The organism is Hyphomonas sp., from assembly GCF_022844445.1.
In the GTDB taxonomy this organism is placed as follows: domain Bacteria; phylum Pseudomonadota; class Alphaproteobacteria; order Caulobacterales; family Hyphomonadaceae; genus Hyphomonas.
Map to the genome: position 1 here is coordinate 1 of NZ_JALHLS010000021.1, position 45,423 is coordinate 45,423.

General features: G+C 65.5%; 52 protein-coding genes and 1 pseudogene. 26 read left to right on the forward strand and 27 right to left on the reverse strand.

Features of this window, described 5'->3' with window-relative positions; genetic code table 11:
* On the reverse strand, positions 1 to 822 hold an 822-nt coding region (locus Q0C17_RS16670; protein WP_291208772.1), incomplete at its 3' end, for a motility-associated protein.
* A 116-nt stretch (positions 823 to 938) separates the two neighbouring features.
* Here Q0C17_RS16670 and Q0C17_RS16675 point away from each other — a divergent pair.
* The 3 genes from Q0C17_RS16675 to Q0C17_RS18225 all read left to right on the forward strand — a co-directional run bounded on the left by Q0C17_RS16675 (position 939) and on the right by Q0C17_RS18225 (position 3,983).
* Positions 939 to 2,213 carry an MFS transporter gene (locus Q0C17_RS16675; protein WP_291208775.1) on the forward strand — a complete coding sequence of 425 codons (1,275 nt, stop codon included), beginning with the start codon at positions 939 to 941 and terminating at the stop codon, positions 2,211 to 2,213.
* Between the two features lie 397 nt (positions 2,214 to 2,610).
* Positions 2,611 to 3,195 carry a hypothetical protein gene (locus Q0C17_RS16680; protein WP_291208778.1) on the forward strand — a complete coding sequence of 195 codons (585 nt, stop codon included), beginning with the start codon at positions 2,611 to 2,613 and terminating at the stop codon, positions 3,193 to 3,195.
* Positions 3,196 to 3,575: 380 nt separating this feature from the next.
* Positions 3,576 to 3,983 carry a GFA family protein gene (locus Q0C17_RS18225; RefSeq protein WP_366914857.1) on the forward strand — a complete coding sequence of 136 codons (408 nt, stop codon included), beginning with the start codon at positions 3,576 to 3,578 and terminating at the stop codon, positions 3,981 to 3,983.
* A gap of 124 nt (positions 3,984 to 4,107) precedes the next feature.
* Here Q0C17_RS18225 and Q0C17_RS16685 read toward each other — a convergent pair whose 3' ends face one another.
* Positions 4,108 to 4,674 (reverse strand): hypothetical protein, encoded by a 567-nt coding sequence (locus Q0C17_RS16685; protein WP_291208781.1) that lies wholly within the window; start codon positions 4,672 to 4,674, stop codon positions 4,108 to 4,110.
* A gap of 598 nt (positions 4,675 to 5,272) precedes the next feature.
* Between Q0C17_RS16685 and Q0C17_RS16690 the strand changes: the two genes are divergently transcribed.
* Both Q0C17_RS16690 and Q0C17_RS16695 read left to right on the forward strand, forming a co-directional pair.
* On the forward strand, positions 5,273 to 5,755 hold the full coding sequence (locus Q0C17_RS16690) for a sigma-70 family RNA polymerase sigma factor (RefSeq protein ID WP_291208784.1): 483 nt from the start codon (positions 5,273 to 5,275) through the stop codon (positions 5,753 to 5,755).
* A complete protein-coding gene (locus Q0C17_RS16695) occupies positions 5,745 to 6,344 on the forward strand; it encodes a hypothetical protein (RefSeq protein WP_291208786.1) in 600 nt (199 codons plus the stop codon). Before Q0C17_RS16690 ends, Q0C17_RS16695 begins: the two co-directional genes overlap by 11 nt.
* A 69-nt stretch (positions 6,345 to 6,413) precedes the next feature.
* Here the strand turns inward: Q0C17_RS16695 and Q0C17_RS16700 are convergent, their stop codons facing one another.
* Positions 6,414 to 7,748: a lytic murein transglycosylase gene (locus Q0C17_RS16700; protein ID WP_291208789.1), complete on the reverse strand. Its 1,335-nt coding sequence runs from the start codon at positions 7,746 to 7,748 to the stop codon at positions 6,414 to 6,416.
* A 111-nt stretch (positions 7,749 to 7,859) separates the two neighbouring features.
* Between Q0C17_RS16700 and ykgO the strand changes: the two genes are divergently transcribed.
* The 9 genes from ykgO to Q0C17_RS16745 all read left to right on the forward strand — a co-directional run bounded on the left by ykgO (position 7,860) and on the right by Q0C17_RS16745 (position 13,353).
* Positions 7,860 to 7,985: a type B 50S ribosomal protein L36 gene (ykgO, locus tag Q0C17_RS16705; RefSeq protein ID WP_011648318.1), complete on the forward strand. Its 126-nt coding sequence runs from the start codon at positions 7,860 to 7,862 to the stop codon at positions 7,983 to 7,985.
* A gap of 31 nt (positions 7,986 to 8,016) precedes the next feature.
* Positions 8,017 to 8,625 carry an HAD family phosphatase gene (locus tag Q0C17_RS16710; RefSeq protein WP_291208791.1) on the forward strand — a complete coding sequence of 203 codons (609 nt, stop codon included), beginning with the start codon at positions 8,017 to 8,019 and terminating at the stop codon, positions 8,623 to 8,625.
* Between the two features lie 53 nt (positions 8,626 to 8,678).
* Positions 8,679 to 9,212 (forward strand): tetratricopeptide repeat protein, encoded by a 534-nt coding sequence (locus Q0C17_RS16715; RefSeq protein WP_291208793.1) that lies wholly within the window; start codon positions 8,679 to 8,681, stop codon positions 9,210 to 9,212.
* 5 nt (positions 9,213 to 9,217) lie between these two features.
* Entirely contained in the window at positions 9,218 to 10,159 is a 942-nt protein-coding gene (locus Q0C17_RS16720) for an alpha/beta hydrolase (protein ID WP_291208796.1), read from the forward strand.
* 42 nt (positions 10,160 to 10,201) lie between these two features.
* The gene (locus Q0C17_RS16725; protein ID WP_291208798.1) at positions 10,202 to 10,465 is read left to right on the forward strand and encodes a DUF2312 domain-containing protein; all 264 of its coding nucleotides are present in this window, start codon (positions 10,202 to 10,204) and stop codon (positions 10,463 to 10,465) included.
* A gap of 38 nt (positions 10,466 to 10,503) precedes the next feature.
* Positions 10,504 to 10,998, forward strand: a complete 495-nt coding sequence (locus Q0C17_RS16730; RefSeq protein ID WP_291208800.1) for a hypothetical protein — start codon at positions 10,504 to 10,506, stop codon at positions 10,996 to 10,998.
* Between the two features lie 26 nt (positions 10,999 to 11,024).
* Positions 11,025 to 11,909, forward strand: a complete 885-nt coding sequence (locus Q0C17_RS16735) for an SDR family NAD(P)-dependent oxidoreductase (protein ID WP_291208803.1) — start codon at positions 11,025 to 11,027, stop codon at positions 11,907 to 11,909.
* An 87-nt stretch (positions 11,910 to 11,996) separates the two neighbouring features.
* On the forward strand, positions 11,997 to 12,407 hold the full coding sequence (locus Q0C17_RS16740; RefSeq protein ID WP_291208806.1) for a hypothetical protein: 411 nt from the start codon (positions 11,997 to 11,999) through the stop codon (positions 12,405 to 12,407).
* A gap of 61 nt (positions 12,408 to 12,468) precedes the next feature.
* On the forward strand, positions 12,469 to 13,353 hold the full coding sequence (locus Q0C17_RS16745; RefSeq protein ID WP_291208808.1) for an SDR family NAD(P)-dependent oxidoreductase: 885 nt from the start codon (positions 12,469 to 12,471) through the stop codon (positions 13,351 to 13,353).
* On the opposite strand, the gene Q0C17_RS16750 is transcribed toward Q0C17_RS16745, so the two are convergent.
* Positions 13,344 to 13,628, reverse strand: a complete 285-nt coding sequence (locus Q0C17_RS16750; protein WP_291208811.1) for a hypothetical protein — start codon at positions 13,626 to 13,628, stop codon at positions 13,344 to 13,346. The genes Q0C17_RS16745 and Q0C17_RS16750 overlap by 10 nt on opposite strands.
* Here Q0C17_RS16750 and Q0C17_RS16755 point away from each other — a divergent pair.
* Together Q0C17_RS16755 and Q0C17_RS16760 are read left to right on the forward strand one after the other, a co-directional pair.
* Positions 13,627 to 14,577 (forward strand): DMT family transporter, encoded by a 951-nt coding sequence (locus tag Q0C17_RS16755; protein ID WP_291208814.1) that lies wholly within the window; start codon positions 13,627 to 13,629, stop codon positions 14,575 to 14,577. The two genes, Q0C17_RS16750 and Q0C17_RS16755, sit on opposite strands and share 2 nt — an antisense overlap.
* Positions 14,577 to 15,074, forward strand: a complete 498-nt coding sequence (locus Q0C17_RS16760; RefSeq protein WP_291208817.1) for a hypothetical protein — start codon at positions 14,577 to 14,579, stop codon at positions 15,072 to 15,074. Before Q0C17_RS16755 ends, Q0C17_RS16760 begins: the two co-directional genes overlap by 1 nt.
* Positions 15,075 to 15,086: 12 nt before the next feature.
* Here the strand turns inward: Q0C17_RS16760 and Q0C17_RS16765 are convergent, their stop codons facing one another.
* Positions 15,087 to 16,853 carry a hypothetical protein gene (locus Q0C17_RS16765; protein ID WP_291208820.1) on the reverse strand — a complete coding sequence of 589 codons (1,767 nt, stop codon included), beginning with the start codon at positions 16,851 to 16,853 and terminating at the stop codon, positions 15,087 to 15,089.
* A gap of 118 nt (positions 16,854 to 16,971) precedes the next feature.
* On the opposite strand from Q0C17_RS16765, the gene Q0C17_RS16770 reads away from it, so the two are divergent.
* On the forward strand, positions 16,972 to 17,997 hold the full coding sequence (locus Q0C17_RS16770) for an aldehyde reductase (RefSeq protein ID WP_291208823.1): 1,026 nt from the start codon (positions 16,972 to 16,974) through the stop codon (positions 17,995 to 17,997).
* A 139-nt stretch (positions 17,998 to 18,136) separates the two neighbouring features.
* Positions 18,137 to 18,784 carry a hypothetical protein gene (locus tag Q0C17_RS16775; protein WP_291208825.1) on the forward strand — a complete coding sequence of 216 codons (648 nt, stop codon included), beginning with the start codon at positions 18,137 to 18,139 and terminating at the stop codon, positions 18,782 to 18,784.
* A 92-nt stretch (positions 18,785 to 18,876) separates the two neighbouring features.
* Here the strand turns inward: Q0C17_RS16775 and Q0C17_RS16780 are convergent, their stop codons facing one another.
* Entirely contained in the window at positions 18,877 to 19,083 is a 207-nt protein-coding gene (locus Q0C17_RS16780) for a DUF1674 domain-containing protein (protein WP_291208827.1), read from the reverse strand.
* Positions 19,084 to 19,186: 103 nt separating this feature from the next.
* On the opposite strand from Q0C17_RS16780, the gene htpX reads away from it, so the two are divergent.
* From htpX to purH, 6 genes are all read left to right on the forward strand, one after another.
* A complete protein-coding gene (htpX, locus tag Q0C17_RS16785; protein WP_291208830.1) occupies positions 19,187 to 20,101 on the forward strand; it encodes a zinc metalloprotease HtpX in 915 nt (304 codons plus the stop codon).
* 34 nt (positions 20,102 to 20,135) lie between these two features.
* The gene (locus tag Q0C17_RS16790; RefSeq protein ID WP_291208833.1) at positions 20,136 to 21,410 is read left to right on the forward strand and encodes a transcription antitermination factor NusB; all 1,275 of its coding nucleotides are present in this window, start codon (positions 20,136 to 20,138) and stop codon (positions 21,408 to 21,410) included.
* A gap of 92 nt (positions 21,411 to 21,502) precedes the next feature.
* Positions 21,503 to 21,991: a glycine zipper 2TM domain-containing protein gene (locus Q0C17_RS16795; RefSeq protein WP_291208836.1), complete on the forward strand. Its 489-nt coding sequence runs from the start codon at positions 21,503 to 21,505 to the stop codon at positions 21,989 to 21,991.
* Positions 21,992 to 22,076: 85 nt separating this feature from the next.
* Entirely contained in the window at positions 22,077 to 22,745 is a 669-nt protein-coding gene (gene rpe, locus Q0C17_RS16800; RefSeq protein ID WP_291208839.1) for a ribulose-phosphate 3-epimerase, read from the forward strand.
* 28 nt (positions 22,746 to 22,773) lie between these two features.
* Positions 22,774 to 24,495, forward strand: coding sequence for a heparinase II/III family protein (locus Q0C17_RS16805; RefSeq protein WP_291208841.1), 1,722 nt, complete (start codon positions 22,774 to 22,776; stop codon positions 24,493 to 24,495).
* A 55-nt stretch (positions 24,496 to 24,550) separates the two neighbouring features.
* Positions 24,551 to 26,134, forward strand: coding sequence for a bifunctional phosphoribosylaminoimidazolecarboxamide formyltransferase/IMP cyclohydrolase (gene purH / locus Q0C17_RS16810; RefSeq protein WP_291208844.1), 1,584 nt, complete (start codon positions 24,551 to 24,553; stop codon positions 26,132 to 26,134).
* 209 nt (positions 26,135 to 26,343) lie between these two features.
* Here purH and Q0C17_RS16815 read toward each other — a convergent pair whose 3' ends face one another.
* The 12 genes from Q0C17_RS16815 to Q0C17_RS16870 all read right to left on the reverse strand — a co-directional run bounded on the left by Q0C17_RS16815 (position 26,344) and on the right by Q0C17_RS16870 (position 37,717).
* A complete protein-coding gene (locus tag Q0C17_RS16815; RefSeq protein WP_291208847.1) occupies positions 26,344 to 26,727 on the reverse strand; it encodes a hypothetical protein in 384 nt (127 codons plus the stop codon).
* A gap of 7 nt (positions 26,728 to 26,734) precedes the next feature.
* Entirely contained in the window at positions 26,735 to 27,328 is a 594-nt protein-coding gene (locus Q0C17_RS16820; RefSeq protein WP_291208849.1) for a hypothetical protein, read from the reverse strand.
* A 142-nt stretch (positions 27,329 to 27,470) separates the two neighbouring features.
* Entirely contained in the window at positions 27,471 to 29,378 is a 1,908-nt protein-coding gene (gene ftsH, locus Q0C17_RS16825; protein ID WP_291208851.1) for an ATP-dependent zinc metalloprotease FtsH, read from the reverse strand.
* Between the two features lie 71 nt (positions 29,379 to 29,449).
* On the reverse strand, positions 29,450 to 30,523 hold the full coding sequence (gene tilS, locus Q0C17_RS16830) for a tRNA lysidine(34) synthetase TilS (protein ID WP_291208854.1): 1,074 nt from the start codon (positions 30,521 to 30,523) through the stop codon (positions 29,450 to 29,452).
* Positions 30,511 to 31,464 (reverse strand): tol-pal system protein YbgF, encoded by a 954-nt coding sequence (gene ybgF / locus Q0C17_RS16835; RefSeq protein WP_291208857.1) that lies wholly within the window; start codon positions 31,462 to 31,464, stop codon positions 30,511 to 30,513. Before ybgF ends, tilS begins: the two co-directional genes overlap by 13 nt.
* Before the next feature lie 121 nt (positions 31,465 to 31,585).
* Positions 31,586 to 32,128: a peptidoglycan-associated lipoprotein Pal gene (gene pal / locus Q0C17_RS16840; protein WP_291208860.1), complete on the reverse strand. Its 543-nt coding sequence runs from the start codon at positions 32,126 to 32,128 to the stop codon at positions 31,586 to 31,588.
* Positions 32,129 to 32,335: 207 nt separating this feature from the next.
* The gene (gene tolB, locus Q0C17_RS16845; RefSeq protein ID WP_291208863.1) at positions 32,336 to 33,691 is read right to left on the reverse strand and encodes a Tol-Pal system beta propeller repeat protein TolB; all 1,356 of its coding nucleotides are present in this window, start codon (positions 33,689 to 33,691) and stop codon (positions 32,336 to 32,338) included.
* An 80-nt stretch (positions 33,692 to 33,771) separates the two neighbouring features.
* Entirely contained in the window at positions 33,772 to 34,701 is a 930-nt protein-coding gene (locus Q0C17_RS16850) for a hypothetical protein (RefSeq protein ID WP_291208866.1), read from the reverse strand.
* A 15-nt stretch (positions 34,702 to 34,716) separates the two neighbouring features.
* Positions 34,717 to 35,154, reverse strand: a complete 438-nt coding sequence (locus Q0C17_RS16855; protein ID WP_291208868.1) for a biopolymer transporter ExbD — start codon at positions 35,152 to 35,154, stop codon at positions 34,717 to 34,719.
* A 7-nt stretch (positions 35,155 to 35,161) separates the two neighbouring features.
* The gene (locus Q0C17_RS16860) at positions 35,162 to 35,875 is read right to left on the reverse strand and encodes a MotA/TolQ/ExbB proton channel family protein (RefSeq protein ID WP_291208870.1); all 714 of its coding nucleotides are present in this window, start codon (positions 35,873 to 35,875) and stop codon (positions 35,162 to 35,164) included.
* Positions 35,876 to 36,119: 244 nt separating this feature from the next.
* Entirely contained in the window at positions 36,120 to 36,572 is a 453-nt protein-coding gene (locus Q0C17_RS16865; RefSeq protein WP_291208873.1) for a YbgC/FadM family acyl-CoA thioesterase, read from the reverse strand.
* Positions 36,569 to 37,717, reverse strand: coding sequence for a DUF3137 domain-containing protein (locus Q0C17_RS16870; protein WP_291208875.1), 1,149 nt, complete (start codon positions 37,715 to 37,717; stop codon positions 36,569 to 36,571). The genes Q0C17_RS16865 and Q0C17_RS16870 overlap by 4 nt, the downstream gene beginning before the upstream one ends.
* 119 nt (positions 37,718 to 37,836) lie before the next feature.
* On the opposite strand from Q0C17_RS16870, the gene Q0C17_RS16875 reads away from it, so the two are divergent.
* Positions 37,837 to 38,190: a DUF983 domain-containing protein gene (locus Q0C17_RS16875; protein ID WP_291208878.1), complete on the forward strand. Its 354-nt coding sequence runs from the start codon at positions 37,837 to 37,839 to the stop codon at positions 38,188 to 38,190.
* On the opposite strand, the gene Q0C17_RS16880 is transcribed toward Q0C17_RS16875, so the two are convergent.
* From Q0C17_RS16880 to Q0C17_RS16920, 9 genes are all read right to left on the reverse strand, one after another.
* A complete protein-coding gene (locus Q0C17_RS16880) occupies positions 38,187 to 39,218 on the reverse strand; it encodes a Coq4 family protein (protein WP_291208880.1) in 1,032 nt (343 codons plus the stop codon). The genes Q0C17_RS16875 and Q0C17_RS16880 overlap by 4 nt on opposite strands.
* A gap of 77 nt (positions 39,219 to 39,295) precedes the next feature.
* Positions 39,296 to 40,327: a Holliday junction branch migration DNA helicase RuvB gene (ruvB, locus tag Q0C17_RS16885; RefSeq protein WP_291208882.1), complete on the reverse strand. Its 1,032-nt coding sequence runs from the start codon at positions 40,325 to 40,327 to the stop codon at positions 39,296 to 39,298.
* Positions 40,324 to 40,947: a Holliday junction branch migration protein RuvA gene (gene ruvA, locus Q0C17_RS16890; RefSeq protein ID WP_291208886.1), complete on the reverse strand. Its 624-nt coding sequence runs from the start codon at positions 40,945 to 40,947 to the stop codon at positions 40,324 to 40,326. The genes ruvB and ruvA overlap by 4 nt, the downstream gene beginning before the upstream one ends.
* Positions 40,944 to 41,450, reverse strand: a complete 507-nt coding sequence (gene ruvC / locus Q0C17_RS16895) for a crossover junction endodeoxyribonuclease RuvC (RefSeq protein ID WP_291208889.1) — start codon at positions 41,448 to 41,450, stop codon at positions 40,944 to 40,946. The genes ruvA and ruvC overlap by 4 nt, the downstream gene beginning before the upstream one ends.
* Before the next feature lie 45 nt (positions 41,451 to 41,495).
* Positions 41,496 to 42,149, reverse strand: coding sequence for a heme-binding protein (locus Q0C17_RS16900; RefSeq protein ID WP_291208891.1), 654 nt, complete (start codon positions 42,147 to 42,149; stop codon positions 41,496 to 41,498).
* Between the two features lie 111 nt (positions 42,150 to 42,260).
* Positions 42,261 to 42,818: a fasciclin domain-containing protein gene (locus Q0C17_RS16905; protein WP_291208894.1), complete on the reverse strand. Its 558-nt coding sequence runs from the start codon at positions 42,816 to 42,818 to the stop codon at positions 42,261 to 42,263.
* Positions 42,819 to 43,130: 312 nt separating this feature from the next.
* Positions 43,131 to 43,400 carry a hypothetical protein gene (locus Q0C17_RS16910; RefSeq protein ID WP_291208897.1) on the reverse strand — a complete coding sequence of 90 codons (270 nt, stop codon included), beginning with the start codon at positions 43,398 to 43,400 and terminating at the stop codon, positions 43,131 to 43,133.
* Between the two features lie 104 nt (positions 43,401 to 43,504).
* On the reverse strand, positions 43,505 to 44,602 hold the full coding sequence (locus tag Q0C17_RS16915; RefSeq protein ID WP_291208900.1) for an aromatic ring-hydroxylating dioxygenase subunit alpha: 1,098 nt from the start codon (positions 44,600 to 44,602) through the stop codon (positions 43,505 to 43,507).
* Positions 44,603 to 44,610: 8 nt separating this feature from the next.
* Positions 44,611 to 45,159: a protease inhibitor I42 family protein gene (locus tag Q0C17_RS16920; protein WP_291208902.1), complete on the reverse strand. Its 549-nt coding sequence runs from the start codon at positions 45,157 to 45,159 to the stop codon at positions 44,611 to 44,613.
* Between the two features lie 117 nt (positions 45,160 to 45,276).
* Here Q0C17_RS16920 and Q0C17_RS16925 point away from each other — a divergent pair.
* Positions 45,277 to 45,423 (forward strand): annotated as a pseudogene (locus Q0C17_RS16925) (GTP-binding protein); the annotation flags it as partial.

Sequence of the window (45,423 nt, forward strand, 5' to 3'; positions counted from 1 at the left end):
GGCCGGCTCCGGCTGCAGGCGCGGCGGCACGGCGGTGCGGGCGAGCTCCACCGCCAGCGCCGGCGCCAGGCCTTCGCCGAAGCTGCGGATAACGCCGCGGACAGTGTCGAGGAAGCCGGCCTCCTCCTCCACGATCTGCGCATAGCGCGCCGCGATGGGCCCCACGAGACCGTAGGCGAGAAAGACGCCGAGGAAGGTGCCGAGCAGCGCGGCGCCGATCATCGCACCGAGGATGGCAGGTTCCTGGTCGATGGCACCCATGGTGCGGATGATGCCGAGCACCGCAGCGACGATGCCGAGCGCGGGGAGCGCGTCGGCCAGCGTATTCAGCGCGCCGACGGCCTTGAGGCGCCGGTCGAGCTGCGCGTTGATGGCCTGCTCCATGCGCTGGTCGGCACGGGCTGGATCTGAGAGATCGAGCGCCATCAGGCGGAAGGCGTCACAGATCAGCGTGCGGGCGGCGGTGTCCTCGAGGATGCGCGGGGCAGCCTGGAAGATGGCGGACTCTTCCGGCTTCTCGATGTCAGCCTCGATGGCGACGAAGCCGCCGCGCTTGGCATTGCGCATCAGCGCGCCGAGCAGCGTGAAGAGGTCGCCATAGTCAGCCTTCGTCCAGCGCGCACCCCGGAAGGCACGGCCGAAGCCGGAAAACGCCTCGCGCGCCACATCCGGCGAGTTGCCGATCAGCACCGTGCCGAACGCTGCGCCGCCGATCAGCGCCAGTTCGAAAGGCAGAGCTTCCATGGTCGCCGGGCCGCCAGTGACGACCAGACCGCCGCCGACCAGCAGCAACACGATGACAAGGCCGGCAATCTGCAGCACGAAACATTTCTCCCAGTATCGCGATGTGTATCCTGACAGCCGCATCTTAAGGCGGCGTTTCACCGCGCTCCGTCGTCCCGTCTGGACTTTTGGTGCGGCTGGCGGGAAGAAACCTGATGGCTGGTGAAACTGAACGCCTTCCCGATCAACCAAGACCGGATAGGCGCAATGCCTTTATCCTACTCTTCTTTGCGTTGATGGCGATCGGCGCGGGTAACACGATGCTGCTGGCCGCGGTGCTGCCGCAGTTGACCCGCGAGATGGCGATGCCCGACTGGATGGCGGGCGCGGTGTTCTCGCTGTCGGCCCTGCTCTGGTCGATCACCTCGCCCTTCTGGGGCAAGCGTTCGAACATCTGGGGCCGGCGCCGCGTTGCGGCCATCGGGCTCGGCGGATACGCCCTCTCGATGTTTCTGCTCTGGCTGACCGGCACCCTGGCGCTGGCCGGCATCATGACCAATGTCGTCGCGGTGTTCATCTGCCTGTGCCTCGCGCGCAGCCTGTTCGGCCTGCTCGGCTCGGCGGCGAACCCCGCAGCCCAAGCCTATGTGGCCGACCGCACAAGCAAGGCGGAGCGTCAAAGCGAGATTGCCTTCCTATCCTCCGGCTTCAGCGTCGGCACGGTGATCGGCCCGGCCTTTGCCGCGGCGCTGGCGGCGGTCGCCGGCATCCTCTCCCCTGCCCTGTTCACGGCGGCGCTGGCTGGCCTCATGGCAGCGCTAATCTGGTTTCGCCTGCCGGAAACCCGCGCGCCGGTGGCCGACGCTGTGCGCATCGAAGCGGAAGCCGCCGGCAAACATCTCTGGCGCACCGAGCGCGTGCTGCCTTTCCTGATCTATGCCGTCTGCCTGTCGCTGGTCACAGGCGTGCTGACACAGGTTTTCGTGTTCGCCGTTATGGACAAGATGGAGGTCACCGGGCGCGAGGCGGCAGCCTATACCGGCCCCGCCTTCACCGTGGGCGCGGTGGCCGTGCTGCTGGCCCAGCTTGTGCTGATCCCGCGCCTTCAACTGCGCAACAAGACGCTGATGTGGTTCGGCTGCGTGCCGCTGCTCTTTGGCGCGGTCCTGATGATCTTCGCCAACAATTACGCGATGCTGATCCTCTCGCAATTCATGATCGGCCTTGGCCAGGGGCTTGCGCGACCGGGCTTTTCCAGCGGCGCCTCGCTTGCCGTGCCGCCGCAGCTGCAGGGCAATGTGGCGGGCCTCGTCATCTCGGCGAACGGGATGGGCTATATCGTGACGCCGCTGTTCGGATTGTTCGTGTACGAATATGTCAATCCGCACCTGCCCTTCGTGCTCTGCGCGCTGATGCTGCTCGCGATGTTCTTCTATGCACGGTTTGGCATGAAGGACGGGCTGGGGGAGATCCGCGAGGACGAGGAGTAGTCCTCTATCCGCCTCGGATGTCTGCTTCTGGCCCTAAACTGCCGGTCGTTGTTGTGGTCGCGAATGTCATCTCTTGGAGAAATTGGAATGATTGCGGCCCGCTCATCGGCCCCGGGTACTCAATCTTCAAGCCGGTTTCCTTCAAGTCGGATTGCTCCTCTCTAAGGAATTCGGGCGGAAAACGAACACAGGATCCCGCCCCGCTTTGACCCGGTCACTTCGGCAGGGAGGATCACGGCGGCTCTCGCATCAGACTTGGAAAAAAGGGCGCGCTGTGCCAGGTTCGATGACCACTTCTTATGCGCCTGGAGCAGGTTAACTGAACTGAACAGGCGCAACTGCACTTAGTCGATGGAGAGACGGGTTGCCGATTGCAAAACGAATCCGGATTGGGCTGATGGCGCTTGCGACGATGGCATGCGCCGTCCAATCATTGGCACATGCGCAGCCGGCGAAGGCGCGTACGACGACAAATGCGGAAGGTGTCGAGGTTCCCACCGAAGCTTTTGCGCAGGAACTTTCATGCATCTATGAGTCGGCGGGATGGGACGCCACCATGAACTTCGCCGAAGGTGCTGATGCCGGTGAGGACACTCAAACGCTTCGTGACCGCATCGCGGAAAACATCGCAGAGTGTGCGAAACAGCACAATTGGGATGCTGAAACTCAGACTCTCGCTTTCAACACGTTTTCGTATGCTGCGATGCTGGAGTACAACATTGAGCTGGCTGGCAGCGCGCAAATCGACAGTGCCGTGATTGGTGAGATATGGGACGGCCTATCGGATGAGGACAAGGCTGCGCTGATTGCAGCCGATGCCGGGAAGAATACGGCGCTTCTGGCCCGCGCGGCAGCGGCCATTCGTTCAAAGACGCCAAACCTTTCCGATGAGAGCTTGGACTACGCGCTAAATGCGCTGGCGTTGGCGACCGGTTATGCCAGCCTTCGCCACCAATGGAGCCAGAAACCGGCGGGCAACTGAACGGGCGTTCCATCGCAGCCTTTGTCGTCAATCTGGCGCTACGCAAGAAGTGAGTGGCAGATCGTCGTGCTGCCCGAGACGTCTATCCTCGGCGAACTCCCGCCTGGCGCTGCAGGCGCGGCTGAACGACTGGACTGAAGAGACCCTGCCGGATGCCGGAGCCGACTATCGAAGCCGACCTGGCCCTAAACAGCCGGTCGCAACGCAACGAGACTGTGGCCCCAGAATCAAAGATCAGGTCACGCTCAGACAATCCGGGCGGCGTTCGATCTAAAGCGACACGCCGAAACGTGCTACGTTCTTACGCCTGTAGTGGCTCGTGTAGCCGTCGTCGGGTAGACTCAGCGATTGATCCAGGAACCGGCAATAGAGGACTAACGATGGCTGTGACGGGTGGATGTCTGTGTGGCGGGGTCCGGTTCACGTATGATGGGGCGATCGGACCGGCAGGTTACTGTCACTGCGCCGACTGTCGTCGCTGTACCGGAGGTGCTTACACGCTGTCAGTCCGATTATTGACTTCCGGGTTTGAAGTGCATTGCGGCAGCCTTGGGAGCTTTACAAAGACGGGTGAGAGCGGAATGCCGCTGACGCGGCACTTTTGTTCCTCTTGTGGCTCCCCGATCTATACGTCGTCTGAGCATCGGCCGGAGTTCATCCACGTTAAGGCTGGCGTCATGGACGACCCCTCAGTTGTCCAACCTGCTCATGAGACGTGGACAAGCTCGCGCGTTGCCTGGGCAGAAATACCCAGCGGCATCACGAGTTATGAAAGAGGACGCATATGAGTGTTTCTGACAACGATCGCCGGCGTCCGGGCTGGTCACAATGCGGCGGCCGAATGACGTGATCGGATCGACCCTTCCGGTCGCGTGCAACAGCGATCGGAGCCAACTTGGCCCAAGCCAGACGCTACTTGATTGCTGATTTGTATTCCTCTTCCAGCGCGGCAGTTATGCTCGAAGCAAATTCAGGCCGGTTCTCGGACAATGCCGCGATGATAAATGGCTCGCCGGGAAGATACCCTGACGACATGCTCAGTTTCGCCCCGGCGACTGTTCGCAACGTCCACCCCATCCCCTTCAGTCGGCGGACTGAGGCAATTTCTTTCCAAAGAACTGACTGACGGCGAAACACGCCAACGAATTCCAAGCCATCGGAATCCCATCGCCAAGTGTGGAGGCCGCAGATCACGAGAGGGGTGCTAACAAGCCCCAGAAGGCCGAAAAGGGCCGCAGCAATCTCAAACCTCGTGGCCTGATTTCCCGCCACTTCAGGGCCAGCGAGAATCAGCCCTGATATTACGGCGACGAAGACAGACAGGCCAAGTGGCACGCCCCAGAGAACTGGTGACGCACCGCTTTCGCCAGCAGTGGCATCGCCCGTGACGCTACTTCTGCCCGGCCAAACTTTAGCGACAACAAACGGCCCAGCAGTTAAGCCGCCAACCAGTGCGAGAAGTATGATCAGAAAGTCCATTGCTCAGCCCTATCATAACCAGCGCGAATGACGCCTCACGCCCAAGAATGGCCCGGTAACCGCCTTGCAGTCCGATGGCCGAACTTGAGCGACTCTGCCGCTGGCGGGCAGTGCCGGTCGGCGGGAACTGGCCGAGGCTGCGTAAACGCGCGCGGGTTCGATTTTGCTGCGCATAAAAATTCCCCATCAGCGCGGTATGAGGAATAGCTCGAACTGATCGCAGACATTCCGCTTTTTCGAAGACAGAATTTTCCAACCGCGCGCATCAGTTCGGCGTTTTACACAGCCCCGGCCCATTGCTGACGTAAACAGGCAGCTCCCCGATGGATGTTTTCGACGAAGTCGAGCTGTTGCAACAGATAGGTCGCCCATGATCAGACTTGAGCGAGTCGTCCGGTTGGCCATGACAATCTGGGGGCCTCTACCAAACTGATCCGTTCTGGAAAAACGTCGCGTCGACCTGACGGGCGGAGCCGTCGATGAGGCCAGCCGTCCCGGCAGGTCATGAACAGAAACTCGCGCCCCGGGGCTTTCTCTCGACCCGCATGTAAGGATCGGGGCCGCAGCGGCGTCTAAGTTCATAAACGGAGTAAAAGCTTTGGGCGATGAGCGGTTCCAAACTCTGGTAAGGGAGCACGTCGGTGTTTTGCACCGTATCGCCCGCGCTTTCGCGGTTGGCGCGGATCAGCACGACCTGTTGCAGGAATTGCTGTTGGCGCTGTGGCGCGCCGCGCCCTCGTTTCGTGGCGATAGCACCGAGAAGACATTCATCTTTCGCGTCGCGCACAACCGTGCGCTGAGCTGGCGCCGAAGCGAAGTCCGCCGCCGTCATCGCCAGAGCGAGTACGAGCGGCTGCAGGTCGAGGAATTGGCGAGTGAGGATCCGCTGATCGAACAGCTCTATGCGGCGATACACACACTGGAGAGCGTCGACCGCTCGCTGATGCTGCTCTCGCTCGAGGGCCAGTCTTACGCTGAGATCGCCGCCCTTCACGGCATCAGTGAAACCAATGTCGGCGCGCGGCTCACACGCGCTCGCAGGAAACTCACGCAACTCATGGAGAACGACAATGGATTATGAAGCTTTGCGAGACGCCTGGGCCTCGAACGCCAGCAATCCGAGTGCTGCGGCCAGCGCTTATGTCGTCGCTGAAGCGCAAGCGACTTTGGCCAAGCGCCGCGCGCATTTGCGGCGGCTCTTGGTGTTCGCGGGGGTGATGCTGACAGTTCCGCTGGCGCTGATGGGGCTTGATATCGTCACTGGCCAGGCCGATCCGATCGACCTGGCGCGCGAGTGGGGGCTTATCCCGTTCGCATTGATTCCGTTCGTGGCGCTCGGCCTGATCGCCACTCGCGCTGCGCCGCAAGGCGCCCCGGCTGGCACACTACTCGAAACCTTTCGCGCGCTCCGCGCCGACAACACCGCGGCTCGGCTGCGCATCTTCATTATTGGCGGCGCCATGATCGCCTTCGCACCGTTGCTCTACGTGTTGCTCAATCAGCTCGTCGCTACTGGCAAGATGGCGCCGCACGAGATGCAGTCAGCGGCGTTCGTGTTGGGCGGCGCGCTGGGGGTCAGCGCGCTCTGGATGATTGTGAAGCTCGTGACCCGGCTCGCGCCCGAACGCCGTCACATCGACGCACTGATCGCGCAATACGAGGCGGACTGAATGTCGTGTGCCTGCGAATGTCCGTAGGCGGCGATATAGCTGCCAATCCGAGCCACTAAAAAATCGCCGTCAGTTCATTCCTGCCCCGCTGGCGCCGAGGGCTTGCAGCGAGTCCAGCACGCGTTGGGTTGGATAGCCGTCAGCGACCTGGCCGAGGGTTTTCTGGAAGGCCTGGATGGCGAGCTTGGTGCGCCGGCCAGCGATGCCGTCCACGGCGCCGGCATCGAAGCCGCGATCGTTGAGGCCCTGTTGCAGCGCGCGGATGTCGGCGACCGAGAGCGGCGCAAGGTGCGTCGGCCAGGGCGTCAGCGGCCCGGTCTTGCCCATGATCGCGTCGCCCGAAAGGCCGACCGCAAAGGCATAGGAGTCGGCGCGGTTATAAGTCTTGAACACGTTGAAGTTCTTGAACAGCAGGTATTTCGGCCCTTCATGTCCCGCTGGCAACCAGAGTTCGCCGAACTCGGCGCCGCCAGTCTCGAACGCGCCGCCGGTGATCGGCGTCAGGCCGGCTGCGACCCAGGCCTCCATCCGGCGCTCGCTGCCATCGGCGAGGCTGTAGTCGAACTCGGCCGGCAGGCGCACTTCCAGCCCCCAGGGCTGGCCCTTCACGTAGCCCGAACGGGCGAGATAATTGGCGGCGGAGGCCAGCGCGTCGGCCTCGCTTTTCCAGACATCGCGCTTGCCGTCGCCGTCAAAGTCCACGGCGTGGGCGATGTAGGTGGTGGGCATGAACTGGGTGTGGCCCATCGCGCCCGCCCAGCCGGAGCCAAGCTGGTCGCGCCGTGCGTAGCCGTTCTCGACGATCTCCATCAGCGCGTAGATCTCCGCCTCGGCAAAGGCCCGGCGGCGGCCCTCAACCGCCATGTTGGCGAGCGCGTTGGCGGCGTCGTCCTTGCCAGTGAAGCTGCCGAAGCTGGTTTCCATGCCCCAGATAGCTAGGAGAACCTGCCGGTCGACGCCGTACTTCGCCTCGATGGCAGCGAGCGTCGGGCTGAGGGCGGTCAGCTTGGTCTTGCCGCTGGTAATCCGGGTCTGGCCCATGGGAACCTTCAGATAGTCCCAGATCGGCTTGGCAAACTCGGCCTGAGAGCTGGGGGCCGTGGCGGCCTGAACCTCGCTTCCAAGCCAGAGCGGAAGGGGGCGGATGCCCTCTAACAAAGATTTCACCAGTGCACGGTCATGGCCGGCCGCCATGGCGCGCGCGGCGAAATCATCGCGCCAAGCGTCCATTGCGGCATGGCCGGAGGAGGTGAACCGGATCGGCCCGGTTTCGGCCAAAGGTGGCTGTTCCACACCAGGTTTGGGCGAAGGCGTGCTGGGCGGGCCATTGGCGCAGGAGGCCAGAAGGCCGCACACGGCCGCCGTCAGCATCCACTTTGAACGGGCCCAACCTGTAATAACCATGGCGGCAATCCCTGTTTCCAGCTGCGGGCTGCAGCACTCGTCCTTGACTCGGCTATCCGGATTCATTACGCGCTCCGCTTTCCCAATTCCTAATCGCACCAGGCCAGACCCATGAAAGTCCGTTCGTCCCTCAAATCGCTGAAGTCGCGCCACCGCGACTGCAAGATTGTTCGCCGCAAAGGCCGGGTCTACGTCATCAATAAGACTGACCCCCGCTTCAAAGCAAAGCAAGGCTGAGCTTCAAATGAACAGGCTTTGAGGCGCCAGAATGGCAGCCAGGATTGCCCTGTTCGACCTCGGCGGCGTGATCCTGGATTGGTCGCCGGCCCGTCTCTATCGCCAGATCTTCGCTGATTCCGCCGAATGCGACCGGTTTCTCGAGACTGTGTGCACGATGGACTGGCATACCCGCCATGATGCCGGGATCAGTTTCGCGGACAATGCCGCCGAACTGGTGCTTAAATTTCCGCAATACGAAACCCAGATCCGCGCCTGGCAAGGCCGGTTCATGGAAATGTTCGACGGCTGCATAGCCGGCAGCGAGCGCCTTGTCGAAAACCTCGCCGGAAGCGGCCGGCCGCTCTATGCCCTCTCCAACATGCCCGCCGAAATCTGGCCGGAGGTACGCGCCGCCTTTCCGGTGCTCTCCCGCTTCCGGCAGGTCGTGGTCTCGGGGGAGATCAAGCTGGTGAAGCCGGACCCGAAAATCTTTCACTACACCCTCTCGCGCATGGGCGGCGCTTCCCCGGACGAAGTGCTTTTCATTGACGACTTGCCGCGCAATGTGGCGACCGCCGATGCGCTCGGCTTCCGTACGCACCTCTTCCGGGGCGCCGCGGGCCTTGAGCGCGCGCTGATCCTCGAAGGCCTGCTCTAGCCTTCTGAGCGCAGTCATTGCCGCGCCCCTGCCCTCGCGCCATATTGCCCTTCATGTTCAAACCTCTGCTCGCGGCCCTTCTCATCGTCTTCGCGCCCGTGGCCCATGCCGCGCCGACTGAAGAGATGTTCGCCAAGCTGAAGGCCGCTACCGAGGAGGCTGAAGCCGCCGACGTTGCCGCCGACATCTGGGCGACCTGGCTGGAATCTGGCTCGCCCACGGTGGACCTACTGATGCAGAGAACCATGGAAGCCTTCGAGGCTGAGGATACCGACACCGCGCACGAACTGCTCGACCGCGTGATCCTGCTGAAGCCGGACTATGCCGAGGCGTACCACCGCCGCGCCGGCCTGTTCCTTGCCGAGGAAAACTATCCGGAAGCGTTCCGCGATCTCAATGAGGCGCTGAAACTTGAACCGCGCCATTTCGGCGCGTGGCTTGGCATGGGCGTGATGCTGGAAAATCTCGGCGGCGCGAAGGAAGCCCTGACGAGCTACCGCGAGGCGCTCGCGATCTATCCCCTGATGCCGCAGGCCCGCTCAGCGGCAGACCGGCTCGCCAAGGCCGCCGAAGGCCAGGAGCTTTGAAACGCATGCTCACCGTGATGTTGGCGACGGTCTCCGCGCTGGGCCTTGGCGCGTGCCTGACCAGCATGGCCTATACCTCCAAGGTGGAGCGCGCCTATCCCGCCGAAGGCGAGATGCTGGAGGTCGGCGGTCGCCGCGTGCATGTTATCCGCCAGGGCGCGTCGGGGCCGGTCGTGCTGATGATCCACGGCGCCAGCGCCAATGCGCGCGAATTTGACTGGACGCTCGCCCCGCGCCTCTCCGGCGACATGCGCGTGCTGATGGCCGACCGGCCGGGGCATGGCTATTCCCAGCGTTTTGACGACGCTGAAACGCTCGGCGCGCAGGCCCGCCAGATGGCCGGCGTGCTGGACCAGCTGGCGCCTGGCGAAAAGGCCGTGATCGTCGGCCACTCGTTCGGCGGCGCGGTGGCCTTGCGCCTCGCGCTCGACCGGCCGGACATCGTCTCAGGCCTCGTGCTGCTCGCGCCGGTCACGCATGACTGGGGCGATGGCGGCACCGCCTGGTACAACTCACTCGCCGCCCCGCCGGTGATCGGCCCTGTGTTCAGCCAGCTCCTGCCGCTCGCCGGACCTGCGCAGGTGAAAGGCGGCATCGAGTCTGTGTTCAGGCCCGCCCCGGCCCCGGACGGCTATTATGAGAACTCCGCCCTCGGACTGCTCTTCCGCCCGTCAAACTTCCGTGCCAACGCGCGCGACGTGATGGCCCTCAAGGAGGAACTGGCCGTGCAGTCCGCACGCTACCCCGGGCTGACCATGCCGATCGTCGGCTTCTCCGGCAGCCAGGACACGGTCGTGTCTCCGAAACTGCATATCGGGCGGCTCAGGAAGCAGGCCGCCGTGGAACTCGTGATTTTGCCGGACCAAGGTCACATGCCGCACCACGGCGAAGGTGACGCTGTGGCTGACGCGATCCGGCGTCTGGCGCTCGTGCGCGAGACCCGCTAAGAGCCTCCCCTTCGCCAGATTCACCCCCGCAAAGGATACGCCATGGCCGACGATGCCGAGATCACCAAGATCGATGAAACCACCCGGGAAAAACTCCGCCAGACAGTCGCCAAGATCGAGCGCCTTGAAGAGGAAAAGAAGGAAGTGGCCGAGCAGATCAAGGAAGTCTACGGCGAGGCGAAAGCCATCGGCTTCGATACCAAGGCCTTGCGCCAGGTGATCCGCCTGCGGAAGATCGAGAAGGCTGAGCGCGATGAGCAGGAGATGATCCTGGAAACCTACCTGATCGCGCTTGGCGAGCTCTGAGATTGCCTGTGGCACGCAAATCGCCTTAGGTATTCTGTATGGCCAGGGAGGTTGATGAGCGGAAAAAGCGCGCCGCGCTGCGTAAGCTGCGTCGGGCGGCGGAACTTGCCGCGCAGGGCCTTGGCCCGCCCCTGTCCGATTGGGAAGCCGCCTTCCTGGAAGAGGTTGAAGGACGTATCGAGAAGTTCGGCTCGGCCTTTGCCGACCCCATGAAGGGCGCCGATGGCGAAGCCCTTTCCGGCCTCCAGCAGGCCAAGCTACGCGAGATCGACAAGAAGGCGCGCGGAAAGGGGGGAAAGGGCCTGAAAGCCCGCAAACCCATGGGCGCAAAGCATCGCGGGCACCGGCCGGACCGGGACGCCGATATCGCGGCGGCCAGGGCCCCCGAGCCTGCGCCGGAGCCGCCAGCGCGCACCCGCCCTGCCCTCGTTCCCGTGAACGGCCTCGCCGGCACCGGAAACGTCACGCCGCTGCGGCGTGCCAAGCCCCGTCTCACTGTAATTGAAGGCGGTGGCCAAAAACCGGGAAACTAATTGCGCGCGCCGAGCGTATAGGGATCATGACAGAGATCTCCGCTCCGGCTTTCCCTCGCTGCGTCCTGATTACCGGGGCGTCCACAGGCATCGGCCATGCCGCTGCCCATCACCTCTCCGCCGAAGGTTTCACGGTGTTTGCCGGGGTGCGCTCCGAATCCGACGGCTTCAGGCTGAAGGACGGCGCCGCCGGGGACCTGCGCCCGATCATCCTTGATGTCACCCGCCCCGAACAGGTCGAGGCGGCTGTCGCCACGATCTCGAAGGCGCTCGGCAAGCGCCGTCTCACCGGGCTCGTCAACAATGCCGGCATCGCCAAGATGGGACCATTGGCCCTCCAGCCACTGAAGGATTTCGAGGCGCACTTTGCCGTCAACGTCTTCGGCATGCTGCGCGTGACGCAGGCCTTCGTGCCCCTCCTCGGCAGCGATCCCGCCCGCGAAGGCCCGCCCGGCCGCATTGTCACCATCACCTCCGTGGGCGGGCGCATCGCCTCGCCTTTCCTCGGCGCCTACACGGCGACCAAGCATGCCAACGAGGCGATGACCGACACGCTGCGCCGCGAACTCGCCCTCTACGGCATCGACGCCATCGCCATCGGCCCCGGCTCCGTGAAGACACCCATCTGGGACAAGGCTGAGAAGGACAATTCAGAAGGCCCTTATGACGGCACCGACTATGCCGCGCCGCTGAAGCTCTTCGAGAACGCGATGCTGAACGGCGGACGCACCGGCCTTCCCGCGAAACAGATCGCCGAAGTCATCGAGACCGCGCTCTGCGCCCGCAAGCCGAAGGCGCGTTATGCGCCTGTGCCGCAGAAGCTGACGAACTTCACGATCCCCACCCGCCTGCCCAAACGCGTGCTGGACGGGATTTTCATTTCCCGGTTCGGCCTGAAGCGGCGCCCCTGAAAGAGGGCACTCCGATCTAATTTCCTGAAATAATAGAATATTTTTTGCCCTGTTTTTGATCAGGTCTGTCCGGTGCAAACTTGCGGCATGACAAAGACCAATCCGCCGAAGAAGCCCGCCCGAAAGAAAGAGCCCAAGACCGTCCGGCTCGAGTTCGATTTCTCCGGCATCCCTGCCGGCAGTCTGATGTTCGTGGCAACGCCCGACATCATTGAGGACTACATACGCCGGATTCCGAGAGGCGAGACGCGAAGCATCCTCGCGATGCGGCGCGAGATCGCCCGCCGGCGCAAGTGCGATGCAACCTGTCCTGTCTCCACCGCCATTTTCGTTCGCATGGTGGCTGAACGTGCTCTTAAGGATATCGCCGCGGGCATTCCAGTCTCCGAGGTCGCGCCATTTTGGCGGATCATTTCCTCAACCGACAAGATTGCGAAACGCCTGTCAGCTGATTCGGCCTGGATCGACACACAGCGCACGCTGGAATCTCGAGCTTAGTTCTGCCCTTGACGCCCGTCGCGGAAAGGCGCCGCATGTCGCCGCGAAACAGGAGGAATACATGGCAGATCTCAAGGGTAAAGTAGCCGTCATTACCGGCGCCGCGAGCGGTATTGGCCTCGCAGGCGTCGAGGTCTTCATTGCAGCCGGTGCCAAGGTTATCGCGGGCGACATTCAGGACGAGAAGGGCCGCGCCCTCGAGACGCGCTTCGGCAAGGACAAGCTGCGCTTCGTCCACTGCGACGTGACCGACATGGACCAGCTGAAAGCCGTCATGGATGCGGCGCCGGCCGCCTTCGGCTCGCTCGATATCGTCTGGAACAATGCCGGCCATGGCGGCACCAACACCTCGGTCGAGGAGCTTGACCTCGACGGTTACGACCAGACCATGAACCTTCTGCTGAAACAGGTTTTCGCCGGTACCAAGTTCGCCATCCCGCACATGAAAGCGAAGGGCGGCTCGATCATCAACACGTCCTCGATCAGCGCAGTGACCGCCGGCTATGCGCCGATCACCTACTCGGTCGCCAAGAAGGGCGTCGCACACTTCTCGAAACTCGCCGCTGCCGAGCTCTCCAAATACAGGATCCGCGTCAACGCCATCCTGCCGGGCTTCATCGCCACTTCGATCTTTGGTGCCTCGCTCGGCCTGCCCCGCGAAGCAGCCGACCAGATGGCTGAGATGCTGGCCCAGGCCGGGGGCAAGATGCAGCCGATCGGCCGCGTCGGGCGCGGCACCGACATCGCCGAGATGGCCGCCTTCCTCGCCTCGGACGCCGCAGGTTTCATCACGGGCGCGGAATTCCTGGTCGATGGCGGCATGTGCGTCGGCCCGCGCCACAGCTGGGACGAGACCGCCGCCAGCCCGCTCCTCGACTCGCTTGGCATCACGCCGGAACAGGCCGAGCAGATGCGCCTCGCCCAGGCCGCGGCCGCTCAGTCCTGAGAGGCTGCGGCCTGCTGCGGCACCGTCTCGACGGCGCTCAGCAGCTCTTCCAGTGTCGCAGCTTCCTGAAAGAGGTTGCCCCGGTCGTCACTCAGGGCGTAGCCTGTTTCAGTCCGGGTCAGGGGAAAGCGCCGCCAGTGTGTCAGTGTACGGAATATCCAGACGGTCTCCGGATGCTCGCCCGCTGCCGCCCAGCCGGTCCACATATGGCTCACCGGCAGGCTGCGCCAGAGCCGGTCGATCTCGTCGATCTCCCCGGGTGAAAAACTCGGCATGAGCTCTGGCCCCTCCCCTGCGCCGCAGCGCCGTCCCCTGTCCGGCAATCTTCAGGGTGCGCTCTGGATGATTGTTTCCGGCGCAGGCTACACGCTCCACCTCGCCCTCGCCAAGGAAATCACGGCAGATATCCACCCGGTCTTCCTCGCCTTCTGGCGCAGCTTCTTTGCCTTCCTGCTGGCCTCGCCTTTCATCGTGTTCGGCGCCGTGAAGCTGCACACGGCGCGCTTCGGCGCCCTCGTCACGCGCAGCCTGATCGGCTCGGCGGGCTTCGTCTTCGGCCTCATCGCCATCTGGCCGGTCTTCGGCCTGCCGCTGGCGGAATTCAACGCCCTCAGCTTCACGCGGCCCCTGTTCGTCACTCTGCTCGCGGTCCTCCTTCTGCACGAGAAGGTCGGCATTCACCGCACGACAGCGGTGATCGTCGGCTTTTGCGGCGTCCTTGTCATGACCGCCGTGCCCGCCCTGCTCGGCACCGGCGGCGGCACGCACTTCAATGTCGGCAGCCTCTTCGCGATCCTGTCCTCACTCTGTTTCGCCTTCACCATCGTGCTGGTGAAATCGCTGACCGGCGTGCACTCACCCCTTGCCCTGCTGATCTGGGCGAACCTGCTTTCGTCCATCTTCATACTGCCGGCCGCCCTCGCCGTCTGGGCCTCGCCCAGCCTCGCGGAATGGGGCCTGATCCTCTCGATGGCGTTCTTCGGCGTCGTCGCCCAGTTCTGCTTCATCAAGGGCATGTCGATCGGAGATGCCTCGTTCCTCTCGCCGATGGACTACCTGCGCCTGCCGATGGGCGCGACCGCCGACTGGGTCATGATCCGTGCCTTGCCCGGCCCCTTCGTCTGGGCCGGCGCCGGCATCATCGTGTTCTCCACGCTCTACATCACCTGGCGCGAGCACGTGACGAACCAGAAGAAACCCATCCTCCCGCCGAAGCTATTCTGATGCCGAAATCCGCGACCCCTGCGAAACGCTGGCGCGGCTTTCTCGCCGCCACGATCAGCCTGTTTGCGGCCGGGTGCATCAAAGCCGGACCGCCGTCCCAATGCGATGCGCTGGAGTACACGGCGCTCTCCGGTCAGCAGATCAGCGCGATCGAGATTTATGATGGCAACAGCGAACGCCGGTCGCCAGAACCGCGCGTCACACTCCGTGACCCTGCACAGATCTCGGCGCTGCAATCCTTTCTGCTTGCGCGCACAGACGGCTGGTTCATCCCGGCCGGCGAAACGCACGATCCGCAGACACGCAAGCCCAACTCGGTGATTACGGCCGTTTTCAAGGACGGCGACGCCGCCATCGCACAGTTCGGCTACAGCCCGGCCGTTCTCGAAACCTCCGGCTGCGACTTTGAAGTGATCCTTATTCTGTCGCCCGCAGACAATGAGAGGACCGTCGAACTTCTCGGCGAAGCGCTCCCGCCGGCCGCGACCGGCGATTGAGCGCGGCGCCCGTCAATAGGCCCGCTGGGACCGCTGCCAGTCCGCGATATACTGATCGCGCCGCTGCTCCAGCCAGTTGTCGGACGACTCGTTGATCGCATCCACCGTCGCGTTCCCGCCCAGCCTGATGGCCGTCTCCCACTTGCCAGGATAATAGCCCGCGCCGGGGTCCTTGTTGGCATTGTTCAGGCGCCGGATGCGCGCGGCCTCTTCCGCCTCGGCCAGCATCTTCGATTGCGCCATCTGCCGCTGCCACTCTTCTTGGACAGCGTTTGAAATGGTCGCCTCCGGCACGCCCTTGGTCCGGGCAAGGTCGGCGAGACCCGGCTGCCGGCTGGGTCCGCAGGCAATCAGAAATTCTTCGACTTCGGGCGCCGGGCTGGTAGAATCCACGCGGTAGTCGCACAGCCGGCCCTGCTCGCGCGCCTGCGCCCAGAGCCGCTTGTGATACTCGGCGCGGGCGGCTTCCTGCTTGGCCCACTCGGCTGCAAGAATCTGGTTGCGCGCGGCCGCTTCACCATTCTGCACCTCCCAGGCACTGTTCAGCGACAGCTGGAAGTCGGCGTTCGCCGCGCCGACCGGAATGTCCGTATCCGCACGAAACCAGCGCCAGAGACCATCCGCAACCGACTTCGCGCCAACCATGCCGCCATGATCAATCGAGCGTCCGATATCGCTATAGCGCGGCGCCGTCGCGGCCGCGATCAGCGCTTCGGAGGGCGTGCCCAGATGCAGTGTGAACTCGAACCCGTTTCCCGCCGGAAACACCACGCCCCACATCACCGTGTTTTCCCTGAAGGTGTGCCGCGCGGGACTGTATTCGCGGTGATAAGCGGGAAACATGCCGATCGCGCCATCCGGCAGCGTCGCCGGCTGGCCGTCCCGGCGCACGGGGATGAGCAAAGGCCCGAAGAATTTCTGCGCCGGATCCCAATCGAGCGAGGGGCCCTCGATGAACAGGTCCTGCGAGAGTTCGGCATGGCAGCCCTGAAGCTCTACGCCGTCAGCCTGCCGCGCGGCCAGTGTCGACCAGATCGCCGGCGTGCCGAGCACCGGCGCCACGGGACGGCCCTCGAGATCAAGGATGCCGGCGCGCACAATGCCTTCCGGGTCTTTCCAGCGCGTCAGCAGCACGTCGCCCATCCGGTGCGCCGAGATGACCACACCGGCGCCGCCCATGAACTCGAGCTTCCTGGTCTTTCCGTCCGGCAGGAACAGGACCAGGTGGTGCTTGCCTTCCCCCTTGGCTCCGAGGCCGAAGAAAAACTCTCCGACCACGGCGGAAACCGGACGGTCCGCTGCGTTCACCGGCGGCTTGTCGCACGCGCGATCGGCACGCATCACCGAGACCCATTTGAAGTCGAACTTGTCTTTCCCTTCCCCTTTTCCGGCCATGTAGGTCCGGTGCTTGAGGTTCTTCGGATAGGCCTCGTCACCATGATCGATCACGACGGCGCCTTTCGTCGAGAAGGGCAGGACTTGGGCGTAGTCCAGCGGCACCAGCACCTTGCCATTGGCATCAGTCATTCCGTAAAGCGCGATCCACTGGTTGTTGCGCGTCTCCGGATTGCGGCAGTCATATGTCTGGCGCACGATCTTCACGATTCCCGGCGGCCCTCCTGGAGACGGCACGACCAGCGTATCTTCCACCGTGATGCCGGATTTCTCTTTCTTGCAGCTCTTCAGGTATTTCGGCAGGCCCTGCGCCTCCGCCTGAAGCGCGGCGAGGCCGCAAAGGTTGGCGAGCAGGATGGCCGCAGCCGCTACCAGAAAGCGCATGACAAGTTCCCCTTCAGCAGACAATTCTGGTCGCAGGCGCTGACTCGCGTCAAGCGCAAGCGAGCCCATTGTGAACACCAAACAAATCGTTTAACGTTCACAAAACGGAGCATCCCAAATGGCCAAAGTCCTCGTCACTGGCGCGACCGGCTTCATCGCCGGCCATGTCATCCACCAGCTTGTCGAAGCCGGCCACGAAGTCACCGGTACGGCCCGTTCTGCCTCCAAGGCCAACGCGCTCAACAAGACGCTCAGCGCCTATGCCGGCAAACCCATCCGCGTCGACATCCGCGCCGCTGACCTGTCCTCCGACGAGGGCTGGATGGAAGCCTGTCAGGGCATGGACTTCGTCCAGCACATCGCCTCCCCCATCCCGACGAACCTGCCTAGGGACCATGACGAGCTGATCACGCCCGCCCGCGACGGCGCCCTGCGCGTGCTCAAGGCCGCGAAGGCCGCCGGCGTGAAGCGCGTCGTGATGACCTCCTCGATGGCCGCCATCGCCTATGGCTGGGGCGACAAGCGCCCGACACTGCTGACCGAGGAACACTGGTCGAACTCCGGCAACCTCGCCGACAATACCGCCTATACCCGCTCCAAGACGATCGCCGAGCGCGCCGCCTGGGAATACGTAAACGGCGAGGGCAAGGGGCTCGAACTCACCACCATCAATCCCGCCGCGGTGCTTGGCCCGGTCATGAGCGGGGACTTCTCCGCCTCGGTCGAAATCCTCACTCAGCTCCTTTCAGGTAAACTCCCCGGCACGCCCCGCGTCGGCTTCGGCATCGTTGACGTGCGCGATGTCGCTTCGGCTCATGTGCTCGCAATGACGAACCCCGCGGCCGCCGGCGAGCGCTTCCTCGTCTGCGACAGGTTCATGTGGTTCTCGGAGGTCGCCAACACCCTGCGCGGCCAGGTGCCCGCCGCCTACGAGAAAAAGCTGCCGAAAGGCGAACTGCCCGGCTGGGTGCTGAAACTGATGGCGAACATCAACCCCGCCGTGAAGCAGGTGATCCCGGAACTGAACCGCGAACGCAATGTCTCGAACGAGAAGGCAAAGCGTATCCTCGGCTGGCAGCCCCGCACCGCCGAAGAGGCTATCATTTCCGGCGCCAAGAGCCTGATCGCGCACAAGGCGGTGTGACAGGGAGCACAGTCAGCGGGCGCCGGTTAGTCCGCATACGCGTCCAGGGACCTCAGCGCGCCTTGAATTTGCCGGAAGGCGACGGCAAGGTTGGGGGGGTATCGGCGCGAGGCCGAAGCACCTGAACCGGGGAGAGCCAATGTTGCGCAAATACCAGGCTGCTGTAGCCGCGATCCTGCTTTCTGGCTGCACGCCTCCTGCGCCCGCCGCGCCGGAAAGCGAGGTACCGCCCGCTACCGAGACTATTTCGGTTGCCCCGGCCGAAGTGCCTGCGCCGCGGGAAAGCATCGCAGAGATGCACGGCGCGACATGCACCTGGGGCGAGGTCGTGTCGTCCGGGGTTTCCATCTGGAGCTATACCTGCCCCAACCTTCGCCTCGCCGCCGATGAAACCTTGCCCGGCTTCCAGCGCGAGGAAACCGGCGCGGATGGCACCGTAACGCGCACACCGGTGATCCAGTTCTTTGCCAAACCGGCTGAAGCGCCGATTGGCGCTGTGATCGAAGCCGTGCGCGCAGCCTCGCCCGGTTCCGAATTGTGTGAGATCGAGCCTGGCGCGCAGGGCGATCATGTGCTGATGCCGACCGGCGAGGCGGCCGCGGCCTACAGCAAGTTCATCAGCGGAGAGGCTGAAGAGCCCAGCTTGCCCTGCGGGCCGCTCGGGCCGTCCGAGGCAGGTAGCAGGACGTTCCGTGTTCTGGCAGATGTGCCGGACAAGGTCATCATGATCGACTGGGGCACTGAACCGCCGGTTTATGACCCCGACACGCTGAGCGCCGCGAACTAGCCTGAAGGCTCAGATCGCCCGCCAGCCTTGCAGATTGCGACTTCTGCCTTTTGCAGCGACGCGTGTCGCCTGCGGGTGGGCCATGGCCGCCCTCAGAAATCGTACGCAATACCCTTGCGTTCCCAGTCCCCGTAGCGCGTCGGCTCGATCCCCTTCGGGCCGCCGCTTTCGTCTGCGGGCAGGGCCGCCTCGGCCTTCTTGCGCGCATCCGCCTCTTCCAGCGCCCGCCGGGCGGCTTGCGGCAACGCGGCCCGGCGCGCCGCTTCGTCTTCGGGGATCACAGCTTTGTCATCGGACATTTCACTCTTCCCGTTCCATTTACGATTTCCCATATAGGCTGCGTCCTGCAGATTGTCCGCCGGGCATGTTATGATTTCGCACAGTCAGGAGACCGCCTCGCCCATGGGCACCGCAAAGACTTTCATCCTCCTTTCCATGATGACCGCGCTGTTTGTCGGCATCGGCTTCATGGTCGGCGGCACGACCGGCATGATCATCGCCTTCGTGCTGGCGGCCGGCATGAACGTGGTTGCCTGGTGGAACTCCGACAAGATCGTCCTGAAGATGCAGGGCGCCCAGGAAGTGCCGCTCGACACATCGAGCCCCATGCTGCGCGCCTTCCGCCAGGATGTCGCGCGCCTTGCCGAACGCGCCGGCCTGCCGGAGCCCAAAGTCTACATCATCGACACGCCCCAGCCGAACGCGTTCGCCACCGGCCGGGACCCCGACAACGCTGCCGTCGCCGCGACCACGGGCCTGCTCAACATGCTGACGCGCGAGGAAGTCGCCGGCGTCATGGCGCATGAGCTTGCCCACGTGCAGAACCGCGACACGCTGACCATGACCGTCACGGCGACCCTCGCCGGCGCCATCGGCATGCTCGCGAACTTCGCCATGTTCTTCGGCCCTCGCGATTCCGAAGGCCGCGCCAACCCGATTGCCGGCATCGCCATCATGATCCTCGCCCCCCTCGCCGCCGGCCTCGTGCAGATGGCGATCAGCCGCTCGCGCGAATATGTGGCCGACAAGCGCGGTGCAGAAATCTGCGGCAACCCGCTCTGGCTCGCTTCGGCGCTGGAGAAGATCGAGCGCGGCGCCCGCGCCCAGATCAATCCGTATGCTGAGCGCTCGCCCGCGATGGCGCACATGTACATCTCGAACCCGCTGAACGGCCGCGGTCCGGACAATTTCTTCTCGACCCACCCGTCCACCGCCAACCGGGTGGAGGCCCTTCACCGTCTTGCTGGCGAAATGGGTGTCTCCTCCGTACGTGCAACAGAAGCGGCCCCGCGCCGTGCGGTTGGACCATGGGGCTGATCCTGACTGGTCCTGACCAAACCGGCCTTTCCGGGTGAGCGGCGCCGAATCCCGGCTGGCCGCCGCTGAACTCCTGCATCTGACGATCGACAAGCGGCGCACGCTCGACGAGGCGATGACACTGTCGGACACGTATAATGCGCTCGAAGGCTCCGACCGCGGCTTCGCCCGCGCCATCGCCTCGTCCGCGCTGCGCCATCTCGGCTGGATCGACCAGACTGTACAGCCGTTCCTGTCGCGCCCTCTCTCGGCCACCGGCATCGAGATCCGCGCCCTGATCCGCGCCGGCGCCGCACAGGTGTGGTTCCTGGATGTCGCGCCGCACGCCGCCGTCAACGCGACGGTCGATGCCGCCCGCCTGACACGCGGCGCCCGCTCTGGCGGCAGCTTCCTCAACGCCGCCCTGCGCCGCGTCTCCGAAGCCGTCCCGCCCGGCGAGACCTTGCCCGCCGAAGAGATCTGGCCCGCCTGGCTGCGCGCCCGCTTTGTGGGTAGTCTGGGTACGGACGGCGCCCGCGCCCTCGCCGAGGCCCAGCGCGCCGAACCCGCCCTCCACCTGACCGCTGTGCAGGATCCCGCCGCCCTCGCCGCCCTGATCGGCGGAACGCTTCTGCCGTCCGGCTCGGTCGAGGCGCCCGCCGGCGCCGTGGAAGAATTCCCGGGCTTTGCGGACGGCCAGTTCTGGGTGCAGGATCAGGCCGCCGCCCTGCCCGCGAGACTCCTCGCCGCCAAACCCGGCGAGCGGGTACTCGACCTTTGCGCCGCGCCCGGCGGCAAGACGCTGCAGCTTGCCGCCACCGGCGCGTCTGTCACCGCGGTTGACCGCTCCGCCCCCCGCCTTGAGCGCCTGCGCGAAAATCTCGCCCGTACCGGCCTCGCAGCTGAGGTCATCGTCGCCGATGGCGAGGCCTTCGCGGCAGAGGCCCCGTTCGACAGGATCCTTCTGGACGCCCCCTGCTCTGCCCTCGGGACGCTGCGCCGCCACCCGGAAGGCGCCTGGATCAAGACCGAGGCCGATGTCGCCCGCTTCCCCGGCGTGCAGGCCCGCCTGCTGGAGGCCGCCGCCCGCCAGCTCGCGCCCGGCGGCACGCTCATCTACTGCGTCTGCTCGCCTCTCGCCGCCGAAGGCCGGGAAGTGGTGGGTGCCGCGCTAAGCCGCGGGACGCTCGTCCGGGTGCCCGTTTCGGCTGCCGAATGCCCCGGTTTTGAGGATTGTGTCACGCCCGAAGGTGATGTCCTGACCCTGCCCGGCCCCTCGCGCAACTGTGATGCCTTCTATATCGCACGGCTCGCCCCAGCCCCAAAGTGAACGCAATTCCATAAGAAAATTCATGTCCTATTCAGGCGGTAAGCGGCTATATGGCGCCATCGCAGGTATGCAATGCGAAAGGAAGAATTCGAATGATGATGCAGCTTTCTGCTCACTCGGCCACGCGTAAAGCGCTTGCTGGCGCCTTGGCTGCCCTCACCCTGGCTGTCTCCGGCTGTGCCAACTCCTATGGCGTCGGCACGGCGAGCACCCGCTCGCTCGGACAGGCGTCGACCGTTTACACCGGCGTTGTCACCTCGGCCCGTGAAGTCACCATCAAGCCGGATCGCTCGCTGATCGGCACCGCCACCGGCGCCGTCCTCGGCGGCCTCGCCGGTTCGGAACTCGGCGGCGGCGACAAGGCCCAGACGGCCGGCGCCATCGGCGGCGCGGTGCTCGGCGGTGTTGCCGGTAACGCAGCCGGCAAGGCTGTCGGCACCCAGCGCGGCTATGCCTACATCGTTCGCTTCGACAATGGCGAAGTGAAAGAGATCATCCAGGGCGCAGACCTCTACATCCAGCCGGGCACCCCGGTCAGCGCCATCGCCGGCGCGGATGGCTGGAAGCTGATCCCCCGGTAAACCCGGTCCCGGTATCTACCGGAACCTGTAGAATCGGACAGCCGGCTGCCTTGTGTGGCCGGCTGTTCCCTTTTAGGGATGGGCCATGTCCCCCGTCCTGATTTCCCCTTCGATCCTGTCGGCAGACTTCGCCAAGCTGGGCGAGGAAATCCGCGCCATCGACGCCGCCGGCGCCGACATGATCCATGTCGACGTGATGGACGGCCACTTCGTCCCGAACCTCACCTTCGGCCCGCCGATTATCGAGAAGCTGCGCCCGCATACGAAGAAGCCGTTCGATGTGCACCTGATGATTGCGCCGGTGGATCCCTTCATCGCCGCCTTCGCCAAGGCCGGCGCCGACATCCTCACGGTGCACCCCGAGGCCGGCCCGCACCTGCACCGCACCCTGCAGGCCATCCGCGCCGCCGGCATGCGCCCGGGCGTCGCGCTGAACCCCGGCACACCCGCCAGCGTGATCGAGCCTGTGATCGATGATATCGACCTCGTGCTCGTCATGTCGGTGAACCCCGGCTTCGGCGGCCAGAGCTTCATCACCAGCCAGCTGAAGAAGACCGAACAGCTGCGCCGCATGATCGATGCCACGGGGCGCGACATCATCCTCGAGATCGACGGCGGCCTGAATGCCGAGACCGCGCCGAAAGCGATCTCGGCCGGCGTCACCGCCATCGTCGCTGGCTCCGCCGTCTTCCAGGGCGGCCCTTCTGCCTATGCCGAGAACATCCGGGGCTTGCGTCCCAAAGTCCGGGTTTGATCGGGCAGTCATCTTGGACGGCAAGGACTTGTCAGACAGTAACGACGACTTCCAGGCAGACCGGACCCGGACGAGCAGCGATGACGCCGCTCTCTGGCGCCGCTTCCGCGGAGTGGCCGGCGAGGACGCCAAAGTCTCCACGCTCCAGAAACTGAAACTCACCGGCCACGGCCCGGACACGTTCAGCCTCCACCTCGAGAACCTCTCGCCTCCGGATGACCGGCGCGGCGAAGCCCTGATGGCCGGCATCTGGCGCATCGGCCAGCAGCGCATTGCGCTGGAGCCCGGCCAGGCGCCCTGGGCGACCGAGATGCCGTCGCGCCATTTCGCCGACCGCATCCATCGCTTCGCCTGGGTTTCCGACCTGATGGCCCAGAGTGAGGACGGGCGCGCCCGCGCCATTGCGCTTACCGATGACTGGGTGGCCAGGTTCGGCAAGTTCCACGGCTTCGCCTGGCGCCTCGAGCCGACCGCCAGCCGCTGCTGGAACTGGCTGCGCTGCGGTCCCGCGCTGCTCGAAGCCGGCACGCTCGAGGCGCGCACCGCGCGCGTCGACGCGCTCGCCCGCCAGCTGCGCTACATCCATGAGACCATCGCCTCGGTGCACGATCCGAAATCGCGCTGGCTCGGCGCCGCCGTGCTTGTCGCCAATGCACTCTGCCTGCGCGCCGGCTCCGGCCTCGGCGACGCGCTCGAGCGCCTCGAGTCCGAATGTACCGCGCAGATCCTGCCCGATGGCGGCCACGTCACGCGCAGCCCCTCGCACGTCCTGTCCTCTCTGGTCCACTTGCAGACGCTTGCCGGCGCCCTCGAGCGCGCGGGCCGTCCCGTGCCGGACTGGCTGGACAAGTGGATCCCGCGCATGGGCGCCATGCTCGCCTTCTTCCAGACCGGCGACGGCGCCCTCAACACCTTCCATGACGGCGACGAATCCCGCCCAGAAGCGGTGAACGCCGCCCTCGCCCGCCTGCCCGCGCCGCCCCGCAAGTTCATGTTCGCGCCGAAATCCGGCTTCCAGAAAGTCGAGAAAGGCGGCCTTCGCCTGGTGCTCGATTGCGGCGAGGCGCCGCCCCGCCCCTTCGGCGACAACGCCCGCGCCGGCGCCCTCGGCTTCGAACTCTCCGACGGCCCCGCGCGTATCGTCACCTCCTGCGGCTACTCCGCCGAGGTCAACGTCGACTGGCAGGCCGCCGTCCGGCGCACCTCCGCCCATTCCACCCTCGTCCTGGGCGGGCGCGATTCCGCCAGCTTCATTGTCAATGACGAGACCCGCCTGCGCGCCCTGATTGGCCCGGAAGGCATAGCCGCCAAGCGCCTCGAGGAAGCCGCCGAGATCTGGCTCGACGCCCAGCATGCCGGCTACAAGGCCGCCTACGGCCTCCTGCACCGTCGCCGCATCTTCATCTCCGGCGAAGGCGACCGGCTGACCGGCGAGGACTCCCTCGTCCGCCCCGTCGCCCAGGCTTTCAACGAGGAGAAGAAGTTCATCCCCTATGAGATCCGCTTCCACCTCCACCCCACCGTCACCGCGATGATGGGCAAGGACGCGATCCGCCTTTTCTGCGACACCGGCGCCGTCTGGCGCTTCCGCACCAGCCACGAAGGCGCGCGTCTCGAGAAGACCGTCTACCTCGCCCGCGGCATCGTCGAGCAGCCCGAGCAGATCGTCCTCGCCGGCTTCGCAGACCCCAACGGCGACGGCAGCCAGCCCCCCAACGCCATCCGCTGGGCCTTCGTCCGCGAGTCTTGACGCATGCCCCCTCCGTGGTAGGCCCCGCGCGAGCCAGCCCGCGAGGAGATTCCCGATGACCGCCCCCCTCAAACTCCGCCGCGCCCTGATCTCCGTCTCCGACAAGACCGGCCTCATCGAGCAGGCCGCGCGCCTGCGCAGCCACGGCGCCGACCTCATCTCCACCGGCGGCACCTCGAAAGCCCTGAAAGACGCCGGCCTTCCCGTCAGCGATGTCTCCGACCTGACGGGCTTTCCCGAAATGATGGACGGCCGCGTCAAGACGCTCCACCCGGCCGTCCATGGCGGCCTCCTCTTCCTGCGCGACAATCCCGCCCACGTCGCCGACGCCCGCGCGCACGGCATCGCCCCGATCGACCTGATCTACGTCAACCTCTACCCCTTCGAAGCCACCGTCGCCTCCGGCGCAGACTTCGAAACCTGCATCGAGAACATCGACATCGGCGGCCCCGCCATGCTGCGCGCGGCGGCAAAAAACTACGCCTTCGTCGCCTGCTGCACCGACACCTCCGACGTGGACGCCGTCCTCGCTGAACTCGACGCCAATGGCGAGATCAGCCACACGACCCTGCGCCGCCTCGCCGCCAAGACCTACGCGCGCACCGCCGCCTACGACGCCGCCATCTCCCAGTGGTTCGCCCGCCAGAACGGCGAGACCGCGCCGGACTGGGCCGCATTCGGCGGCCGTCTCCAGCAATCGCTGCGGTACGGCGAGAACCCGCACCAGAAAGCCGCCTTCTACGTCACCGGCGAGAAGCGCCCGGGCGTCGCCACCGCGCGCCAGCTTCAGGGCAAGGAACTCTCCTACAACAATATCAACGACACCGACGCCGCCTATGAGCTGATCGGCGAGCTCGGCAAGGAGACGCCCGCCGTCGCCATCATCAAGCACGCCAACCCCTGCGGCGTCGCTCTGGGGGCTGACATCATCGAAGCCTGCACCAAGGCGCTCGCGTGCGATCCCACCTCCGCCTTCGGCGGCATTGTCGCCCTCAACCGCCCACTGGACGAAGCCACAGCAAAAGTTATTACCGACATCTTCACCGAAGTCGTCATCGCGCCCGGCGCCAGCCCCGCCGCCGAGGCGATCTTCGCGAAGAAGAAAAACCTCCGCCTGCTGATCACGGACGGCCTGCCCGATCCGGCTGCCAGCGGCCATTTCGCCAAGACCGTCGCCGGCGGCTTCCTCCTGCAGGACCGCGACGCCGGCCGCATCACGCGCGCCGACCTGAAAGTCGTCACGAAGCGCGCGCCCACCGAGCAGGAACTTGAAGACCTCCTCTTCGCCTGGCGCGTCGCCAAGCACGTGAAGTCCAACACCATCGTCTACGCGAAAGACGGCGTCACCGCCGGCATCGGCGCAGGTCAGATGAGCCGCATCGACAGCGCCCGCATCGCCGCCCGCAAGGCGGAAGACGCAGCAGAAACCGCTGGCTGGGCCGAGCCGAAAACGCGCGGCTGCGTTGCCGCGTCCGATGCTTTCTTTCCGTTCGCGGACGGTCTCCTCCAGGCCGCCTCCGCCGGCGCCACCGCTGTCATCCAGCCCGGCGGGTCAGTGCGCGACGACGAAGTCATCGCTGCGGCCGACGAAGCCGGCCTCGCGATGGTCTTCACGGGGATGAGGCATTTCAGGCATTAGAGCGCCGCTTGCTCCTGGGCCAGGCCGACACTCAGCCCCTCCGCACGTCTCTTGCGCGCCCCATCTTCAGAGATGCGCTTCCAGAGTGATCCCACTTGCCGCCTCTTCCGCCGACGCCCGCGAAGGCGGCGATCTCGCGAGGCGCTTGCCGGAACCAAGCCCCGCCTTCGCGGGAAATGGCGCAACCCGGAGAAGACCAGACAAGGAACCTACCCCCTACCCACCCGGGCGAGTTCATCCGTCAGCCGGCTGACGATCTCCTGGCGGGTCTTCCAGCTGAGCCATGCCTTGTCCATGCGGGAGAGCCAGTGCGAATTCACCGCCGACTGTTCAAGCCCCAGCTCGCGCGGGCGCTTCATCACGCGCGCGCCCAGAACGCCTGCCGCATGCGCCATCTCTTCGGGGCTGGCGAAGTAAAGTTCGTGGCCGCGATGCTCCAGCGTCCACAGCGGATACCCCTTCCCCGGCTCGGCCACCGGAAAGGGCGGATCAAACCGCGTGGCACTATGCGCGGCCCCGTCCAGCGGCCGGTGCACGAAGCGGCTCAGCGGCGTACGCGGCGACGCGGCGACATGCTCCAGCCGCAGGCGCACGGGGGCCTCAGTCCAGAGGCGGCCAGCCCCACGGCGCAGGCGGGGCGGCAACCGGTTTCGTGGTGTCGAATTCTACCCGCAGGAAGCGCTGCGGGCGTTTCAACTCATAGGCAAAGAGGTTCGCAGACGGATCAACTTCAACGGCCCAGACATTGGTCTTCGAAACCGGGATATTCTCGCGGTCAAAAAGATCCTTCGTCGCCTGATCGGCCGGAAACTCCTGGCGCAGCGCATCAGCGGGCGTAGAGGCAAAGCCGCCATACTGCGTCAGCGCATCTTCGCTGCCATCCTCGTGGCGATGGTCATGGCGCAGTTCCCAGTCATTGCCGACCTGCATCAGCACCCAGGTGCGCGAGCGGTCCTCGCCCACGTGCAGCGGGATCGTGATGTAGCCGGGATCGCAGCTGCGCACATGCATCACAACACGCTGGGCACGCCAGTCATCATCCTGCGCGTCAGTGGTGACGATGCGCCCCTCGAAGGCCTTCCCGCACAGCGGCGCAAGCGCGGTCTCGAAAGCGGACGGGGCTGGCTCCGCCGGCGTCACGCAGGCAGCAGCAAGAAGGGCGAAGGCGGGCGCGAGGGCGTGTCTGAAAAGCATGAAGCCCAGCCTAGAGCGGCGTTCCGAAAAGTGGAAGCCGGTTTTCGGCAGAACGCCGCGACCAACAAAATTGAAAACACCGCCCCGATTTATCGGGACGGTGTTTTGCCGGGCTTCAAAGGAAAGAAGAAAGGGGCTGACCTCAGGCCGGGTTCGGCGAGGGATCAATCCCGGGGCGCTTGCGCTTGCCGATGATCGGCACTGCCGACGACGGACCGGCATCGTCCTCGGACGAGTCCGGACGCGACGGGGGCGTCCCTTTGATGAGGGCGGCAATCTCGTCGCCGGAAAGCGTTTCGTACTCGAGCAGTCCGAGTGCAACGGCTTCCCACTCAGCACGCGCTTCAGTCATCACGCGGCGGGCGTCTTCCTTGCCTTGTTCGATCAGCTTGCGGACTTCTTCCTCGATCTTGCGTGAGGTCTCTTCCGAGATGTGCGAAGACTGCATCAGCTGCTGGCCGAGGAACACATCGCCCTGGTCCGAGCCGTAATCGACCGGGCCGATGATGTCCGAATAGCCCCAGCGCGTGACCATCGCGCGGGCAAGGCGCGTGGCTTGCTGGATGTCGGAGGCGGCGCCGGCGGTGACATTGTCGAGGCCGAATTTCAGCTCCTCGGCAACCCGGCCGCCCATGATGATGGCGAGACGCGAGGTCATCTCGACCTTGGACATCGACAGCTTGTCGTCTTCCGGCAGCTGCATGACCATGCCGAGCGCGCGGCCGCGCGGGATGATCGTCGCCTTGTGCACCGGATCGGCCGACGGGACTTTCATCGCGACGATGGCGTGGCCGGCCTCGTGCCAGGCAGTGAGGATCTTTTCCTTTTCCGACATGACCATCGAGCGGCGCTCGGGGCCCATGAGGACCTTGTCCTTGGCGTCTTCGAACTCGGCCATCGCGACAACGCGCTTGCCGCGGCGGGCAGCGAGGAGGGCAGCCTCGTTGACGAGGTTGGCGAGGTCGGCGCCGGAGAAGCCGGGCGTGCCGCGGGCGATCGTCTTGGAGTCGACATCCTTGGCGAGCGGAACGTTGCGCATGTGGACGCGCAGGATTTTCTCGCGGCCAATGATGTCCGGATTGCCGACGGTGACCTGACGGTCAAACCGGCCGGGACGCAGCAGCGCAGGGTCAAGCACGTCCGGACGGTTGGTCGCGGCCATGATGATGATGCCTTCGTTGGCTTCAAAGCCGTCCATCTCGACGAGGAGCTGGTTCAGCGTCTGCTCGCGCTCGTCATTGCCGCCGCCGAGGCCAGCGCCGCGCGAGCGGCCGACCGCGTCGATTTCGTCGATGAAGATGATGCAGGGCGCGGAGCGTTTGGCCTGCTCGAACATGTCGCGCACACGGGATGCGCCAACGCCGACGAACATTTCGACGAAGTCCGAACCGGAGATGGTGAAGAACGGCACGCCGGCCTCGCCTGCGACAGCGCGGGCGAGCAGCGTCTTACCGGTACCGGGCGGGCCGACGAGCAGCGCGCCTTTCGGGATCTTGCCGCCGAGGCGCTGGAACTTGGACGGGTCCTGCAGGAACTCGACGATTTCCTGCAGCTCTTCCTTGGCCTCATCGACGCCGGCGACGTCATCGAACGTGACGCGGCCATGCTTCTCGGTGAGGAGGCGGGCGCGGGATTTGCCGAAGCTCATCGCGCCGCGTGTGCCGCCGCCCTGCATCTGGCGCATCATGAAGAAGACGAAGGCCACGATCAGCACGATCGGCAGCAGCGAGAGCAGCACCGAGGCGACGTTGTTGCGGCCGACATCGGCCTCGACCTTGAAGGGGACGTTGTTGTCGCGGAGGATCTGCTCGGTCGTCATGTCGAGCTGGCGGATCTCGGAGATCATCTTTTCGCCATCGGTCGTGGTGACCATCAGCTTGGTGTCGCCAAGGGTCGCATCGGCCAGCTTGCCCTGTTCGGCCATCGTATAGATTTCCGAAAGCCGGACCGGCTTGGCACGGGCGACTTCGGGGTTGCCCCCCATCATCACGGCCATCCCGATCACCAGAAGCGCCAGAGCGCCCCAAACGGCAAGGTTACGAACATTCATGGCAGGTCTCGCACGGTGGAAACTGGGTTGTCAGTGAAGATAGGCGTCAAACCCTGCAAAAACGACTCCTTTCATGTGCAAGACGTCAAATCTTGCGCAGAATTGATAAAAAGCCGCGCCGTGGCAGTAATACGTGCCGCCAGGACCCCCGGATCAGCGGGGCAAATGCCGCTGGCCGGCTCGGCGGAAAGCCGAAGGCCCGTGCGCCTCGGCCGCAGGCGGACCCCGCCCAGGGTGGCGCCCCGGAAGCCGGACGGCGCAGCGATCCGGGCGGCAAGGCCCGCCAGGTTTTCTGATCGGGGCGGCGTTTCACGCCCCGCCACGCATTGGAGCAGGACACCGAGCCCTCGGGCGGCGCGTTCCGGCGGAAGGCCGGCGAGGCCGGCGGTAGCCGATCCGTCGGCCACGACGCCGACGCCCAACAGCCAGTGGGCGAGGAAGGCATCCTCTACGGCGCGCAGGCGGGCGAAGCCCTGCTGGCAGATAAGCGTGCGTGCGTGCAACCCGTCCGCCCCGGCGAGCAGGCGGCGGACCCGGATACGCTCGTAGGCGGGATTGGCGTTGGAGGGATCGTCGATCCAGACTGCCCCTTCCCGCTCGAGGGCGGCGCGCAGGGTGTCCCGCGTCTCGCCAAGCAGGGGCCGCGCGATCCAGATGCCTTCGCCTTCCGGCCAGACGGGTGACAGGGAGAGCCGGCGCATGCCGGCGAGGCCGTACCAGCCGGAGCCCTGCCGGGCGCGCATCAGCACGGTTTCGGCCTGGTCCGTGGCGGTGTGCCCGGTCAGAAGGAGCTGGCCCCCTTCTGCGCGCAGGGCCGAGGCGAGCAGCGCGTGCCGGGCGCGGCGCGCGGCCGATTGCCGGGCGAGGGGCGCTTCCCAGGCCAGCGTCTGATGCGCGAGGCCGAGCGATTGGCAGAGCGCGGCCACCTGCTGCGCCTCAGCGGCGGCTTCCGGGCGCAGCCGGTGATCGACCGTCAGGACACGGAGGGTCTGGCCGCGCGCGCCGGCCCAGCGGCTTGCGAGGTGCAGGAGCGCGCGGGAATCGCTCCCGCCGGACACAGCCACGCCGATGGGGCCTGTGCGCAGGTCTTCCGGAACGGCGCCGAGCGCCGCGTCAAACCGTGCCTGGAGATCTAGCTGTCGCACCCGGACCGGGTCCGCTCGACGGCGGCGAGGTCGCGCACCACTTTCGAGGCGTTGGGGTAGCGCTTCGGCAGCGTGTCGAGCGCGGTGCAGGCCTTGTCAGCCTCGTTCAGGAACCGCATGGCGCGGGCAAGGCGGACGAGCGCATCCGGGGCGCGCACATCATCCGGGTACGACCGGATCATGGTGGTGTAAGCCGCGCCGCTTTCCGCATAGGCCTGCTGCTGGTGGAGCGCTTCGCCGAGCCAGAAGTGCGCCTCGCCGGCCTGCTTGTCCTTGCCGAACTGGTCGATAAAGGAGCGGAACGCCTCTTCGGCGCCGGCATAGTCGAGACGGATCAGGCGCGACTTGGCCTCGGCGAAGAGCGGGCCGGCTTCGCCGGGAAGCTGGCTGGCCGGCAGGGTGCCGAGCGAGCCTTCCGGCAGGCCGCTGGCGGCGGCGGCGGCCGGGGCCAGCCGGACCGGGCCCGAGCTGTCGGCAGCGCGGCCGTTGGACGGCGGCACGCTCATCGCGAAATCCTGCGGGGCAGGCTGGGTGGCGGAATAGGCGTCGACCACCGGCTCCGGCTCGATGCCGAGGATGACCTGCATGCCGGCGATGGCGCGGGACTGGCGGTCGAGCGTCTGGCGCATCGCCTGCGCCTCGCGGGCGAGGGTTTCGTTATCGGTGAGGAGTTCCTCGTTCGCCTCGCGGGCGCGGCCGAGATCGAACTCGAGCGATTCGACGCGGCCGTTGAGGGCGCTGACCTGATCTTCCAGCCGGTTCATCTGGACGAGCGTATCGGCCGCCTGCTGGCGGGCCTGGTCGACCTGCACGGAGAGGTCACCGGTGGTGACGCCTTTGGTGATCGGGGCGCCGCGGGTCGGCGTGGTGACGGTCTGGGCGACGGAGGGCACGATCAGCAGGGCACCGACGGCAACACTGGTGAGGGCAGCTTTCAACATGGCGGGAAACCTCCGTCGATACGCAAACTGGATGGGAGCACGGCAGTAAAAGGAACAGCCGGGGCCAAATTATGGCGCCCGGCTGTTTTGGACCATCTGCTATTGCAGCTCAGGCGTGAGCTTAGCTGGTGGCGCCCGAAACGATCTGGGTCCAGCCGTTGCGGTTCAGAGCCCAGGACTGGTCGTTCGAGCCGGCCGCGACCGGACGCTCTTTGCCGTAGGACACGGTGTCGACGCGCGAGGCGTTGACGCCGAGGCTGACGAGGTACTCTTTCACCGCATTCGCGCGACGCTCACCGAGGGCGAGGTTGTATTCGCGCGTGCCGCGCTCATCGGCGTTGCCGGCGACGAGGATGCGGACGTTCGGGTAAGAGGCGAGCCAGGCGGCCTGACGCTTCAGGATGTCCTGATCTTCGGTGTCGAGACGGTACTGGTCGAGGTCGAAATAGACGCGCTCGCCAACGTTGACGCGGAAATCTTCGAGCGAGCCCGGGGCGATCGAGGATTCGACGACCGGCGTCGTCTCGACGATTTTGACTTCTTCTTGGACCGGGGTGGCATTCTCGACCACCGGGGTGGTGTCTTCAACGGGCTTCGGTTGCGAGGCGCAGGCGCCCGTGGCCAGAAGTGCGGCGGCAGCAGTGACTTTCAGGAAGGTTTGCATGTTGTCGGGGCTCCTCAGGAATGGACGATGCAGTGGCTTGTTAGGAGAAAGAAATTTCCGACCCCTGAACAAGCAAGTAATAATTCCATAATCGGGCTGAATTGGGACAGCAAATACTTCCGAACCCAAATCCGGCCAAATCATGACTTCCGGGCCGGGTTAGCAGGCTGCGCACCGGCAGCCTGCTTAAATTGTGGTAATGTGCCGTCATTGCAGCAGGGGCGACCAGGCTGGGTCAGAGGCATCGGTCTGGGTGACCATTCTGCGCTCATTCCGGCCAGACAGGTCCACAGAGAAGAGCTGGGGGCTCGCGCCGGGACGGGCTTCGCGGAAATAGACGATCACCCGGCCGTTGGGCGACCAGTCCGGACCTTCGTCCAGATAGGCCTCGGTCAGCAGGCGTTCGCCTTTGCCGTCGGTGCCGATGACGCCGATGTAGAACTTGCCGCCCTCCTGCTTGGTGAAGGCGATCAGGTCGCCGCGCGGGGACCAGACGGGCGTGGAATAGCGGCCCTTGCCGAAGGTGATGCGGCAGGCGGTGTCGCTGCCGCCGCCCGGGCAGGTGCGCTTCGAGCGGTCGGTGTTCATGATGTAGAGCTGCGGCGTACCGCCCCGGTCGGAGTTGAACACGACCGACTTGCCGTCCGGCGACATCGACGGCGAGGTGTCGATCGACGGATGGTCGGTCAGGCGCTCGGACTCGCGGGTGCGCAGGTTCATCAGGTAGATGTCGGTATTGCCGCGCTGGGCCTGGCTGAGCAGGACCGACTGGCCGTCACGGGTAAAGCGCGGCGAGAAGGTCATGCCGGGGAAGTTGCCAAGCAGTTCCTGACGGCCGGTCTCGATATTGAAGAGATAGACGCGCGGCTTGCCGCCTTCATACGACATGTAGGTGATTTCCTGCGCCGAAGGGGAGAAGCGCGGGGTGAGCACCGTCGAGCGGCCGGAGGTGAGATACTGCTGATTGGCGCCGTCGGAATCCATGATGGCGAGGCGTTTCACGCGCTCGGTCTTGGGGCCGGTCTCGGCGATGTAGACGATCCGGGTGTCGAAGTACGGGTCTTCACCGGTGAGGCGGGTATAGATCGAGTCGGCGATCTTGTGCGCGATGCGGCGCCAGTTCTCCGGCGTGGTGGTGAGACGGCGGCCGGGCTCGCCGTTGATGCGCATCAACTCCCCGCCATAGATGTCCCAGAGACGGAAGGAGACGGCGACCTTGCCATCGGGGAGTTCCTCGAAGGTGCCGACGACGAGGCCTTCGGTGCGGATGATCTTCCAGTCGGCGAAGCGGGGCTCAGCGTTTATGCTGAGGTCGCGCTGGATGAAGGAGGCCGGGTTCTGCAGGTCGAACAGGCCGGTGGAGGCGAGGTCGGCGCGGACCACCTCGACGATCTGCTTGGCGAGGTCCGAGTTGGCGCCGGTGACCTGGAAGTCGGGGATGGCGATAGGCGTCGGCTGGAAGTTGCCCTCATCGACGCGCACGCGCAGCTGCGCAGAGGCGGGGGCGGTAAGGCCGAGCACCAACAGCGCAGCGACGAGGATATGCCTGATATAATGCGTCATTCCATCAAACTCCTTGATAGTCTTTAGAGCTCTGTTCTCCGGCGGGCTGAACAGCGCGAACGTATTTCTAGAAAGCTACTTCAGCTGCCTCTCATATCAGCGCCGAAGACGACATCAATTTCCTGCCACTGGCTGTAGTTTTCAGGCGGAAGCTCAAGCCGCCGCTCCGCAAAGAACTTGCGAGCCGCGCCCAGCGCCCGGTCTACAGCGACGCCCTTGCGTCCAACTGGCCGGCGCGAAGGATCCACCAGTTCCGGCGAACCTTCCAGCGTCCCATCTTGATTGAGTTTGAGTCGGACTGTCACTTCGATCTGGTCTTCCTTCGGGAGGTCCGTGACATCCGGCCAAAAACTGCGAAATTCCTTGCGGACATAGGCCTGCATGGAGGCGGTATTGGCAGATCGGTCACCGCTGCCAGTGCGGTCACGGTCGGCATTGCCGAGCGCAGGGCGGTCGTCCGCTTTCTGCGGTTCGGCGCGAGGGCGCTCTTGGCGCTTGTCCTTCAACACGGGATCGAGTGAATCCAGCAAGTCATCGAGCTCGTCCTTCTTCGGCTCTTTCTTCGGCGGCGCTTTCTTGATCAGCGGTTCGGGCTTCTTCGGCTCCGGCTTCTTCGGCTCGGGCTTTTTCGGCTCGGGTGTCTTCTCGCGCGGATCGGGCACGGCCTCTTCCGGCTCTGGCTCGGCGGCCTCGGGCTCGGGTTCCGGCGGGGGCGCTTCGACTTCGGGTTCGGCTTCGGGCGGCGGCGCATCTTGCTGAGGATCGGGCGCCTTGCGCAGGTCCGAAACGTTGGAGACGAGGCCGACATCCTCGAAGTCGATCGGCAGGTCGGCGGAAGTTGCGCACTCGGGCAGTTGCATCACGATCTCGATCGAACGGATGCCGGGATTCTCGCGGCGCAGGCGCTCGATGGCCTTGTCGCATTCGGAGTCCGGCGCCGGCCACGACATCATCGCCATGGCCAGCACACTGGCATGCACGAGGGTCGACAGGGCGAAGCCGCGGATCATCGGTGCGGAAGGCTCCTACTTCTTCTGCTCGGTGATAAAGGACATGCGCGTGTAACCGGCCCGGCGCACTTCGGCGGTGACTTCCATGACGCGGCCATAAGGCACATCCTGGTCGGCATAGAGGTAGACCTGCTTGTCATAGCCCTCGCCGACGATGGCGGTGAGCTGGGCGGCGAGGTCGTCGGTCTGGATTTCCGTCTGCTGGACGAGGACGGTGCCGTCAGCGCGCACCCAGAGGGTCAGAGGCGCGTCATTCGCCTCGGACTTCAGGGGCGCCGATGTCGTGCGCGGCAGGTTCACTTCCTCGCCGCGGATCAGCAGCGGGGCAGTGACCATGAAAACGATGAGCAGCACCAGCATCACGTCGACGAAGGGGGTGACGTTGATCTCTGCATTGAGGGCGCGCCGGCCGCGCCGCCCGCCATTACCGCCGGAACCGAGGTTAGCGCCCATGACGGCCCTAGTCCCGCGTCGCGTCGGAAGCCCGGCGCGACAGGCGCACGAGGACGTCCTGGGAGAAGCTGTCGAGCTGGTCAGCCAGCTTGGTCAGGTCGGCGGTGAACTTGTTGTAGAAGATGACGGCCGGGATGGCCGCGATCAGGCCGAGGCCGGTAGCGAAGAGGGCTTCGGCGATCGGGCCCGCGACGGTGCCGAGGCTGGTATCCTGCGCTTCGGCGATTTTCAGGAAGGCGTTCATGATGCCCCAGACGGTGCCGAACAAGCCGATGAAAGGCGAGGCTGAACCGATGGTGGCCAGGATCGAGAGGCCGCCGCTGGCGCGGCCGATCTCGCGGTCGATGGCCGCGCGCATGGAGCGCTCAGCGCGCATCACGATGGCCGAGGCCTCGGCGGGGGTCGCCAGCGCGCGGCCGGCATCCTGCCATTCGCGGGCGGCGGAGACGAAGACGCGGGAGGCGGGATCCTTGCCGCCCTGCCCCGGGCGCAGGTCAAACTCGCCGGCGCGGCCGTTCCAGAAGGCATCCTCGAAAGCGAGGGCCGATTTCTTGAGGCCGCCAAGCGAAAAGAGCTTCTCGCCGATCACGACCCACGACCAGACCGAGGCCAGCAAGAGGACGACCAGGACGATCTTCACGACAATGTCTGCTTCGCCCAGCAAGGCGATCAGCGAGAAGTCGCTGCTGCTGGCAACGTTGCCGATGGATTCGTTTTCCATGAACGAGGTGTCTCCCAAACTTCATCCGGGCGCGTCGCGCCCGCGTGTGCGGCGGTACAAGGATTCGGCCCGGAGCAATGCGCGGGGACCACAGGTCTTCCGCCCTTCTTTCCAGCCCGAATCCGGCAGAAACACGGCGCGGGCCGGGTTTTGCGCAGTCACATAAGGGTTATCGGCCAAGGGTTAAGGCTTCGTGGCAAATTGTTAACCAAGCAGCCGTCGAAACGGGCACCTGCCGGAGGTCTCAGGCCGTCCAGCGATACGCTTCGAGGTGCTCTGCGATTTCCTTGATCGGGCGGCGCAGGCGCCCGTCGGCATGGATCATCACCGCGGTGATCTCGGCTTCGGCGAGGAGCTCGCCTGCCCGGAGGCAGGCCTGGGAGAAGCGGATGCGGGGGCCATCCATGCCGAGATAGCGCGTGCGGATATGCAGGAGGTCATCGACCTTGGCAGGCCGGCGATAGGTGACGTTGACGTTGGTCAGCGTAAAGGCGGCGGGGTCGTCGCGGGCGAGCAGCGACTGGTGCGAGATACCGGCATCGCGCAGGTGGTCTGACCGGCCGCGCTCGAAGAAGCGCAGGTAATTGGCATGGTAGACCATGCCGGTGAAGTCGGTGTCTTCGTAGTAGACGCGCACGGCCAGCCAGTGCTGGCGGTCGGCGTCAAAATTGGCAGCGTCGAGGGGCGGCAGGCTCATGGGGCGGACGTATCAGACTTGCGCGCCAGCATGAAGGCATGGCCGAGCGTGTCGACGAGGGCGAGAGCCTCAGCGAGATCCGCATAGGTCTGGTGCAGGGTCTCTTCGTTCCAGGCGCCGGTAATCAGGTCGACGAGGTTGAAGCGGTTGGCTTCGCTGGCGAAATCGAAGACGAGATGGCCGGCGCGGGCGACGGCGCGGAACGGGCTGCCATGGGCGAGGGCGATGACGCGCTCGATGACGGCGGGGTTGAAGATGGCGCGGGCCTCGACCTGGTCGGAGGATCTGAGTTTGTAAAGTGAATCGAACGCCTTGGGTCCAAGGTCCACATCCTGCATGGGCGCACCATTCGGATCCTGAGGCCAGCTGGTCTTGCGGGCGCGCAGGTGGGTGACGCCGTGCAGTGGCATCGGGGCGGCCAGGACAATGATCAGATGGCGGATATCCGGGGCGTCGCTGACGGTTTCGACCCATTCAAACATTGCGAAATCGAGGCCTGCGCGGCGGCCTTCGAAGCCGTCCTCGATCTGTCGCATGCCCGAGGCCTGCGCGTGATACTTCGCCTTCTGCGCCGGGGTGCCGACGACATAGGTGTTGGCCTCCACCATCAGGCCGCTGCTGCGGACGATGGCGACAGCCTCGTCCATCCCGCCGGCGGCGTTGAGGCTTACGGTCGCCTCGCGCAATATCGCGGGCGCCCAGCTCTGCTGCGACAGCCATTCGAGGCCCTTCGGCGCGCCGCCCGGGGCGGGCACGTATTTGAGGCCGAGCGGCGCGGTGATGCGGTTCATCGCTTCGGCCTTGAGAGCGAGGCGGGCCTGCGCCTCGACAAATAGCTTTGCCAGCCGGCCGCGCATCAGGAAGAGGCCGGCGGCCATGTAGCCGATGAAGAGGACCGGAAAGAGCAGGAACTGGAGGAATTCCCAGAAGCCGGTATCCGGCAGGAAAAGGTCCAGCGTGAAGAAGGTGACGCCGAACAGCATGAAAGGCGCCATCATGAAGCGCCCGATGATCCGTTTCTGGCGATCTGGATTGATCGGGTCGCGGGAGATGCGCGCGAGCACGGGGCGGACCTCGCGGGCGGCGAATGCCTCGGCGCCGGCAAAGCCTTCCTGGCTTTCGATTCTGTCCCAGCCCTTGGTCATGAAGCCGCACTAGCAGAGCCAGCCCGGGTCGTCATCCTCATGGGGCCGCCCGCCTGCGGTCTCGGCCTGCGGTGATGGGCCGGATCGCGGATGGGCGGTGTCTGTGCGAGGGTTTGCGCATGCCGCTTTCCCCTGCTCTGATTGCAGTCGTGCGCGGCCTGCGGGGGCGATGCCCTCAGTGCGGGCGGGGCAAGCTGTTTGCGGGTTACCTGAAGCAGGCACCGGCGTGCAGCGCGTGCGGGGCTGCGACCGGGGAGATTGCAGCCGAGGACGGGCCGCCCTGGCTGACCGTGCTGATGCTCGGGCCGCTGCTGGCGGCGCTTACCTTCGTGTCGGCGCGCCAGGAGGCCTGGCCGCTCTGGATGCGGCTCGGCGGGCTGGGCACGTTTGCGACCCTCGCGGTACTGATGATGTTGCCGCGCGTGAAGGGCGGCCTGATCGGCGTGCTATGGGGGATGCGCCCGCCTGCCTAATGTGCCGCTGCGCGCTGCGGAATCAGCGAACGCTTCAGGATGGCGAGGGAATCGGCGAGCGGCCGGCGGTTCTCGACAAAATCGGCGCGCCAGGGGCGCCGGTAGGGACGGATGCCGTGGGCTGCGCGGATCTCATCCGGCGTCAGGTGCCAGAGCGCTTCCCATTCAATTGTGATGACCGGCGGCGTCTCGCGCCCATGAACCCAGGCGCTGGTCATCGTGTCCATGAGGATCGGATAGGCAAAGGCGGGCGCAAGGGCGCCCACCGCCGCCGAAACCGACAGGAACTGCGCCGAATAGGAATGTCCGAACTGCGCCATCTGGAAGGCCGAGATGGCCAGTTCGTGCAGCGAGGTCGTCTCGTAGCCGGCCGTGATGTGCCAGAGGTCATGCGCCTGCAGGATCCGGGTGTTGAGATAATCGAGCGGCTTGCTGAGGCGGGCCAGGCCGATCGACTCCCGGTCAAGAACTTCAAGATCGAACTTGTTGTCGACGATCAGATCATGAAAGGCGCGGCCAAGCGAGCCGGGCGGGCAGGCGGCGAGCTCCTCAAGGCGTACATGTTCCGGGAGCGGACGGTCTACGATCTCCGGGACGCCCGGCCAGAGATAGGACATGTCTGCGAGCCGGGCCTCGAACGCCGCAGGCATCATGCCGCCGAGGGCGGCTGTTCTCTGGGTGACGGCCAGCGCGTCCAGCTTGCCGGCCGCGAGGTCTTCGGCGACGGACCACCAGGCCTCGAACAGGTCCGGCGGGCTTTCACCCGGCGGGAGCGCAAGAGTGCCAAGGGGGGCAGCCTTGACCGGCCTCCCCCGCCAGCCGAGCGTGAGGGCGTCGTAGATCTTACCCGTCCGGTCGGGTTCGAGGAAGGCCGTTCGGGCGAGCAGGCCGGCCATCGCGGCGCGGGCGGCGGGATCGGATTTGCCTTTGGCTGCGGCCAACTCCGCCGCAAGGGTGCGGACGCTGCCGGCATCAAGCGGGCCGCCGAAATGGATCAGAGCGCGGTGCTTCAGGTCTGCAGGCGTCATACTGGTGTCTCCTGAGCCGAAACTAGACCAGCCACCGCCTGGATCAAGCCGGTTTCGGGATGCCTTCGGGCAGGCGCTCAGCCCTCGTCTCCGAACAGCGGCGCCTGCAATCCACCGGGCGCGGCAATGCCAAGGCGCTCGTAAGCCAGCGGCGCCGCGACACGGCCGCGCGGGGTGCGGGCGACGTAGCCTTTCTGCATCAGGTACGGCTCGATCACGTCTTCGACGGCGTCGCGCGCTTCGGAGAGGGCGGCGGCGAGCGTGTCGGCGCCGACCGGGCCGCCGGCATAGGTTTTCACGAGCGCGTGGAGGTAGCGCCGGTCGAGCGCATCGAGGCCGTCCGTGTCAATCTCGAGGCGTTTCAGGGCGCGGTCGGCGGCGGGCTTGTCGATGGGCTGGCCTTCAGCGTCGGCAAAATCGCGGACGCGGCGCAGGAGGCGCAGCGCGATGCGCGGCGTGCCGCGCGCGCGGGCAGCGATCTCGACGGCGCCTTCCTCCGTAATCGGAGCACCCAGTTTCCGGGCGGCGGCCATGACGATGCGGGCAAGCTCTTCCGGCTCGTAGAAATCGAGGCGGATCGGGATGCCGAACCGGTCGCGCAGGGGCGTGGCAAGGAGGCCTGCGCGGGTGGTGGCGCCGACAAGGGTGAAGGGTGAAAGATCAAGCCGCACGGAGCGGGCGGCGGGGCCCTCCCCGATCACGATGTCGAGTGCGTAATCCTCCATCGCGGGATAGAGGATTTCCTCGACGATGGCCGGCAGGCGGTGGATCTCGTCGATGAAAAGGACGTCGTTCGGTTCAAGGTTCGTCAGGATCGCGGCGAGGTCGCCGGGCTTGGCGATGACCGGGCCGGAGGTGGCACGGAAACCCACACCCATCTCTCGGGCGAGGATCTGCGCGAGGGTCGTCTTGCCGAGGCCGGGCGGGCCGAAGAGCAGCACATGGTCGAGCGCCTCGGCGCGGCCGCGGGCGGCGTCGACATAGACTTTCAGGTTCGACTTCGCCTTGCGCTGGCCGACATAGTCCTCGAACGTCTGGGGACGCAGCGCCCGGTCGAGCGCATCGGGCGCCTGGGCGTTGGCATCCGCGAGGGATTCCTTGCGGCTCACCGCGCCAGCTCCTTCAGAGCGCCCTTGACGAGGGCGCTGACATTATCGGCGGCGCCGTCCTTGGCGGCGGCCGCAACAGCCTTGGCGGCTTCGGACTGTGTGTAGCCAAGATTCGTCAGCGCGCTGATGGCTTCGGCACGCGGGCCGGTGGAGGCGGCGACCGGGGCGGAGGCGAGACCGGCGACGGCGGCGGTTTCAAACTTGCCGAACCGGCCCATCGGCGGCGCCTTGCCGGCGAGTTCGGTGACGATGCGCTCGCCGAGCTTCTTGCCGATGCCCTTGGCGCGCGTGAAGGCGCCGGAGTCGGCGAGCGCGATGGCGTCCATGATCTCGGACGGGGCGAGGCCGTCGAGAATGGCGAGGGCGGACTTGCCGGCAACGCCCGGCACATCCTGCAGCCGCACGAACCAGGCTCGCTCTTCGTCAGTGGCAAAGGCAAAGAGCGTGATCGAGCTTTCAGTGACGCGCGTTTCGACATGCACGGTGACGCGGTCGCCCGCGTGCAGGCGCGCGAGGAGGCGTGTGCCGGCGAGGGCGACATAGCCGACGCCGTTCACGTCGATCAGCACATGATCGAGCCCGAGGGCGGCGACCTCGCCGGTGAGGCGGCCGATGATCATGCCGCGCCTTTCTTCCGGAGAAGCATCGGCAGATGGTGCGCGGTACAGATGGCGCAGGCGAGCGCGTCGGCGGCGTCGAGTTTCATCTCCCCTGCTCTTGGAAGAAGCCGCTGGACCATGAACTTCACCTGGTCCTTGTCGGCGGTGCCGGTGCCGACGACGGAGAGCTTGATCTGGCGCGGGGCGAATTCGGAGACCGGCACACCGGCCATGGCGAGGGCAGCCATGGCGGCGCCGCGGGCCTGTCCGAGCTTCAGCGCGGCGCGGGGGTTGGCGTTGACGAGGGTTTCCTCGACACCTGCGGCATCCGGCGCGTGGTGGCGGGCGAGTTCGCCGACCGCTTCGAAGATGTGGGCGAGGCGTTCAGCCATCGAGATATCGACGGGCGCCTCGATGACGCCGTGACCGACATGGGTGAGCCGCATGCCGGTCTGCTCGATCAGGCCCCAGCCGGTGTGGCGCAGGCCGGGGTCAATGCCGAGGATGCGAATCGTAGCGCTCATGCGCGCTACCCTAGCAGCGCGAAGGGTTAAAGACAGCTTGAAGTTTCACTCTTTGTTCGCGGGCTCCACCGGCAGCATCACTTCGTAGCGGCGCAGGAAGAACGGCACGAAGGGCGCGTCATAGCCGGCCCATTCGGGCTCTCCGGTCACCGTATAGCCGCCCGCGTCCGCGAAGGCGCGCAGCGCCGCCTCGGCCTTTGCGCGCTTCTTTTCGGAATCGCTGCCAGTGTAGCGGTAAGCGGCAAGGGTGCGACCGGGCATCGGGACAAGGCGGATCTCCGGACTGGCGGGTGCGGGCAGGGTGTCCATCGTCCATTCGTCCGGCATGATGAAGCGGACAACATAGCTGCCGGCAGCGGCCGTTTCCGCCGCCGTGACCGGCGCGGTCATTGCGATCTTCTGCCCCTTCGGCGCGGCAGTGACCGGACTGGTCATGGCGATCTTCTGGCGGGGGGCGTTGCCGCCGAAGATGTAGTTGGCCAGCGGCCGGAAGCCGGCGCTGGCGGCTTCTGCAACAGACGGTGCTTCAACCGTCACTTCGGCGACGATCATGGGCGCATAGGCGCGGATTTCGGCGGCGCCGTCGCCGGCGATGACAGTGAAGGCGGGCATCGGCGCGGTCTCCTCGGCATGGGCGCAGGCTGCCAGCGTCAGGGCCAAGGCCGGCAGAACGAGACGTTTCAGGACGGTGGCGATCATGGGGAAACCTTCGACTCTGTTTGCAGAGGCTGCACTGATCTCGATCAGCACAGACAGAAAGGGCCGCGACCCTTTTGGAGGATCGCGGCCCCGGATTTCAGCCCGTGAGGCTTATTCCTTCGGCAGAAGAACCGTGTCGATGACGTGGATCACGCCGTTCGAGGCGGCAATGTCTGCGGCGGTGATTTTTGCGCCGTTGACGGTTGCGCCTTCAGGGGCCGCAATCACCGAGACGGTGGCGGTGTTGACGGTGGCAACGTCGGTTGCCGTCGCCGGCAGGTCAGCAGCCATCACCTGGCCGGGGACGACGTGGTAGGTGAGGATCGCGGCCAGTTTATCCTTGTTTTCAGGCAGGAGCAGCGAGTCGAGCGTGCCGGCCGGGAGCGCGGCAAAGGCTTCGTTGGTCGGCGCGAAGACCGTGAACGGGCCGGGGCCCGAGAGGGTTTCGGCCAGACCGGCGGCCTGGACGGCGGCGACGAGGGTCGAGAAGTCAGGGTTGGCGGCGGCGACGTCAACGATGGTTGACGGCAAAACGACCTCTTCTTCGATTACCGGCTCGGCGACGACTTCTTCGACAACCGCAGGCTCGGTCGTGACGGTTTCGGCGGGGGCACAGGCGGCAAGCGCGAAGGCGCTGACAGCCGCAACAGCGAACAGTTGGAACTTCATGGGGGGACGTCCTTTTGGTGACAGGCAGGTTTCTTATGGAGGGCGCGCTTTTCATCGCGCCCGCCAAGACTTGGAACGAATGCTCCACCCGGCCAGTGGTTCCAATGACATTTTTTAAAGGCATTTTTGGGGCAAGCTGATGCGCGTGTGCTGAACGGTCAGATCATCCACTTCAGCGTGCGGCGCTTTGGGCGTCAGCCGGCATCGGCATCGTGCTCGGCGGACGGCACATCGATCATTCCAGCGAAGCGGATCGATGCCAGCTGAGCGCGGGGCGCGCGGCGTCTTCGGGCTCCCCGTTCAGGCGGATCGTCAGATCGTCAGATCGACGGATGGCTCGGTCAGGCGCGGATTGGCGGCTGTCTTGAGTATCTGGAATGCACCGCGCGCCGCGGCCTGCAGCGCACAGGGGCCCGGGTCAGCGCCGCCGAAACCGAATCCGGCGAGGCTGGCGCGAAAGTCTGTGACCGGATAACCGGCGAGCAGGCCGCGTTCTGCACCGGCCGGCAAGACGGTGAGATCGGCTTTGCTGCGGAACGAGAGCATGCCGCCCGGAACTTCCGACAGCTTTTCGAGGCGCACACCCCTGCCCGCGATCAGTTCGCGGAGGCGCCGGAGCTGAACAATTCGACCGCCAGCTCGAACGGAAAGTAGTCAGCAGGCAGACCAGTGATCAGCGGCGCGCCTCAACTCATCCATCTCAGGAGGCGGGGCTGGATGGGGTTGGTGAACTCGCGGCCTTCGGTGCGGGCGCTGGTCCATTCGCGCTTGAGCTGCTGGTACCATTTGGCCTGCACGTCGATGTCATCGATCCAGAGCATTGCCTTCTGGTGCGCCATGCCCTGGTTTTGCAGGTCCACCATCTCGCCGTCCTGGGCAAGGAATTTCGCGCCCATGCGTCTGGCGACGGGCACCGCGAGGTGGAGCAGCGGGGCGCCGGTCCACCAGGTGAACTGGGTGATGCGGGTTTTCTTCGGCGCCTCGGGCGTCAGGCAGGTGAGCGTGAGGAGGCGCGCGGTGTCGTTGGAGATGATTTCCCAGCGGTAGCCCGGCAGCTGGAAGCAGATCTCGGTCTGCACATTGCCCCCGAACACCCAGCGGTAGAGTTTCGAGTTTGACGAAGGGGCGTGGCGGTCGATGGCCCAGCCGCGCTCGATGGGGCCAAAAGGCTTTTCCTTTAGCTTCAGGCCGGCAGAGGGCGGGCGCCACCACCACTGGTTATGCACGAAGGGCACGTGGGCAGGGTCCATCAGGCCGACGACGGCATCGTCCATGTGGGCATTGAAGATGTCTTCGATGACGAAGCCCGGTTTGTCCGGGAGCGGACCAAAGGACGGGGGCGGCACGGCAGGCGGCGCGAAGCTGCGCGGATCGTGCGCGACATAGAGATAGACGGCGCCGTTCGCCTCATGGACGGGAAAGCGGCGGACTTTGACCTTGGTCGGGTCGTAGGGGCTGTCCTGCGTCAGGCTCGGCATCAGTCGGCAGCCGCCATCCGTGCCGAACCGCCAGCCGTGATAGGGGCATTGCAGCGTCCATTCCCCTTTCGTCTCGATCTGCCGGCCGGCCGACAGCGGCACGAGACGGTGGGGGCAGATGTCGCGCAGGGCGAAGGCTTCGCCGGCGGGGGTGCGGCCGACGACGACGGGCTCGCCGAGGATCATCAACCGTTCCTGCGTGCCGGGCTTCAGACGGACTGACGGCGCGGCGAGATACCAGCTGTCCGTGAGGTAGCCCTCATCGGTGATGCCGGCTTTTGCAGGAACGGGCTGGGTATCAGGCAAGGCGGGACTTACTCCGTGACCGTGACAGTCAGCTCGAACGTGTCCATCGGCTCTTCGTCGGATTCCCAGGGGCGGCCCTCGGTCAGGGTGAACTTGCCGGTGCCGGGGGCGGTCGCGGTGAAATCGAAGGAGAGATAGTGGTTGCCGCCCGTGAAGCCGGGCAGGCTCTGGTGGGCCGGATCGGTGGCACGGCCACCTTCACCTGCCGGGGTCATGAAGGCGGGCGTTTCTCCCAGATTCCATACATAACCAGCCGTTGGGATCGATTCGAGTTCGATGCGGAGGATTTCGCCGACTTTCAGCGCGACTTCGCCGCCCTTCTTGTCATAACCGGCATAGACCACACCGGCTTCGGCGGCAGCCTGGGCTTCGGCGGCGGCCTTGGCCGCTTCCTCGGCGGTCGGCATGATCGGGGGTTGCCATTCGGTGGGCTCCACGGCGGTCTCCTCTGCTGCGGCGGGATCGGCGACGGGCGCGGGCGCGTCCGCAGCCGTCTTGGGGCTGTGGCAGCAGGCGCCGAGCGCCAGGGCGGCTATTGCGGTAAGCAAAAGTCTCATGGAAAGTCCTCCTCGATCCAACGCCCGCACCTTTACGCCGCGCCGCCCGGCGGCGCCAGTGGGCCCGCCCGCCGACAGCTACTTCCCGCGCCGCACCTACGCCGCTATATGCCGCCCATGACCCCACGCGACAAAATCCGCAATTTCTCGATCATTGCCCATATCGACCATGGCAAATCGACCCTCGCCGACCGGTGATCCAGGCCTGCGGCGGGCTTTCCGACCGTGAAATGAGCGAGCAGGTGCTCGATTCCATGGATATCG

Coding starts and splice junctions, on each gene's coding strand:
- Q0C17_RS16715 (WP_291208793.1), top strand. CDS start 8,679: ATGTTCAAACCTCTGCTCGCGGCCCTTCTCATCGTCTTCGCGCCCGTG.
- pal (WP_291208860.1), bottom strand. CDS start 32,128: ATGCAAACCTTCCTGAAAGTCACTGCTGCCGCCGCACTTCTGGCCACG.
- ruvC (WP_291208889.1), bottom strand. CDS start 41,450: ATGAGCGCTACGATTCGCATCCTCGGCATTGACCCCGGCCTGCGCCAC.
- Q0C17_RS16730 (WP_291208800.1), top strand. CDS start 10,504: ATGGCCAGGGAGGTTGATGAGCGGAAAAAGCGCGCCGCGCTGCGTAAG.
- Q0C17_RS16820 (WP_291208849.1), bottom strand. CDS start 27,328: ATGCTTTTCAGACACGCCCTCGCGCCCGCCTTCGCCCTTCTTGCTGCT.
- Q0C17_RS16720 (WP_291208796.1), top strand. CDS start 9,218: ATGCTCACCGTGATGTTGGCGACGGTCTCCGCGCTGGGCCTTGGCGCG.
- Q0C17_RS16780 (WP_291208827.1), bottom strand. CDS start 19,083: ATGTCCGATGACAAAGCTGTGATCCCCGAAGACGAAGCGGCGCGCCGG.
- Q0C17_RS16680 (WP_291208778.1), top strand. CDS start 2,611: ATGGCGCTTGCGACGATGGCATGCGCCGTCCAATCATTGGCACATGCG.
- Q0C17_RS16855 (WP_291208868.1), bottom strand. CDS start 35,154: ATGGGCGCTAACCTCGGTTCCGGCGGTAATGGCGGGCGGCGCGGCCGG.
- rpe (WP_291208839.1), top strand. CDS start 22,077: ATGTCCCCCGTCCTGATTTCCCCTTCGATCCTGTCGGCAGACTTCGCC.
- Q0C17_RS16685 (WP_291208781.1), bottom strand. CDS start 4,674: ATGGACTTTCTGATCATACTTCTCGCACTGGTTGGCGGCTTAACTGCT.
- Q0C17_RS16695 (WP_291208786.1), top strand. CDS start 5,745: ATGGATTATGAAGCTTTGCGAGACGCCTGGGCCTCGAACGCCAGCAAT.
- ybgF (WP_291208857.1), bottom strand. CDS start 31,464: ATGTTGAAAGCTGCCCTCACCAGTGTTGCCGTCGGTGCCCTGCTGATC.
- tolB (WP_291208863.1), bottom strand. CDS start 33,691: ATGACGCATTATATCAGGCATATCCTCGTCGCTGCGCTGTTGGTGCTC.
- Q0C17_RS16760 (WP_291208817.1), top strand. CDS start 14,577: ATGCCGAAATCCGCGACCCCTGCGAAACGCTGGCGCGGCTTTCTCGCC.
- Q0C17_RS16850 (WP_291208866.1), bottom strand. CDS start 34,701: ATGATCCGCGGCTTCGCCCTGTCGACCCTCGTGCATGCCAGTGTGCTG.
- Q0C17_RS16870 (WP_291208875.1), bottom strand. CDS start 37,717: ATGACCAAGGGCTGGGACAGAATCGAAAGCCAGGAAGGCTTTGCCGGC.
- Q0C17_RS16775 (WP_291208825.1), top strand. CDS start 18,137: ATGTTGCGCAAATACCAGGCTGCTGTAGCCGCGATCCTGCTTTCTGGC.
- Q0C17_RS16770 (WP_291208823.1), top strand. CDS start 16,972: ATGGCCAAAGTCCTCGTCACTGGCGCGACCGGCTTCATCGCCGGCCAT.
- Q0C17_RS18225 (WP_366914857.1), top strand. CDS start 3,576: ATGGCTGTGACGGGTGGATGTCTGTGTGGCGGGGTCCGGTTCACGTAT.
- Q0C17_RS16710 (WP_291208791.1), top strand. CDS start 8,017: ATGGCAGCCAGGATTGCCCTGTTCGACCTCGGCGGCGTGATCCTGGAT.
- htpX (WP_291208830.1), top strand. CDS start 19,187: ATGGGCACCGCAAAGACTTTCATCCTCCTTTCCATGATGACCGCGCTG.
- Q0C17_RS16880 (WP_291208880.1), bottom strand. CDS start 39,218: ATGACGCCTGCAGACCTGAAGCACCGCGCTCTGATCCATTTCGGCGGC.
- Q0C17_RS16735 (WP_291208803.1), top strand. CDS start 11,025: ATGACAGAGATCTCCGCTCCGGCTTTCCCTCGCTGCGTCCTGATTACC.
- Q0C17_RS16725 (WP_291208798.1), top strand. CDS start 10,202: ATGGCCGACGATGCCGAGATCACCAAGATCGATGAAACCACCCGGGAA.
- Q0C17_RS16795 (WP_291208836.1), top strand. CDS start 21,503: ATGATGATGCAGCTTTCTGCTCACTCGGCCACGCGTAAAGCGCTTGCT.
- Q0C17_RS16740 (WP_291208806.1), top strand. CDS start 11,997: ATGACAAAGACCAATCCGCCGAAGAAGCCCGCCCGAAAGAAAGAGCCC.
- Q0C17_RS16875 (WP_291208878.1), top strand. CDS start 37,837: ATGCCGCTTTCCCCTGCTCTGATTGCAGTCGTGCGCGGCCTGCGGGGG.
- ruvA (WP_291208886.1), bottom strand. CDS start 40,947: ATGATCATCGGCCGCCTCACCGGCGAGGTCGCCGCCCTCGGGCTCGAT.
- Q0C17_RS16865 (WP_291208873.1), bottom strand. CDS start 36,572: ATGAGCCTGCCGCCCCTCGACGCTGCCAATTTTGACGCCGACCGCCAG.
- Q0C17_RS16745 (WP_291208808.1), top strand. CDS start 12,469: ATGGCAGATCTCAAGGGTAAAGTAGCCGTCATTACCGGCGCCGCGAGC.
- purH (WP_291208844.1), top strand. CDS start 24,551: ATGACCGCCCCCCTCAAACTCCGCCGCGCCCTGATCTCCGTCTCCGAC.
- Q0C17_RS16755 (WP_291208814.1), top strand. CDS start 13,627: ATGAGCTCTGGCCCCTCCCCTGCGCCGCAGCGCCGTCCCCTGTCCGGC.
- Q0C17_RS16700 (WP_291208789.1), bottom strand. CDS start 7,748: ATGGTTATTACAGGTTGGGCCCGTTCAAAGTGGATGCTGACGGCGGCC.
- ftsH (WP_291208851.1), bottom strand. CDS start 29,378: ATGAATGTTCGTAACCTTGCCGTTTGGGGCGCTCTGGCGCTTCTGGTG.
- Q0C17_RS16860 (WP_291208870.1), bottom strand. CDS start 35,875: ATGGAAAACGAATCCATCGGCAACGTTGCCAGCAGCAGCGACTTCTCG.
- Q0C17_RS16675 (WP_291208775.1), top strand. CDS start 939: ATGGCTGGTGAAACTGAACGCCTTCCCGATCAACCAAGACCGGATAGG.
- Q0C17_RS16750 (WP_291208811.1), bottom strand. CDS start 13,628: ATGCCGAGTTTTTCACCCGGGGAGATCGACGAGATCGACCGGCTCTGG.
- Q0C17_RS16920 (WP_291208902.1), bottom strand. CDS start 45,159: ATGAGACTTTTGCTTACCGCAATAGCCGCCCTGGCGCTCGGCGCCTGC.
- ykgO (WP_011648318.1), top strand. CDS start 7,860: ATGAAAGTCCGTTCGTCCCTCAAATCGCTGAAGTCGCGCCACCGCGAC.
- Q0C17_RS16900 (WP_291208891.1), bottom strand. CDS start 42,149: ATGATCGCCACCGTCCTGAAACGTCTCGTTCTGCCGGCCTTGGCCCTG.
- Q0C17_RS16905 (WP_291208894.1), bottom strand. CDS start 42,818: ATGAAGTTCCAACTGTTCGCTGTTGCGGCTGTCAGCGCCTTCGCGCTT.
- Q0C17_RS16765 (WP_291208820.1), bottom strand. CDS start 16,853: ATGCGCTTTCTGGTAGCGGCTGCGGCCATCCTGCTCGCCAACCTTTGC.